This window comes from Microbacterium sp. MMO-35 (assembly GCF_037147555.1).
Lineage (GTDB): Bacteria > Actinomycetota > Actinomycetes > Actinomycetales > Microbacteriaceae > Microbacterium.
On record NZ_JBBCVH010000004.1, the window covers coordinates 227,570 to 285,008 of the forward strand.

Annotated in this window: 51 protein-coding genes and 1 pseudogene (1 of these 52 only partly in view); 36 read left to right on the top strand and 16 right to left on the bottom strand. The window is 70.4% G+C overall.

Features of this window, described 5'->3' with window-relative positions; translation table 11 throughout:
* Positions 1-24: 24 nt before the first annotated feature.
* Together WFJ01_RS10740 and WFJ01_RS10745 are read right to left on the bottom strand one after the other, a co-directional pair.
* Complete coding sequence (locus tag WFJ01_RS10740; protein WP_292881099.1) at positions 25-1,128, bottom strand: LacI family DNA-binding transcriptional regulator; 1,104 nt, start codon at positions 1,126-1,128, stop codon at positions 25-27.
* A 56-nt stretch (positions 1,129-1,184) separates the two neighbouring features.
* Positions 1,185-2,207: a hydroxyacid dehydrogenase gene (locus tag WFJ01_RS10745; RefSeq protein ID WP_336629002.1), complete on the bottom strand. Its 1,023-nt coding sequence runs from the start codon at positions 2,205-2,207 to the stop codon at positions 1,185-1,187.
* Positions 2,208-2,431: 224 nt separating this feature from the next.
* Here WFJ01_RS10745 and WFJ01_RS10750 point away from each other — a divergent pair, with 224 nt between their 5' ends.
* The 7 genes from WFJ01_RS10750 (at position 2,432) to WFJ01_RS10780 (ending at position 13,132) form a co-directional block, all read left to right on the top strand.
* A complete protein-coding gene (locus WFJ01_RS10750) occupies positions 2,432-3,490 on the top strand; it encodes an ABC transporter permease (protein ID WP_292881093.1) in 1,059 nt (352 codons plus the stop codon).
* Entirely contained in the window at positions 3,480-4,430 is a 951-nt protein-coding gene (locus WFJ01_RS10755) for a carbohydrate ABC transporter permease (protein ID WP_336629003.1), read from the top strand. Before WFJ01_RS10750 ends, WFJ01_RS10755 begins: the two co-directional genes overlap by 11 nt.
* 47 nt (positions 4,431-4,477) lie before the next feature.
* Positions 4,478-6,139, top strand: a complete 1,662-nt coding sequence (locus WFJ01_RS10760) for an extracellular solute-binding protein (protein ID WP_251444766.1) — start codon at positions 4,478-4,480, stop codon at positions 6,137-6,139.
* 50 nt (positions 6,140-6,189) lie between these two features.
* A complete protein-coding gene (locus tag WFJ01_RS10765; protein ID WP_336629004.1) occupies positions 6,190-8,205 on the top strand; it encodes a DUF2264 domain-containing protein in 2,016 nt (671 codons plus the stop codon).
* On the top strand, positions 8,202-9,593 hold the full coding sequence (locus WFJ01_RS10770; RefSeq protein ID WP_336629005.1) for an alpha-L-fucosidase: 1,392 nt from the start codon (positions 8,202-8,204) through the stop codon (positions 9,591-9,593). Before WFJ01_RS10765 ends, WFJ01_RS10770 begins: the two co-directional genes overlap by 4 nt.
* Positions 9,594-9,695: 102 nt before the next feature.
* On the top strand, positions 9,696-11,858 hold the full coding sequence (locus WFJ01_RS10775; RefSeq protein WP_336629006.1) for a hypothetical protein: 2,163 nt from the start codon (positions 9,696-9,698) through the stop codon (positions 11,856-11,858).
* A 68-nt stretch (positions 11,859-11,926) separates the two neighbouring features.
* Positions 11,927-13,132 (top strand): Gfo/Idh/MocA family protein, encoded by a 1,206-nt coding sequence (locus WFJ01_RS10780; RefSeq protein ID WP_336629007.1) that lies wholly within the window; start codon positions 11,927-11,929, stop codon positions 13,130-13,132.
* A 107-nt stretch (positions 13,133-13,239) separates the two neighbouring features.
* Here WFJ01_RS10780 and WFJ01_RS10785 read toward each other — a convergent pair whose 3' ends face one another.
* The 6 genes from WFJ01_RS10785 to WFJ01_RS10810 form a co-directional block, all read right to left on the bottom strand.
* Entirely contained in the window at positions 13,240-14,523 is a 1,284-nt protein-coding gene (locus tag WFJ01_RS10785) for an alpha-L-fucosidase (protein ID WP_336629008.1), read from the bottom strand.
* Between the two features lie 102 nt (positions 14,524-14,625).
* Positions 14,626-15,525: a carbohydrate ABC transporter permease gene (locus tag WFJ01_RS10790; RefSeq protein WP_251444748.1), complete on the bottom strand. Its 900-nt coding sequence runs from the start codon at positions 15,523-15,525 to the stop codon at positions 14,626-14,628.
* On the bottom strand, positions 15,522-16,499 hold the full coding sequence (locus WFJ01_RS10795; RefSeq protein ID WP_251444745.1) for a carbohydrate ABC transporter permease: 978 nt from the start codon (positions 16,497-16,499) through the stop codon (positions 15,522-15,524). The genes WFJ01_RS10790 and WFJ01_RS10795 overlap by 4 nt, the downstream gene beginning before the upstream one ends.
* Before the next feature lie 50 nt (positions 16,500-16,549).
* Entirely contained in the window at positions 16,550-17,971 is a 1,422-nt protein-coding gene (ngcE, locus tag WFJ01_RS10800) for an N-acetylglucosamine/diacetylchitobiose ABC transporter substrate-binding protein (RefSeq protein WP_251444743.1), read from the bottom strand.
* A 53-nt stretch (positions 17,972-18,024) separates the two neighbouring features.
* Positions 18,025-18,777 (bottom strand): sugar isomerase domain-containing protein, encoded by a 753-nt coding sequence (locus WFJ01_RS10805; RefSeq protein WP_251444738.1) that lies wholly within the window; start codon positions 18,775-18,777, stop codon positions 18,025-18,027.
* Positions 18,774-19,706, bottom strand: coding sequence for a MurR/RpiR family transcriptional regulator (locus WFJ01_RS10810; RefSeq protein ID WP_251445389.1), 933 nt, complete (start codon positions 19,704-19,706; stop codon positions 18,774-18,776). The genes WFJ01_RS10805 and WFJ01_RS10810 overlap by 4 nt, the downstream gene beginning before the upstream one ends.
* A 129-nt stretch (positions 19,707-19,835) precedes the next feature.
* On the opposite strand from WFJ01_RS10810, the gene WFJ01_RS10815 reads away from it, so the two are divergent.
* The 3 genes from WFJ01_RS10815 to WFJ01_RS10825 all read left to right on the top strand — a co-directional run bounded on the left by WFJ01_RS10815 (position 19,836) and on the right by WFJ01_RS10825 (position 23,474).
* On the top strand, positions 19,836-20,813 hold the full coding sequence (locus tag WFJ01_RS10815) for an N-acetylglucosamine kinase (protein ID WP_292881067.1): 978 nt from the start codon (positions 19,836-19,838) through the stop codon (positions 20,811-20,813).
* A 104-nt stretch (positions 20,814-20,917) separates the two neighbouring features.
* Positions 20,918-22,585, top strand: a complete 1,668-nt coding sequence (argS, locus tag WFJ01_RS10820; RefSeq protein ID WP_336629009.1) for an arginine--tRNA ligase — start codon at positions 20,918-20,920, stop codon at positions 22,583-22,585.
* A 1-nt stretch (position 22,586) separates the two neighbouring features.
* A complete protein-coding gene (locus WFJ01_RS10825) occupies positions 22,587-23,474 on the top strand; it encodes an LmeA family phospholipid-binding protein (RefSeq protein ID WP_336629010.1) in 888 nt (295 codons plus the stop codon).
* A gap of 1 nt (position 23,475) precedes the next feature.
* On the opposite strand, the gene WFJ01_RS10830 is transcribed toward WFJ01_RS10825, so the two are convergent.
* Positions 23,476-24,519, bottom strand: a complete 1,044-nt coding sequence (locus tag WFJ01_RS10830; protein ID WP_336629011.1) for a YhjD/YihY/BrkB family envelope integrity protein — start codon at positions 24,517-24,519, stop codon at positions 23,476-23,478.
* A 318-nt stretch (positions 24,520-24,837) separates the two neighbouring features.
* On the opposite strand from WFJ01_RS10830, the gene lysA reads away from it, so the two are divergent.
* From lysA to prfA, 5 genes are all read left to right on the top strand, one after another.
* Positions 24,838-26,283: a diaminopimelate decarboxylase gene (lysA, locus tag WFJ01_RS10835; RefSeq protein WP_292881056.1), complete on the top strand. Its 1,446-nt coding sequence runs from the start codon at positions 24,838-24,840 to the stop codon at positions 26,281-26,283.
* Entirely contained in the window at positions 26,280-27,599 is a 1,320-nt protein-coding gene (locus tag WFJ01_RS10840) for a homoserine dehydrogenase (protein ID WP_292881053.1), read from the top strand. Before lysA ends, WFJ01_RS10840 begins: the two co-directional genes overlap by 4 nt.
* A gap of 22 nt (positions 27,600-27,621) precedes the next feature.
* Entirely contained in the window at positions 27,622-28,575 is a 954-nt protein-coding gene (gene thrB, locus WFJ01_RS10845; RefSeq protein ID WP_295035501.1) for a homoserine kinase, read from the top strand.
* 197 nt (positions 28,576-28,772) lie between these two features.
* Positions 28,773-30,716 carry a transcription termination factor Rho gene (gene rho, locus WFJ01_RS10850; RefSeq protein WP_336629012.1) on the top strand — a complete coding sequence of 648 codons (1,944 nt, stop codon included), beginning with the start codon at positions 28,773-28,775 and terminating at the stop codon, positions 30,714-30,716.
* 42 nt (positions 30,717-30,758) lie between these two features.
* Positions 30,759-31,838 carry a peptide chain release factor 1 gene (gene prfA / locus WFJ01_RS10855; protein WP_251444716.1) on the top strand — a complete coding sequence of 360 codons (1,080 nt, stop codon included), beginning with the start codon at positions 30,759-30,761 and terminating at the stop codon, positions 31,836-31,838.
* 25 nt (positions 31,839-31,863) lie between these two features.
* Here the strand turns inward: prfA and WFJ01_RS10860 are convergent, their stop codons facing one another.
* Positions 31,864-32,511, bottom strand: coding sequence for a TetR/AcrR family transcriptional regulator (locus WFJ01_RS10860; RefSeq protein ID WP_336629013.1), 648 nt, complete (start codon positions 32,509-32,511; stop codon positions 31,864-31,866).
* Between the two features lie 87 nt (positions 32,512-32,598).
* On the opposite strand from WFJ01_RS10860, the gene WFJ01_RS10865 reads away from it, so the two are divergent.
* On the top strand, positions 32,599-33,582 hold the full coding sequence (locus WFJ01_RS10865) for an NAD(P)-dependent alcohol dehydrogenase (RefSeq protein ID WP_336629014.1): 984 nt from the start codon (positions 32,599-32,601) through the stop codon (positions 33,580-33,582).
* Here WFJ01_RS10865 and WFJ01_RS10870 read toward each other — a convergent pair whose 3' ends face one another.
* A complete protein-coding gene (locus WFJ01_RS10870) occupies positions 33,583-34,647 on the bottom strand; it encodes a DNA polymerase IV (protein ID WP_336629015.1) in 1,065 nt (354 codons plus the stop codon).
* A gap of 60 nt (positions 34,648-34,707) precedes the next feature.
* On the opposite strand from WFJ01_RS10870, the gene WFJ01_RS10875 reads away from it, so the two are divergent.
* The gene (locus WFJ01_RS10875; protein ID WP_336629016.1) at positions 34,708-35,130 is read left to right on the top strand and encodes a hypothetical protein; all 423 of its coding nucleotides are present in this window, start codon (positions 34,708-34,710) and stop codon (positions 35,128-35,130) included.
* A gap of 40 nt (positions 35,131-35,170) precedes the next feature.
* Here WFJ01_RS10875 and epsC read toward each other — a convergent pair whose 3' ends face one another.
* A complete protein-coding gene (gene epsC, locus WFJ01_RS10880; RefSeq protein ID WP_251444700.1) occupies positions 35,171-35,773 on the bottom strand; it encodes a serine O-acetyltransferase EpsC in 603 nt (200 codons plus the stop codon).
* Complete coding sequence (cysK, locus tag WFJ01_RS10885) at positions 35,773-36,711, bottom strand: cysteine synthase A (RefSeq protein ID WP_251444696.1); 939 nt, start codon at positions 36,709-36,711, stop codon at positions 35,773-35,775. The genes epsC and cysK overlap by 1 nt, the downstream gene beginning before the upstream one ends.
* Before the next feature lie 141 nt (positions 36,712-36,852).
* Here cysK and prmC point away from each other — a divergent pair, with 141 nt between their 5' ends.
* From prmC to WFJ01_RS10970, 17 genes and pseudogenes are all read left to right on the top strand, one after another.
* Complete coding sequence (gene prmC, locus WFJ01_RS10890; protein ID WP_251444693.1) at positions 36,853-37,710, top strand: peptide chain release factor N(5)-glutamine methyltransferase; 858 nt, start codon at positions 36,853-36,855, stop codon at positions 37,708-37,710.
* Between the two features lie 81 nt (positions 37,711-37,791).
* The gene (locus tag WFJ01_RS10895) at positions 37,792-38,466 is read left to right on the top strand and encodes an L-threonylcarbamoyladenylate synthase (RefSeq protein WP_251444690.1); all 675 of its coding nucleotides are present in this window, start codon (positions 37,792-37,794) and stop codon (positions 38,464-38,466) included.
* A 24-nt stretch (positions 38,467-38,490) separates the two neighbouring features.
* Complete coding sequence (locus WFJ01_RS10900) at positions 38,491-39,636, top strand: MraY family glycosyltransferase (RefSeq protein WP_292881028.1); 1,146 nt, start codon at positions 38,491-38,493, stop codon at positions 39,634-39,636.
* Positions 39,633-40,172: a hypothetical protein gene (locus WFJ01_RS10905; RefSeq protein WP_295033766.1), complete on the top strand. Its 540-nt coding sequence runs from the start codon at positions 39,633-39,635 to the stop codon at positions 40,170-40,172. The genes WFJ01_RS10900 and WFJ01_RS10905 overlap by 4 nt, the downstream gene beginning before the upstream one ends.
* A 121-nt stretch (positions 40,173-40,293) precedes the next feature.
* A complete protein-coding gene (atpB, locus tag WFJ01_RS10910; protein WP_251444681.1) occupies positions 40,294-41,079 on the top strand; it encodes a F0F1 ATP synthase subunit A in 786 nt (261 codons plus the stop codon).
* A 49-nt stretch (positions 41,080-41,128) separates the two neighbouring features.
* Positions 41,129-41,365 carry an ATP synthase F0 subunit C gene (gene atpE, locus WFJ01_RS10915; RefSeq protein WP_045251710.1) on the top strand — a complete coding sequence of 79 codons (237 nt, stop codon included), beginning with the start codon at positions 41,129-41,131 and terminating at the stop codon, positions 41,363-41,365.
* Positions 41,366-41,393: 28 nt separating this feature from the next.
* Positions 41,394-41,948 (top strand): F0F1 ATP synthase subunit B, encoded by a 555-nt coding sequence (locus tag WFJ01_RS10920; RefSeq protein WP_336629017.1) that lies wholly within the window; start codon positions 41,394-41,396, stop codon positions 41,946-41,948.
* The gene (locus WFJ01_RS10925) at positions 41,948-42,736 is read left to right on the top strand and encodes a F0F1 ATP synthase subunit delta (protein ID WP_251444675.1); all 789 of its coding nucleotides are present in this window, start codon (positions 41,948-41,950) and stop codon (positions 42,734-42,736) included. Before WFJ01_RS10920 ends, WFJ01_RS10925 begins: the two co-directional genes overlap by 1 nt.
* Before the next feature lie 51 nt (positions 42,737-42,787).
* Positions 42,788-44,428 (top strand): F0F1 ATP synthase subunit alpha, encoded by a 1,641-nt coding sequence (gene atpA, locus WFJ01_RS10930; protein WP_251444672.1) that lies wholly within the window; start codon positions 42,788-42,790, stop codon positions 44,426-44,428.
* A 19-nt stretch (positions 44,429-44,447) separates the two neighbouring features.
* Entirely contained in the window at positions 44,448-45,347 is a 900-nt protein-coding gene (locus WFJ01_RS10935; RefSeq protein ID WP_251444670.1) for a F0F1 ATP synthase subunit gamma, read from the top strand.
* Positions 45,348-45,370: 23 nt separating this feature from the next.
* Positions 45,371-46,807 carry a F0F1 ATP synthase subunit beta gene (gene atpD, locus WFJ01_RS10940; protein ID WP_292881018.1) on the top strand — a complete coding sequence of 479 codons (1,437 nt, stop codon included), beginning with the start codon at positions 45,371-45,373 and terminating at the stop codon, positions 46,805-46,807.
* 2 nt (positions 46,808-46,809) lie between these two features.
* Positions 46,810-47,070, top strand: a complete 261-nt coding sequence (locus WFJ01_RS10945) for a F0F1 ATP synthase subunit epsilon (RefSeq protein WP_233310707.1) — start codon at positions 46,810-46,812, stop codon at positions 47,068-47,070.
* 82 nt (positions 47,071-47,152) lie between these two features.
* Complete coding sequence (locus WFJ01_RS10950; protein ID WP_336629018.1) at positions 47,153-47,917, top strand: YaaA family protein; 765 nt, start codon at positions 47,153-47,155, stop codon at positions 47,915-47,917.
* A gap of 114 nt (positions 47,918-48,031) precedes the next feature.
* On the top strand, positions 48,032-48,784 hold the full coding sequence (locus WFJ01_RS10955) for a large exoprotein (RefSeq protein WP_336629019.1): 753 nt from the start codon (positions 48,032-48,034) through the stop codon (positions 48,782-48,784).
* A 93-nt stretch (positions 48,785-48,877) separates the two neighbouring features.
* Complete coding sequence (locus WFJ01_RS10960) at positions 48,878-49,849, top strand: aldo/keto reductase (protein ID WP_336629020.1); 972 nt, start codon at positions 48,878-48,880, stop codon at positions 49,847-49,849.
* An 83-nt stretch (positions 49,850-49,932) separates the two neighbouring features.
* Entirely contained in the window at positions 49,933-50,751 is an 819-nt protein-coding gene (locus WFJ01_RS10965; protein ID WP_251444663.1) for a PP2C family protein-serine/threonine phosphatase, read from the top strand.
* Positions 50,752-51,687: 936 nt separating this feature from the next.
* A pseudogene (locus WFJ01_RS10970) lies at positions 51,688-52,368 on the top strand (FtsK/SpoIIIE domain-containing protein); the annotation flags it as partial.
* Positions 52,369-53,582: 1,214 nt separating this feature from the next.
* Here the strand turns inward: WFJ01_RS10970 and ald are convergent.
* Together ald and WFJ01_RS10980 are read right to left on the bottom strand one after the other, a co-directional pair.
* Complete coding sequence (gene ald / locus WFJ01_RS10975) at positions 53,583-54,698, bottom strand: alanine dehydrogenase (protein ID WP_251444661.1); 1,116 nt, start codon at positions 54,696-54,698, stop codon at positions 53,583-53,585.
* A gap of 63 nt (positions 54,699-54,761) precedes the next feature.
* Positions 54,762-55,757: an asparaginase gene (locus WFJ01_RS10980; protein WP_292881003.1), complete on the bottom strand. Its 996-nt coding sequence runs from the start codon at positions 55,755-55,757 to the stop codon at positions 54,762-54,764.
* A gap of 102 nt (positions 55,758-55,859) precedes the next feature.
* Here WFJ01_RS10980 and WFJ01_RS10985 point away from each other — a divergent pair, with 102 nt between their 5' ends.
* Positions 55,860-56,345: an OsmC family protein gene (locus WFJ01_RS10985; RefSeq protein WP_251444658.1), complete on the top strand. Its 486-nt coding sequence runs from the start codon at positions 55,860-55,862 to the stop codon at positions 56,343-56,345.
* A 27-nt stretch (positions 56,346-56,372) separates the two neighbouring features.
* On the opposite strand, the gene WFJ01_RS10990 is transcribed toward WFJ01_RS10985, so the two are convergent.
* Complete coding sequence (locus tag WFJ01_RS10990; protein WP_251445379.1) at positions 56,373-57,062, bottom strand: lysophospholipid acyltransferase family protein; 690 nt, start codon at positions 57,060-57,062, stop codon at positions 56,373-56,375.
* Positions 57,063-57,299: 237 nt separating this feature from the next.
* On the opposite strand from WFJ01_RS10990, the gene WFJ01_RS10995 reads away from it, so the two are divergent.
* On the top strand, positions 57,300-57,439 hold the 5' end (the start) of the coding sequence (locus WFJ01_RS10995; protein ID WP_251444656.1) for an FKBP-type peptidyl-prolyl cis-trans isomerase. The gene runs 829 nt beyond the window's last position; the window shows 140 of its 969 coding nt (coding positions 1-140); the start codon lies at positions 57,300-57,302; its stop codon lies off the right edge, out of view.

Sequence of the window (57,439 nt, forward strand, 5' to 3'; positions counted from 1 at the left end):
GCGCTTGTCGACGCGTCGCGCTCCTCAGCGCTCCGGACGCCACGGCGTCGCGCGAGGAGCGGCGACCGAGTCCCGCACGATGAGGCGGGTGCCGACGATGATCTCGCCGTCGGCGTGGCGTCCGAACGCGTCGTCGGTGCGGCTGAGGGCCAGGCGGACGCTCTCCCGGCCCATGTCCTCGAGCGGGACGTGCACGGTGGTGAGCTTCGGCGTGAGCTCGCTGGACTGCGGGATGTCGTCGTAGCCCACGAGGGACATGTCCTCGGGCACGCGGATCCCGCGCGCGGTCATCGCGTCGAGGGCGCCGGCGGCGACGAGGTCGTTCGCAGCGAACACGGCCGTGAAGTCGGGCTGCCCGTCCAGGATCTCGCTCATCGCCGCGTGCCCGAACCGGCGTCCGAAGGCGCCCTGGTGCACGAGCTCCGGCGGCACCTCGAAGCCGTGGGACTGCATCGCATGACGGAAGCCGGCGAGCCGCGCGACGCTCGTGGACAGGCCGACCGGGCCGCCGAGATAGAGGATCCGGCGATGCCCCTGGGCGATGAGGTGCTGGGTGACCGCGAAGGCGCCGCCCTCGTTGTCGTAGCCCACGATCTTCGTCGGCGCCTGCTCTCCGACCGAGGGGCGGCCGCAGAGCACGAGGGTGGAGCCGATGCCGGCGAGCGTGCGGGCGCGCTCCGCCATGCGGCGACGGGCGCGCGGATCGTCGTAGCCGCCGCCCACCACGATCACCGCGTCGGTGCGCTGGCTGATCATGCGATCGATGAGCTCGATCTCACGATCGACGTCGCCCTGCGATGCCGCCACGATGCACAGCCGGCCGGTGGTCGATGCCTCCTGCTCCACGCCGCGCACGATGTAGGAGAAGAACGGGTCGACGAGGTCGTTGACGATGATGCCGACGCTGTGCGTGGCCGAGCTGGCGAGCGCCCGCGCGTGCGCGTTCGCGGTGTAGCCGAGGTCGTCGATCGCCCTGTTCACCGCGTCCCGCGTGGCTTGCGCCACGGGGTAGTTGCCGTTGAGCACCCGGGAGACCGTCGCCGAGGAGACGCCGGCCCGTTCGGCGACGTCGGACATCGTCACGGTGTGCCCCGAGCCCGCTCCCGAGCGGTCCTCCTGCGCCCTCATCCCAGCCTCCGTTCGTGGACCCGAGGTCCGCTCCGTCTCATCGCGCGTTCCACCGGTCAGGCGGTGTACGCCAGCTCGTCGGCACGGAGTTCGTGCGCGAGGATCCCTCGACCAACGTACTGCTCGACCTCGCGCACGGCCGAGTCGCCCAGCCGGTGGATCTCGTTGCCCAGCGCGCCCGCGATGTGCGGCGTGAGCACGACGTTCGGCAGCGCATAGAGGGGGGAGCCCCCCGGCAGCGGCTCGGGATCCGTCACATCCAGGTAGGCGTCCAGACGGCCGCGGACGAGCTCGGCGGTGAGCGCCTCGGTGTCGATGAGGGCGCCGCGGGCGGTGTTCACCACGACGGCGCCGTCGTGCAGCAGCGCCAGCTCCGCCGCTCCGATGATGTGCCGCGTGTCCGGCGTGCTCGGGGCGTGGAGGGTGAGGACGTCGCTGCGCCGGCACAGTTCGTCGAGCGGGACGGCTTCGACGCCGAGCCGCGCGGCATCCGCGGCGGACAGGTACGGATCGCAGACGAGGATGCGGGCGTCGAGGCGCGAGACGAGCCGGATCACCTCGCGTCCCACCCGGGAGGCGCCGAGGATGCCGATCGTGACGCCGTTCGCGCCGACCTGCGGCATGCCGTCCACGGAGCGATGACGTCGCGTGGTGCGCAGCTGGTGGGCGAACCGGCTCGCGCGCTTGAGGCCGAACACGATGGCGGCGAGCGTGAACTCCGCGACGGGCGTGGCGTTCGCCGCCGCGGCCGTGCTCACCCGGATGCCGCGGCGGAACGCCTCCGCGTCGAGGAAGGTCTTGACCGTGCCGGCGGTGTGTACGACGGTCTCCAGGCGCGGGGCGGCGTCGAGCACGGCGGCGTCGATGCGGGGGGCTCCCCAGCCTGTCAGCATGACCCGCGCGGCGCGCAGGGCGTCCCTGCTCGCGGGGGAGTCGAGGTCGGTGATCGGCAGGGGTCCCACGAGCTCGACGACCGCGGTCAGCCGGGCGAGCGCGGTCTCGGAGAAGACCTCCCGGAACGACTGCTCCGCCATGACGATCACGGCGGAAGGACGGGAGGACGGGGCGGTGTGATCCACGGCGATCCTTTCTTTCTGCATCCAGATAGTAAGCGCATACTATGCCGTGCGTCCACCAGGGTTGTGGAACTTGCGGGATCCGATGCTCTGAAAATCAACGTTTCAACGAAATCTCGCGTGATCGTTGACAGCCCGGATCCCGTCGGGTACGTTCGCAGCACAGCAAGCGCTTTCTAGCTCTTGCGGACAACGATGAAGTTTCCCGTCGCAGGTCGAGGTCGAAGATGAGCAGTTACAGCGAGCCGCTCGTGCAGAGCACGACGACTCCGGGCGAAGGCGCCGCGGACATGCGCCCCGCGCACCCCGCACGTCCCGCGTCGAAGGGCCGCCGCCGCACCGCCGCGACGGACGGCGTGCCGGCGCACCGCAAGCGCAGCCTCTGGGAACGGATCAAGCGCGACCGGGTGATGCTCCTGCTCATCGCCCCGGGATTCCTGTACTTCGTTGTGTTCCACTGGCTGCCGCTGCCGGGCAACATCATCGCGTTCGAGGACTACCAGCCCTACCTCGGCTTCATCGACAGCGCATGGGTCGGATTCGACAACTTCGTGAAGATCTTCGGGGATCCCACGTTCTGGCAGGCGCTGCGCAACACGCTGGTGATCACGGGTCTCCAGCTCGTGCTGTTCTTCCCGATCCCGATCGTGCTGGCGCTGCTGCTGAACAGCATCATGTCGAACCGGATCCGCAAGTTCGTGCAGAGCGTCGTCTACCTGCCGCACTTCCTCGGCTGGGTCATCATCGTGTCGATCTTCGGACAGGTGCTCGGTGCGACCGGGGTCGTGCCGCATCTCATGCAGGCGATGGGCCTGCAGCCGTTCGAGGCGATGACCACGCCCTGGTTCTTCCCGTTCCTGGTGTCGATCCAGTCCGCCTGGAAGGACGCCGGCTGGGGCACGATCATCTTCCTCGCCGCCCTCATGAACATCGACCAGGAGCTGTACGAGGCGGCCGCCGTGGACGGCGCGGGTCCCTGGCAGCGCATGAAGACGATCACGATCCCCGGGATCATGCCGGTCATCATCCTGCTGCTCATCCTGAACCTGGGCAGCATCCTCTCCGTCGGCTTCGAGCAGATCGTCCTGCAGCGCGACAACGTCGGCGCGGGCGCGGGCGAGGTGCTCGACACCTGGGTCTACTACCACGGCATCCAGAACGGGCAGTGGGGCCCGGCGGCCGCCGTCGGTCTCGTGAAGGGCGTCGTGGGCCTCGCGCTCGTGCTCGGCGCCAACAAGGTCGCGCATCTGTTCGGCCAGGAAGGGGTGTACTCCCGTGGCAAGTGACGCTCAGCTCACGACCAGGGCGGTCGTCATGCCCCGCACGCGACGCGGGCGGCGCAGGACCGAGTCCGCGCGGCCCGCCTGGATGGAGAAGCCCAGCCGCCTCGGGACCGCGGGCAAAGCACTCGTCGTCGTGCTCATCTGCATCGCGACCATCTACCCGTTCCTCACGGTGATCTCGACGAGCCTCTCGGACAGCACCGACATCGCGAACGCCAACGGCCTGGTGCTCTTCCCGCTGCACCCGACGTTCGCGGCCTACGAGACCATCTTCTCGGGCGGCATCGTCACCGCTGCGCTCGTGCGCAGCATGCTCATCACCGTGATCGGCACGCTGTGCTCGCTCGCCGCGACGGTCGGCATGGCCTACGGGCTCTCCCGCCGCGATCTCGCCTTCGGCCGGTTCATCCTGCTGACGGCGCTGTTCACGATGCTCTTCACGCCGGGCATCATCCCGAGCTTCCTCATGGTCAAGCAGCTCGGCCTGCTCGGCAGCTATGCGGCGCTCGTGCTACCGACGCTGATCTCGGCGTTCAACCTCGTCGTCGTCCGCTCGTTCTTCATGGGGCTTCCGCAGGAGCTCTTCGAAGCGGCGAGGATCGACGGCGCCGGCGACTTCCGCATCCTCGTGAGGATCGTGCTACCGCTGTCGAAGGGCGTCCTCGCGGTCGTCGGCCTGTTCTACGCGGTCGCCTACTGGAACGCGTTCTTCAACGCGATGCTCTACCTCGACAGCGACATGTGGCCGCTGTCGATGATCCTGCGCCAGTACGTGCTTCTGGGATCCCCGCTCGACACCGCCTCGGTCGGCGAGATCTCCGCGCCGTCCCAGGCGATCCAGATGGCCGTCGTCGTGATCAGCGTCATCCCGATCCTGCTCGTCTACCCGTTCCTGCAGAAGTACTTCACCAAGGGCGTCCTCACCGGCGCCGTCAAGGGCTGAGGCCCGCTCCACCCGATCGATCCACCCCGTACAGAAAGGAGCCCCTCGTGGCTCTCGAAACGAACCGGCGGACCTTCCTGTCCTTCGCCGCCCTCAGCGTCCTCGGCGTCGCCACCGCGGGCTCGCTCGCCGGCTGCGGCACGAAGGGCGCATTGAACGCGTCCGCCGCCTCGGCCTCCGTGCTGCCGAAGTACATCCCGCTGAACGGCGCCACGCCCGACCTCGCCGGGACCGCGGAGGGCGTCCCCGCGGCCTTCTTCAACTACCCGGCGAAGCCCTTCCGCTCGGTGCCGGCGCCGTTCCTGAAGGGGCAGAAGATCACCGCGATCACGAACATCTTCGGGCCGCCGCCGACCCCGATGGCGTCGAATCCGGCCTGGCAGGAGATCGACAAGCGCCTCGGCGGGACGGTCGACATCACCGCGGTGTCGAGCGACGACTACGACACCAAGCTCAACACCGTGATCGCGGGTGGCGACATGCCCGATCTCATGCTCAACGACGGCGCCGCGATCGCCGACATCATCGGCTTCCTGGAGTCGGCCTGTCAGGACCTCACTCCGTTCCTCGCAGGCGACAAGTCCAAGGACTACCCGAACCTCGCCAACATCCCGCAGGCGTTCTGGAAGCCGGCGGTGCAGAACGGAAAGCTCTACGGCATCCCGATCCCGCGCGGAATGACCGGCGGATCCGGTTTCATCAACCAGACGTTCTTCGAGGCCGCGGGCGTCACGGACACGTCGGCCATCAAGAACGCGGACGACTACCTCTCCCTCGCGAAGCAGCTCACCGGCGCCAACCGCTGGGCGCTCGGCAGCACGAAGTTCGGGCTCGTCCCGTTCGAGCACATCTTCCACGTCCCGTTCAACTGGACGATGAAGAACGGCAAGCTGGTGAAGGACATCGAGACGCCGGAGTACCTGGAGATGGTGTCCTTCGTGCAGAAGCTCTACGCAGCCGGCTGCTTCGCCCCCGGCAGCGAGGGCTGGACGAAGTCGCAGATGTCGAACGCGTTCATCTCCGGCCAGGTCGCGCAGATCTACGACGGGCTGCCGGCGTTCGGCAAGCCGGGCGGCTATCAGCAGACCGTGCCCGCGGCGAACCCCGCGAACAAGGTCGTCCCGTTCATCCCGTTCAGCGCCACGGGCGGCAAGGCCACGGTCTGGCTCGACAACATCGACTTCGCCTGGACGATGGTGAAGAAGGGCAGCGCCGACCACATCAGGCAGGTGCTGCAGGTCGCGAACTTCCTCGCGGCGCCGTTCGGCAGCGAGGAGTATCTCCTCATGAATTACGGCGCCGAGGGCACCGACTACACCCGCGACGACAAGGGCAACCCGATCCCGACTCCCGCGGCGGCCCTGAACACCGCCGTGCCGTGGAAGTACCTCGCGGCGGGCCCGAACACGCTGTACTCGCCGCAGTTCCCGGACGCCATCAAGGTGCTCCACGACGCGTATGCGAAGCTCGTGCCGATCGGCGTCGCGGATCCGACCCTGGGCCTGTTCAGCCCGACGAACGCGAAGCAGGGCCTCACGATCGCGAAGCCCGTCTCGGACGCGGTGACCAACTTCATCGCCGGGCGTGGTTCGCTGAACGATGTGAAGAGCGCGATCTCCACGTGGAAGAGCGCGGGCGGCGACACCATCCGCTCCGAGTTCCAGAAGGCGCTGAGCGGCGCGACGGCCAGCCCGTCCCCGAGCGCCTGAGACGCAGAGGATCCGTGGACGCGGGAGAGGACGACAGAGGAGTGGGAACCGTGAGGGAAGACATCTCGACGACGATCGCGATGGATCCGGTCCTCTCCCCGTTCACGGGCTGGGGCAGGGCGCGCTGGGAGGCGGTGGCGGACGACTGGCTGGGCCAGGTGCGCCGGCACGCCAGTGCGGAGGGCGCCCTGCCGCGCCTGCCGGGACGCATCACGGGCGACGGGGTCCGCCGCGAGGGGATGGAGGCCGTCGGCCGGTCGTTCCTGCTCGCCGCCCCGCGGATCGCCGGCGCCGCCGACCCCGCGGAACCCGCGGTCCAGGAGCACCTGGAGTACTACTCCCGGGCGCTCCTCGCCGGCACCAGGCCCGGCGGTGCGGAGGAGTGGCCCCGGGGCGTCAGCTGCCGGCTGCCGCTGACCGGGATCACGAACTCGATCGTCGAGGCCGCGAACATCGCGTTCTCCCTGCACGTCAGCCGGGATCGGCTGTGGGCGGGGCTCACGCGTCCTGAGCAGCTCCAGATCGCGGAGTGGCTGCGTCATCACGCCCGCTGCGAGGTGTGGCAGAACAACTGGCAGCTGTTCCCCGCGATGGCAGAGGGGTTCCTGCGCTCGGTCGGCGAAGACGTGCGCGGTCTGCAGACGCACCGCAACGTGGCCCGGGTGGAGAGCTGGTACCTCGGCGACGGCTGGTACACCGACGGCCCCGAGCACGCGGTCGACTACTACAACGCCTGGGCGATCCATCCCTACCTGTGGGCCTGGTACCGCATGACCGATGCCGTGCACACGCCCGAGGGGCAGCGGCACCTCGAGCGGCTGCACGACTTCACCGCGTCGCAGGCGCACATGGTCGCCGCCGACGGCTCGCTCCTTCATCAGGGCCGGTCGCTGACCTACCGCACGGCCGCGCTCGCCGCCTTCTGGTGCGCGGACGCGTCGGGGGCGAGCGCGCTCACCCCCGGGCAGACCCGGCGGCTCGCCTCCGGCGCGCTCGCGCGCTTCACCGCCCACGGGGTCGGCGTCGACGCGCCGCTGACCCTCGGGTGGTACGACGCGTTCGAGCCGATGTGCCAGGACTACAGCGGCTTCGGATCCCCGTACCTGGCGGGAATCGGGTTCCTCGGGCTCGCGCAGCCCGCGACCGCATCCGTCTGGACCGCGGTGGAGGAGGCGCTGCCCGCCGATCGCGGCGCGTTCACCGTGCCCGTCGAGCCCGTCGGCTGGGTGCTCCGCGCCGCGGAGGACGGCATCGTGCGGATGGCGAACCACGGGTCGGACCACGCCACGCTGCCCGTCGGCGAGGACGAGGACCGCGACGACCCGCACTACGCGAAGTTCGCCTACTCGACGCACACGGCGCCGGGGACGGGAGCGGCCTGGGAGGACGCGATCGACTCCCATCTCGCGCTCCTCGACGACGAGGGAGCCGGCAGCCGGCGCAGTGCGCTGCGCGCCATGCGGGTCGAGGGAGAGCTCGCCGGATCCGTCCACGTGCCCCAGCTGCACCGCCGCGCCCTGCCGGGGACGGCTGTGACGACGGTGACCGCGGGCGACGGCACGGCGGAGGTGCGCGCGCATCTCGTGCAGACCGATCGGCCGTGGCCGATGCGCGAGGGGGGCTGGATGGTCGCGGACGACCGCGGACTCCCGGCCGGCGTCTTCGAGGACGGGGCATGGGCCCAGGGCCGCGACGGTCTGCTCGCCGCGGTCATCGGGCTGCACGGCTGGGACGCCTCCGAACCGGGTGCTGCCGGGGGAGAGGCTCCGGAGCGCGCTCAGGTGTTCGCCTACCGCGACGCGAACGCGATGGGACCGCACTCCGCGACCCCCGCGCTGCGGGGCCGGACCGGCACCGGCGACACCGTCGTCGTGACGCTTCACGTGCTGGAGCGGGGCGGCGCCGTCGATCCGCAGGGCTGGCGCGACCGGGTCCGCGTCCATGTCGACCGCACGCACGTCCGCGTCGACTGGGCCTCGGGCCGCCGCGCGGAGTTCGACCTCGCGACCTTCGTCCCCTGGGACGGTCATCCCGGGCTCCCCGGTCCGAGAGGGGAGGCGCGGTGATCCCGCTGCAGTACGGCGCGGACGGCCTCGGGCGCCGCGAGGACCCGACGATGCGGGCCTTCCGCGCTGATCGGCTCGGTCAGTTCGTGCACTGGGGCCTCTACGCGCTCCCCGCCGGCACCTGGCGGGGGCGCACGATCGAGTTCGCCTCCGAGTTCCTCATGCAGTCCGCCGACGTGAGCCGCGAGGATTGGGCGGCGCTCACCGCGGACTTCACCCTCGAGGGGTTCGATCCCGGTGAGTGGGCGCGCACGGCGAAGCGGATGGGCGCGCGCTACATGACCGTCACGACCAAGCACCACGACGGCTTCTGCCTGTGGCCGAGCGCCTACACCGACTTCTCCGTCGCCGCCACGCCCTCCGGTCGGGATGTGCTCGGCGAGATCCTCGACGCCTATCGCGCCGAGGGACTCTCCACGCACCTCTACTACTCGGTGCTGGACTGGCATCACCCCGACTGGCACTCCGCCCTCGAGTCCGACGAGGACCGCGAGGCCTTCGAGCGCTACCTCCGCTTCGCGACCGATCAGCTTCTCGAGCTCGCAGAGAGGTATCCCTACGTGCGCGGCTTCTGGTTCGACGGCACCTGGGACGAGTCGGTCAAGGCGAACGGCGGCTGGACGCACGAGATCGAGCGGCTGCTCAAGGAGCGGATCCCGGGGGCGATCGTGAACAGCCGCCTGCGCGCCGACGATCGCGGGGCGCGGCACTTCGACTCGAACGGCGTCCTCATGGGCGACTACGAGAGCGGCTACGAGCGGCGCCTCCCCGCACCCTGGGACCTGTCCGTGACCGCGCACGACTGGGAGGCCTGCGCCACGCTCACGCAGGCCAGCTGGGGCTTCCACGACTCCGCCTGGGCCGAGCACGGACGCAAGACCCCGGCGCAGGTCGTGGAGCAGCTCGCGCAGACCGTGAGCCTCGGCGGGAACCTGCTGCTGAACTTCGGGCCGCGCGGCGACGGCTCCCTCGCCCCCGTCGAGGTCGCCCTGGCCGACGAGGTCGGCGCGTGGATGGCGGCGAACGGGGCGGCCGTCCACGACAGCGGCCCCGCGGACGGGTGGGCCTACCCCGGATGGGGCTTCTACACGGCGCCCCTCGGGACGGGGACCCCGGAACGAGGACCGGCAGGCGTCGTGCATGCGATCGTCGTCCGCATCCCGGTGTCCGGTCTGGTCACCATCGCGCTACCCGCCGGCATCGCCCTCCGCTCCGTGCGCGCCCTGGCCGACGGCGCGGAGCTGCCCTTCACCCCGCTGGACCGCCACACCGTCCAGCTCCCGGCACCGGCATCGACCGGCATGCCGTCCGTGCTCGTGCTCGAGACGGCGCCTGCGGGCCCGCCGAGCGGCCCGATCGAGCCCAACCCCGACGTCGCGCTCGTGTGAACGCATGAGCGGGCGCCTTCCCGTTCCGCGCTTGCGACGTGGGGAACGGGAAGGACACACCCCAACCCTCCGCTTCGAAGAGGAAAAGGAAAGGGCATCACCATGAAACCGCACCGCACCGCACATCGCAAAGCCCGCTGGCGGCGGATGACCCCGGCTCTCGCCGCCGGCGCCGTCCTCGCGCTCGCTCTGCCCGCCGCCGCGCAGGCCGACACCGTCCCGTCCCCGCCGCAGTACGTCGCTGCGGGCAGCACGACGATGAAGGGCGGTCTGACCAGCGACATCGCCGGATCCGCCTACCTCGGCAGAGACGGACGGTTCCACTGGACCAACGCGCTCACGGCGTACAGCACGAACCCCGCCAGTGCGTGGGCCCGCACCTTCACGAACACCGACATGAGCGCGGTGTCCGCCGGCATGGGCACCACGACGCAGAAGGCGGAGGCGCCCGCGTACTACGCCGACGCGGGCACGATCTGCTACCAGCTCGACAAGGATCCGGTGTTCCCCATCCCGTCGCCGCAGCAGGACGACCACTGCGACGTCATCGGCGTGTGGGTGGATCCCCAGGGCACCTGGCATGCGCTGCTCAACGACGAGTACCAGTTCGACCCCTGGCAGACCAAGGGCGCGAACGCCACGATCGCCGACAAGGTCTCCACCGGCCACCACAACAACCGGATCCTGCTGGCGACCTCGAAGGACGAGGGCGGCACCTGGCAGTACGCCGGGCCGGCGCTCACGTCGGCGTGGGATGACGACCAGGTCATCGACGCCACCGCGTCACCGGGCCAGTCCTACCCGTTCGGGAACTCCGGGTGCCGGCTGTTCATCGACTACTCCACCGGCTACTTCTACATCACCTACAACGTGAAGATCTACAAGAAGCCGGCGTCGTCGACCCTGGCCAGCTGGACCGAGATGGCGCGCGCGCCGATCAGCGGCGGAATGGCCAGCGGCACCTGGCAGAAGTGGCACGACGGGTCGTGGTCGCAGCCGGGGATCGGCGGCATCGACGGGAACGTCAACTCCATCGGCGGCCTGAACGTGTCGTACGATCCCACGACCGACGTCATCGCCTGGCGCGGCTCGGGGGAGCACGCCGACGCCTCGTACCAGGCGGCGAAGGTCGGCGCCGACCATCTGATCGCGTTCGCCGACGCCTCCGGCGCGACGTACACGGCGAACACCCTGGCGCACACGATCGTGATCGACGCGACGGGGCAGTCCGCGCCGGATCGCACGGTCTCCTACCGCGACCCGGTGACGGGGCAGGACATGACCCTCAAGGCCGTCGACGACAAGTACGAGAACGGCGTCAAGGTCGTCACGGGCGGCATCTACGTCACCCAGACGGACCCGTCCTCCGGCGCCGCGCAGACCGTCGACCTCATCACGAACAGCGCGTACTACAAGGATCCGGTCTCGAAGCATCTGTACCTGCCGTCGGCGAACAACGAGTCGGCGATCTCCTACAACGCGTTCTCGGGGCTCTACCGGATCGTGGGGTACGACGGAAACGTGTACGAGACGGCGGATCTGGGCGATCCGAACTCCTGGAAGGTCGTCGGGCTCATGCCCGCCGGCTCCAACGGCGGCTATCTCACCTCTCTCGACAACGGCAGCCTGACGAACCAGAACGTCACGGGGCGCTCCTTCCTGACGATCTCGGATCTGAACGGCAAGGTCGTGGACATCGCGCAGACGGCCGGCGACGGCAGCGCCGCCGTGAGCACGGAGTACGCGCCGCGGGACACTGCCGGCGATGCCGTGACCGCGGACTCGGCCTACGTGCTGCGCGTCGGAGGCAAGGCGGTGACCGCGAACCGCGGGCCCGGTCTGGACGGCGGAAACGGTGCGGCGACGGGTGTCTCCACCTGGAAGCTCCAGCCGGTCGAGGACACCAGGGGCGACGGCGGGAACAGCGGGTTCTATCGGCTCGTCGACTCGTCCACCGGCCGCACCCTGCAGGTCGCCGGCAGCACCCCGGCCGCGAAGCGCGCGGTCGACGCCGTCGTCACCGTGGGGGCGCGGGAGGCCGACGCCCAGCCGCTGACCTCGGCGGGCCTCGGCACCCCGGGCGGCAGCGACCAGTGGTACCTGCAGCGGGTGGCGACCGACGGCACCTCGCTCGACGGCTCCACCACCTATCGCCTGGTCAACCGCAACAGCGGCCTCGCTCTGCAGTACGTCAACGAGCGGATGCGGCTGGAGCAGCAGGCACAGGGTGACACGACGCAGTACGTGACGCTGACCGTGCGATAGTCCCCTCGCGGGAGGCCGGACCGGGACCGCCGGTCCGGCCTCTCCGAACCAGATCCGAAAGGAAAGACATGACAGAACCCGACCAGACCCCGTCGGCCGAGCCGTTCCGCGCGGCGGTGGTCGGCGTGGGGGCCCGGGCCGGGGTCGCCCGGCACGTCGAGGCCGTGGACGGCCGTGTGGTCGCTGCGGTCGACCCCGCACCGCAGTCCCGTGCGCGGGCGGCGCAGCTGTTCGGCGACGTGCCGGTGTTCGCCTCCGTGACCGAGCTGCTCGCCTCCGGCGTCGTGCTCGACGGAGCCTTCGTCACGACGCCCGACTTCACGCATGCCGACATCTCTGTCGAGCTCCTGGAGGGCGGCGTCCCCGTCTACCTGGAGAAGCCCCTCGCGATCTCGATCGAGGACGCCGATCGGATCCTGCAGACCGCGTATCGGATGGGATCCAAGCTCTACGTGGGGCACAACATGCGGCACATGCGAGTGGTGCGCATGATGAAGGACATCGTCGACCGGGGTGAGATCGGCGAGGTCAAGGCGATCTGGTGCCGCCACTTCGTCGGCCACGGGGGCGACTACTACTTCAAGGACTGGCACGCCGAGCGGGACAAGGCCATGAGCCTGCTGCTGCAGAAGGGCGCCCACGACATCGACGTCATGCACTGGCTCGCGGGGACGTCGTCCCGCACGGTGGTCGGGGTCGGCGACCTCGCGGTGTACGGGGATGTCGAGTCCCGGCGCGACAACGCCGACCGGCGCATGGGGGACTGGTTCTCGATGGACAGCTGGCCGCCGCGTGCGCAGCAGGATCTGAATCCGGTCATCGACGTCGAGGACATCTCGATGATCATGATGCGGACGGACTCCGGTGTCCTCCTGAGCTACCAGCAGTGCCACTTCACGCCGGACTACTGGCGCAACTACACGGTGATCGGCACCGAGGGGCGCATCGAGAACTTCGACGACGGCACGGGCGGCGAGATCCGCCTCTGGAACGCCCGCAGCGACTACCTCGAGAAGGGGCACGTGCGCTATCCGATCGAGGACGGCGGCGAGGGAGGGCACGGGGGAGCGGATCCGCTCACGGTCGCCGAGTTCGTCGCCTTCGTGCGCCACGGCAGCCCGACCGACACCAGCCCGGTGGCCGCGCGCGACGCGGTCGCCGCGGGGATCGCCGGCGCGATCTCGATCCGATCCGGATCCCGTCCGCAGGAGATCCCTGCGCTGCCCGACGAGGTGCTCGCCTACTTCGCGGCGCACCAGCCCGCGCGCCGCTGAGCGGGCTCCGGGCCGAGACGACGAAGGAGGGCCGTCCCCAGGGACGGCCCTCCTTCGTCGTCGAGCGCTGCTTCTCGCAGACCCTGCGTGAGCTTTCGTGACGAGGGTCACATGAGGATCATGTCCCCGTCGGCCGCGCGGTACTCCTCGACGGAGGGCGGAACGGGGATGCTCTCGCTCCCAGTGCGGAAACCGCGTACCGAGGTGAGGACGGGATCGGGCCCGGTCAGCTCGATCTCGACCTCGGACAGCGTGAGCGCGGGGAACGCGTGCAGTCGTCCGGCGCCGATGGTCTGACCCGCGGCGATCTCCGCGCCGGACGCCACGATGCGGTGCGCGGCGACGCGTTGACCGCCCTCGAGATCCTCGACGAGCTCGAGGTGATCGAGCGTGACCTCGGAGCCGAAGTCCGCCCGCCACCGACCGGGCGCGACAGCCGTGAGAGCGGCCGTGCGCGGTGCCGCGAAGCGGCGTTCGAGCTCGTCCGAATACTCCTGCAGGCGGGTCAGGTCCGCATCGTCGATGAGCCCGTCCCGGTTCGGGGGAACGTTCAGCAGCAGGTTGGCGCCCAGCCCCACGGACCGGTAGTGGATCGCCAGCAGGTGCTCCAGGGTCTTGGGGGCGTCGTCGGGGTGCCAGAACCAGCCGTGGCGCAGCGAGACGTCGCACTCGGGAGGCAGATAGCGCTCGCCGAAGTCGAGGACCTCGTCGGTGTGGACATCGTTGCGTGTCACGTCGACCACGTACTCGACGGGATCCGCGGCGAGGCCGTCCTCGTTGCCGACCCATCGGATGTCGGGATCGCCCATGTTGAAGACCACGGCGCCGGGCTGGTGGGTGCGGACCACCTCGATGATCTTCTTCCAGTCGTAGCTCCGGCCGGCGGAGCCTGCGCCGTCGAACCAGATCTCGACGAGATCGCCGTACTGCGTGCACAGCTCGGTGAGCTGCGCGCAGTAGAAGTCGTCATAGGCCGCGGCGTCGGGGTAGCGGGGCTCGTGACGGTCCCACGGCGAGAGATAGAGCCCGAGGCCCATCCCCGCCTCGGCGCACGCATCGGCGAGCTCCCGGACGACGTCGCCCGCCCCGTCGCGCCAGGGGCTCGAAGCCACGGAGTAGTCGGTCGTGGACGTGGGCCACAGGCAGAAGCCGTCGTGATGCTTGGCCGTCAGCACGACGTAGGTCGCGCCCGCCACCCGCGCTGCCGCGACCCACTGCCGGGCGTCGAGCCGTCGCGGGTCGAAGCTCGCCGGGGACAGCGTTCCGTCGCTCCACTCCACACCGGCGAAGGTGTTCAGCCCGAAATGCAGGAAGACCCCGATGCCGCCGCGCTGCCAGCGCAGCTGTGCGGGGGTCGGGCGGTGTGCAGCGGTGTCTGCGGAAATCGACATCGTTCTCCAGTGGGTGCGCCGGCGGCGGCGCGGCGGGTGCGAGCGCTCGGCGCTGCGGACGAGGGGGTGGGACGGATGGCTCCAGGCCATCCGTCCCACGGACTACTTCGAGGTTCCCTGCGAGACGGATCCCTGCAGCTGGCGCTGGAACAGGATGTAGATGATCAGCACCGGGATGATGGTGATGATCACCGCGGCGAACATCGCGCCGAAGTCGAGCGAGTAGCCCGCCGACGAGGCGAACGACGCCATGCCCTGGCTGAGCACGTAGTTGTCCTTGTTCGGGTTCAACGCGATCGGGAGCAGGAACTGGTTCCACAGGCCGAGGAAGTTCATGATCGCGATCGCGGCGAGGCCGGGCTTGGCCATCGGCAGCATCACCTGGAAGAACGTGCGCCACTCGCTGGCGCCGTCCAGGTAGGCCGCCTCCTGGATCTCGTACGACAGCGACTTGAAGAACGAGTACAGGAAGAACACGGTGAACGGCAGCGCGTAGGCCACGTACACGACGATCAGGCCGGGCAGGGTCCCGAGCAGCCCGATGTTCTGCAGGATCCCGAACAGGGGCACGATCGCGAGGAACACCGGGAAGGTGAGCCCCGCGAGCATCAGGTAGTAGACGACCCGGCTGCCCGGCACCTCGAACCTCGCGAGCACGTAGGCGCACATCGCGCCCAGCAGCATCACGAAGAAGAGCGAGAAGCCGACGACGATGACCGTGTTCAGGAACATCCCGCCGAAGTTGTTCCCGACCCAGGCGGTGACGTAGTTGTCGAAGTTCCACTGCGCAGGCAGACCGAACGGCGACTTGAAGATCTCTTTCGTGGTCTTGAACGAGCCGATGATCGTCCACACCAGGGGAAGGATCACGACCAGCGACCAGAGCGCCAGCACCACGTGCGAGACGCCGCCGACCACCTTGTCGCTCGTCGTCGACTTCGTGATGTGGACGTCGTTGGTCTTGCGTCCGACCGTGACCGCGGCGCGCGTGTCGAGGCTCATGAGCGTCCCCCTTCATCCTTGCCGCCGATGAGGCGGAACACCAGCATGACGATTCCGGCGAAGGCCAGCGAGAGCACGGCGAGCACGACGCCCATCGCGGTCGCCAGACCGAACTGGCCCTTCTCGAAGGCCGTGCGGAACAGGTACTGGCTCATCACCAGGGTCGAGTTGTTGGGACCGCCTGTCGAGTTCAGGCCGGCCATGTAGACGAAGGCATCCAGTGCGGCGATGCCCAGGTAGATGTACGAGGTCTGCACGTTGTCGCGGATCTGCGGCAGCATGATCGACGTCACCGTACGGAACCGTCCGGCGCCGTCGATGCGCGCGGCCTCGAGGGTCTCCGCGGGGATCCCCTTGATGGCCGCGATGAAGAGCACCATGTAGAAGCCGACCATTCCCCAGACCATGACGAAGATCGAGGCGGCCATCGCCGTGCGCTGATCGCCCAGCCACGCGAACTGGTTCGTGTCGATGCCGAAGACGCCCAGGACGCCGTTGAGCAGTCCGCTGGGGGCGTAGATCATGTTCCACAGGATCGCGATGACGATCGCGGGGATGACGTACGGGAAGAACGACACCACGCGGTAGAAGGTCGAGCCTCTCAGCCCCCGGACCTGGCCGTGGCTCGGGCCGCCGACGGTGATCAGGCTGGCGAACAGGAGCGCGATCACGATCGTGACGAGCGGGACGACGACGGCGAGCAGCGCGTTGTTCGCCATGGCCTGCATGAACGCCGAGTCCTGGAACAGCCGGACGAAGTTGTCGAGCCCCACGAAAGACATGTTGGGCGAGAAGCCGGTCCAGTTCGTGAGCGAGACATAGACCGCCTGGATGAACGGCCAGATGACGAACACCAGGAAGAGCGCGACCGGGAGGACGAAGAAGACCGCGAGGAACGAGATGTAATCGGGGGTGAGTTTCCGGGGAAGCCCCGCACGGGGCGCCTTGCGGCGCCCCGTGCGGGGAGCGGTCACGGCTGCGGTGTCCAACTCCGCGCCGGACACTCCCGGACCGCTTATGGTCATTACTTGATCTCGATCTTCGTGACAGAGCTGTCGTTACGGACCTTGTCGACCAGGTCCTGCAGCGCCTTGGTGATCTCGGCCACCGTCATCTTGCCGTCCAGGAACGAGTTCCAGATCGGCAGCTGGTCGGAGTTCATGCCGTAGAGGTTGGTCGACTTGATGGTGAAGACGTTCTCACCCGCAGCGTCCAGCATCTTGATCTGAGAGGCCAGCGCCGTCGAGCCGAAGGCGTCGTCCGGGACGGTGCCCTTGACGATGGTCGGCGCGAACTTCGACTTGGCGGTCCAGGTCGCGGCCTCCTTCGACAGCATCGTGCGCAGCAGCTCCTTGCCGCCGGCGGCGTTCTTCGCCTTGGTCGGGACGACGAACGGCTCGCCGGCCTCGGCACGCATGGTGCCCTTCGGCGTGGTCTGCTTGTCGTCGAGGGGGAGCTCCGGGATGCCCATCATCTTGAAGCCGTCCGCGGTCTGCTTCTTCATCTCGTTCTCGATCCACGAGCCCGAGGGGTAGAGCAGGGCGGCCTCGTCGAGGCTCCACTGCGACTGCGCCTGCGTGAACTGCGTGCCGGATCCGCCGGGCTTCATGTAGCCCGCCTGGATCAGGTCGTACAGGATCGTCAGGATCGACTGCAGGGTCGGGTGCGACCAGCAGTTCTCCTTCAGGTTCTCCAGCGGCAGGCGCACGTCGTCGCCGGACTGGATCACCGCGGAGTCGATGACGAGCGTCTGGTAGTACGTCGCCGCCTCCTTGCCCCAGACGAAGAGGTACTTGCCCTTCGCCTTGGCCGCTGCGCCCAGGTCCTTGAGGTCCTGCCAGCTGGTCGGGACCTTGTAGCCGTCCTTCTCGAACAGGCTCGACGAGTACCACAGTCCGAACACGGTCATGAAGTAGTTGATCGCCACGAACTTGCCGCCGAAGGTACCCGGATCCTTGACGCCGCCGTAGAGCGTGTCGCTGATCTTGGTGCCCTCGAGGTTGTTCGACTCGAGCACGTCGGTCAGATCCTCGAGCTGGTCGAGGATCGTGTTCCAGCCGATCGAGTTCGCACCGGAGTTGTCGATGAGGTCCGGCGGGTTGCCGCCGACGAACCGCGGCTGCAGCTCCTGGGCGATCTTGGTGGAGGGGGAGATCTTGGCGGTCGCGCCGTCCAGCTTCTTGTTGCCGCCCATGATCTTCGCCGCGTTCTCGACGTAGTCCACGCCGTAGCCGCCGTCGAAGATCACCGCGTCGACCTTGGAGTTCGCCGCGACGCCGAACGGGTTGTCCGCCGACTTCGTGCCTCCGGCGCTGCCGCTGCCGGAGCCGCCGCTCGGACCGGCGCAGGATGCCAGGCTGACGCCGAGCGGCACCATGACCGCCGCGAGCGCCGCACCGCGAAGCAGCGAACGCCGGCTGATGATGGAAGCGTCCTTGGTTTCCATGTGATTGTTGCCTTCCTAGTGGGTGGTGAGGGTGAGGATGAGTCTGTGGGCGCTCAGGCGCCGCGGCGGAGCCGGTCGAGGTAGCGCGCTTCGAGCGCGGAGTTGTGCTCGTCGCCGCCGGGGATGTTGGCGGAGATGTACATCGGCGGAACCTCGCCGGCCTCCGCGAGGGTGCGGGCGACGCCGAGCGTGAGCAGCTGCGCGATGAACGCGGCGGTGATCGACGAGATGGCCCCGGCCGAGATCGTGTCGGTGACCTGCAGCGTGGAGTCTCCGTAGGGAGCCAGGTTGTCGATCACGACGTCGGCGATCTCGCTGAGGCGCTTGCCGCTCGGGTGCTTCGGCTCGACCCGTGCGGTGTGCTCGAGGCTGGTGACGGCGATGACCTTGTGACCGTGCTCCTTCGCCCACAGGGCGACGCCGACGATGGATCCGTTCACGCCGGAGTTGGAGGCGATCACGAACACGTCGTTCTCCGTCACCGGGGAGACGGCCATGAGCTCGTCGACGACCCACGGCTCGCGCTCGAGCGAGCCCGTCAGCACGTCGGCGCTGCGCTCGCCGTGCAGCACGATGTCGCGCAGGGCGATGCGGTTGGTGGGGATGAGCCCGCCGGCGCGGCCGGCGATCTCCATCGCGAAGGCCTCGGAGTGCCCGGTGCCGAACGCCTGGATCACGCCTCCGTCGCGGAGCGCGGCGACGAGCAGCTCGATCGCGGGATCCAGCCGTCCGTCCTGCGCGTCGGCGGCGAGTCGCTCGAGGCGGGTCTCGGCTTCGCGGAGCAGATCCTGGGGGGAGGCGCTCATCGGTGTGACTCCTTCTGACGGTTCGTGCCGTGCTTGTCCTGGGCGGACAGTCCGCGGCGGTGGGCGGACACGGCCATGGCGCTGGCCGCGAGTCGGGTGGCGGCCTCGCCGAGCGTGCGCTGCGCGACGAGCACGTAGAGCAGGTCGATGACGAGCAGCTGGGCGTGCTTGATCGAGAGGTCGTCGGGGCGCTGGGCGGGGTTCTCCGAGGCCGTGATCAGGGCGACGTCGGCGCTGGAGGCGAGCCAGGAATCCGCGTCGGTGGTGATCGCGACCGTGAGTGCGCCCGCCGCTCGCGCGTGGGACAGCATCTCGATGGTCTCCTCGGTGCGGCCGGTGTTCGAGATGCCGACGGCGACGGAGGAGGCGTCCTGCAGGACCGCGCTGGTGAGGCCGTCGTGCACGTCCGACCAGGAGTGCGCGTTCACGCCGATGCGGTAGAGCCTGCCCCGGAACTCGTCGGCGATCACGCCGCTGCCGCCGACGCCGTAGATGTCGACGTGCCGAGCCTCGGCGATCGCGCCGGCCACGAGCTGGACGTCGTCGAGGTCGAGCAGGCTGGTGGTGACCTCCATGCTGCGCGTGTGCAGGCCGAGCAGCGTCAGCAGCACTCGGTCCGCCGGGTCATCCTGGCCGATGTCCTCGGCGATGTCGGTGCGCCAGGTGGTGCCCGCGTCGCCGCGCCCGGACTCGGCGGCCACTCCGACGCGGAACTGCGTGTAGCCCTCGAAGCCGATCGCCCGGCAGAACCGGGTGACGGTCGCGGCGGAGGTGCCGGCCTGGTCGGCCAGCTCGGTGATGGTGAGCTCGACGGGGGCGGTGGGGTGGGCGGAGATCACGTCGGCGATCTTGGCCATGGCCCTGGGCATCGCCGGACGCCGCAGCGAGATGCGCTGCGTGATCGACAACTCGTTGCCGACGTCCTGCATGAGTGGCACCATTGCCTCCGGTGAAAACGCGTCGTGGATCGACATGGTTCGGGTGAAAAACATTCTCATCAGGTCGCGGATGAAAAATCAAGTAGGACAGATAACAAATTGGGGTTCAACATGCTCGTGATGGGTGTGGACGCGGGTGGGACGTCGACCAGGGCGGTGCTCGCGACGGACCGGGGCGAGTGCGTCGGGTTCGGTCGCGGAGCCAGCGGAAATCCGACTTCATCGGGAATTCCCGTGGCGCTCGCCGAGGTTCGCCGTGCGATCGCCGGCGCGCTGGACGAGGCAGGAGCCACTCTCGCCGACGTGTCGTGGATCGTCGTCGCCATGGCGGGTCACGATGCGCGCGGCGGCGCGTCGGACTGGATCCTGGATCCGCTCACGCAGGACGGCTTCGCGGGAACGCTGACCTTCGAGTCCGATCTGCTCGCGATGTACGCGAGCGGCGCCGTCGCCCCCGTGGGCTATGGACTGGTGTGCGGCACCGGGGCGAGCGCGGTGCGCGTGGAGGGCGGCCGGATCGTGGCCACGGCGGACGGCCTGGGCTGGCTGCTCGGCGACCGCGGCAGCGGCTTCTGGATCGGACGCGCCGCGGCCGCGGCGGCGGTCGACGAGCTCGACGGACTCGGACCGGCGACCGCGCTGACGCCGCTCGTGCTGCATGCGACTGGCGCGACCGGGGCGCGCGACGCGGACGGCGGCGAGGACGGACGATCCGTCGCCCTCGAGCAGCTCGTCCGCGCGCTCTACGCCCGGCGCCCGGTGCAGCTCGCGGCCTTCGCCCCGCTCGTGTTCGACGCGGCCGATGCGGAGGATCCCGTGGCCAGGCGGATCCTCACCGAAGCCGGAGACCAGCTGGTGCGGACGCTCGAACTCGTGAGCGGAACGCCGGGACCGGTCGTCGCCGGCGGCAGCATCGTCTCCCGCGGCGGGATCCCGCAGGACCGGCTGCGCGCGCACCTCGACGCGGCTTTCGGCGGGCAGCCGTTCGTGCTCGTCGACAGCGGCGCAGCCGGGGCGACGATGCTCGCGCTGCGCCACGCGGGCATCGAGGTCGACGAGGAGACGCTGCGCCGGGTCAGGGCCGGGATCCCCGCCTGACGGCGGGAGTCCGGCGGCGCATCCGGATCGGGCACCGGACGGTCGGCCCGCCGGGCGCGGGGACGGCGGTGGGAGCGAGGCGCACGCCGTAGAATCGGAGTCCTATGAACCCCGAAGCCCTCGCCGCAGCGATCCTGTCCGTCCTCGCCCCGATCGCGGACGAGCGACGACCGGGGGAGCCGCTGGCGCTCGACGCCGCCGACATCGTGCTCGAGCGTCCCCGCAACCGGGATCACGGCGACTGGGCGACCAACGTCGCCATGCGCCTGGCCAAGCAGCTCGGCGCGAACCCGCGTGAGCTCGCGCAGCAGATCGCCGACGGTCTCGCCGCGGTGGACGGCATCGCCTCCGCCGAGGTGGCCGGCCCCGGCTTCCTGAACGTGCGTCTCGAGGCCGGCGCCGCCGGCGCCCTGGCCAAGGTCATCGTCGACGCGGGCGAGGCGTACGGGCGCAACGACTCGCAGGCCGGGCGCTCGATCAACGTCGAGTTCGTGTCGGCGAACCCCACCGGGCCGCTGCACATCGGGCACACCCGCTGGGCGGCCCTCGGCGACGCCATCGCGCGGCTCCTGGACGCGAGCGGCGCGAACGTCGCCCGCGAGTTCTACATCAACGACGCCGGCGCGCAGATGGAGCGCTTCGCCGGGTCGATCGTCGCCTCGGCGAAGGGGGAGCCGACCCCGGAGGGCGGCTACGCCGGCAGCTACATCGCCGACATCGCGCAGCGCGTGCTCGCGGACCGGCCGGACTTCCTCTCCCTCGATGACGCCGAGCAGCAGCTCGTCGCCCGCGAGCTCGGCTACCGGTACCAGCTCGCGGAGCAGAAGGAGTCGCTCGCGAAGTTCAACGTCGTCTTCGACGTGTGGTTCTCGGAGCGGATCCTGCACGCCAAGGGCGAGGACGGCGGGCCGAGCCTCGTCGACCAGGCCGTCGACCGCCTGCGCGCGCAGGGGCACGTCTTCGACCAGGAGGACGCGGTGTGGGTGCGCACCACGGACTTCGGGGACGACAAGGACCGCGTCATCCGCCGTTCCAACGGCGAGTACACCTACTTCGCCGCGGATGCCGCCTACTACCTGAACAAGGGCGATCGCGGCTTCGAGCACAAGATCTACCTGCTCGGCGCCGATCACCACGGCTACGTCCATCGCCTGAAGGCGCTCGCCGGCGCGGCCGGCGACGACCCGGACAAGGACGTCGAGGTGCTGATCGGCCAGCTCGTCTCCGTGGGCGGCGCGCGGCTCAGCAAGCGCGCGGGCAACATCATCGAGATGGACGACCTGCGCGAGTGGCTCGGCACCGATGCGCTGCGGTACTCGCTCGGGCGCTTCCCGGCCGACTCGCCGCTGTCGCTGGACCCCGAGCTCCTGCAGAAGCGGACGAACGACAACCCGGTGTTCTACGTGCAGTACGCGCACGCCCGCACGCACAACGTGGCGCGCAACGCGGCCGACTCCGGCGTGGACCGCTCGGCGTTCGCCCCGGAGCTGCTCACCCACGAGACCGAGTCCGCGCTGCTCGGCGCGCTGCAGGAGTTCCCGCGGATCGTGGCCTTCGCCGCCGAGGTGCGCGAGCCGCACCGCGTCGCGCGCTACCTGGAGGAGCTCGCCGGGCTCTACCACCGCTGGTACGACACCTGCCGGGTGATCCCGCAGGGCGACGAGCCGATCGAGGACGTGCACCGCACCCGCCTGTGGCTGAACGACGCGACCGGCCAGGTGCTGCGCAACGGGCTCGGCCTGCTCGGGGTGTCCGCTCCGGAGCGGATGTGACGTGAGCGGCGCGGAGGAGGGCATGCACCCGACCGAGCCGTATCCGCGGAACCTCGGGTCCGAGCACCCCGTCGTCGTTCCGCCGGCTCGCGCCGGCGGGCCGCTGCCGTCCGCGCCCATCGCCGTTCCGCCGCCGCGACGACGGGCTCGCTGGCCGTGGGCGGTGGGGATCGTCGTGGTCGTGCTCGCGGCGCTCGCCGTCGGCGGGGAGTTCGTGGCGCGCGCGGTCGTCGCGCAGCAGATCCGCTCGCAGGTGATCACGGCGCTGAAGCTGCCCGCCGATCAGCAGCTGGACGTCAACGTGGGCGGGATCGTGCTGCCGCAGCTGGTGGCAGGGCGGCTGGACGACGTCCGGCTCTCCTCGAAGAGCGTCGCGCTCGGGCCGATCACGAGCGCCGTGCAGGTCGACGCGACGGGCGTGCCCATCCGCGGAGGCGAGCTGGGCAGCGCGAAGGGCACCTTCCGGATCACCGCGGATCAGCTCGAGAAGGCGATCACGGCCGCCGCCGGATCCACCCCGATCGAGTCCGTGACACTCGTCGGCGCCGACGTGAAGGCGACCGGATCCGTGACGCTGTTCGGTGCGAGCGTCCCGCTCTCCCTCGCGCTCACTCCGGGGGCGGCGGACGGCGAGCTCACCTTCACGCCCACCTCGGCGACGATCGGCGCCATGACGCTCGATGCCTCCGACACCTCCTCGCCCTTCGCGAGCGCCCTCAAGCCGCTGTTCGCCACGCAGAAGCTGTGCATCGCCGACCGGCTGCCGGCGGGCGTGCACCTCAGCGGACTCCGGGTGGACGGCGACGCCCTGGTCGCGACGTTCTCTGCGGACAGCGCGATCACGACCGACCCGAAGCTGCTCGAGAACGGCACCTGCCCGGCGAACTGACTCAGCGCGGCGGGCGCCGCTGCGCGGAGACCGCCTCGCGCGCGGCATCGCGTTCGGCGGTGGTCGCCGCGAGCAGTCGCTCCGCCCGGTCCAGCCGCCGCTCCTCGAACGTTCGCGGTCGCCCGGACGTGCGGTCCTCGTCGTCCTCCACCCCCGTGATGATCCAGGCGCAGGCCAGCAGCACGACCTGCGCGGACAGGTTCAGCCACAGCAGCAGCGCGATGAGCGCGGCGAACGACGCGAGCAGGGGATTCGACGCAGCGCCTCCGACGAACAGGGTCGACAGCTGCTGCAGCACGAGCAGGCCGAGGCCGCCGAGGAGGGATCCCGCCCAGAGGGTGCGCGCTCGGGCGCGCACTCCGGAGAGCACGGAGAAGAGTCCCGCGATGAGCGCGGTGTCCAGCGCGAACACGATGAGCAGCGACAGCAGTCGCTCGATCCAGGCCGTCGCGGGGGAGTGCCGGAAGCCGAGCAGGTCGGCGATCTGGTCCAGCCCCACGGATCCGATCACGGTGGCCGCCGCGCTCAGCGCGAAGCCGATCCCGATCCCGAGCGCGAGTCCGAGGTTGCGTGCGATCACCCAGTACCACTGCACGTCGTCGGCGAGGGCGCCGGCGAGCGTGCGCAGGGCGATGCGCAGCGACCCGATCGCGCCGAGCGCCGCGCCGATGAGCCCGGCGAGCGACACGATCCCCGCGATCGAGAGTCCGGTGGGTGCGGTGATCTTCGCGGGGTCGATGAGTCCGCCGGATCCGACGAGCCCCGGCACCGCGGCGTCGACCGCTCGGGCGAGCGCGGCGAGAGCCTCGGGGTTCCCGGCCAGCCACAGTCCCGCGGCCGAGAAGCCGAGCAGCACCGCGGCGAACACGCTGAAGAGGGCCCGGTAGGTGATCCCGTCCGCCAGGGCGGGGCCGTGCTTCTCGGAGTAGAGCAGCCAGGCGCGTGCGACACGCCAGCTCAGAACGCGGCCGAGCACGGCCTCGAACCCCTTCTGGATCCGCGTCTTCTCGGCCGGTGCGTGCTCGGAGTCGGTGCGGGTAGCCATGCTTCGAGCGTAGCGAGAGGAGAGTGGGGGGACGGAGGCGCTTGACGCGGGGGCCGCTCCGTGTCAGCTCGGCCCAGAAGCGCGGTGCAGGGCGGGGCGCACCACCGGCCCGCGCGGAGAGAGGCGTGCGCCTCGCGCGGAGTCGTGCATCTGCTTCGGAGGAAATCGCCGGATCCCTCCGACGGAGGCGTACATCTCCGATGGAAGCGCACCGTCACACCCGTCGGGGCGAGGCGGTGCGGTGCCTTAGAATTCTCAGAACCCGGCCCGCTCTGGGTCGGGCTCGAAACCCGAGTCCCCCACGACGATTGGTGCCCTGTGCTTCCCGCATCGCCCGACGACGCGCTCGCCCCGGACTGGCTGCAGGAACCGGCCGATCCGAACGATCTCGCCCCGGGGGTGTGGCCGGCTTCCGCCCGGCGGGACGCCGACGGAGAGCTGGAGCTCGGCGGCGTCGGCGTCGCGGAGCTCCGGGCCCGTTTCGGCACCCCCCTCTACGTGCTGGACGAGGCCGAGGTCCGCGCGCACGCCATCCGGATCAGGAGCGCGTTCGACGCCGCGGCGGCCGCCCACGGGACGAAGGCTCGCGTGTACTACGCGGGCAAGGCGTTCCTCAGCACCGAGGTCGCGCGCTGGGTGACGCAGGAAGGGCTCCGGGTCGACGTCTGCAGCCGCGGCGAGCTGGAGACCGCCCTCGCCGCGGGCGTCAAGCCTTCGCGGATCGGCTTCCACGGCAACAACAAGAGCGTCTCCGAGCTGGAGCGTGCGGTCGAGGTGGGCGTCGGCACGATCATCCTCGACTCCGCGATCGAGATCGAGCGCCTCGGAGCGATCGCGGAGCGCCGCGGCGCCGTGCAGCGCGTGCTGCTGCGCGTCAACAGCGGCGTGCACGCGGAGACGCACGACTTCCTCGCCACGGCGCACGAGGACCAGAAGTTCGGGACGCCGCTGGAGGCGGCGCCCGCGCTCGTCGAGCGGATCCGCGAGATCCCCAGCCTCAAGCTGCGCGGCCTGCACTGCCACATCGGATCCCAGATCTTCGGATCCCGCGGCTTCGCCGAGTCGGCCTCCCGGATGATCGAGCTGCACGCGGCGTTGCGGGAGGGCGGCGAGCTGCCCCTGCTCAACCTCGGCGGAGGCTTCGGCATCGCCTATACGTCGGCCGACGACCCGACCCCGATCGAAGAGCTCGCGGACGCGATCGTCGACGCGGTCGCGCGCGAGTGCGAAGTGCGCGGCATCCCGGTCCCGACGCTGGCCTTCGAGCCCGGCCGTGCCGTGGTGGGCCAGGCCGGAGTGACGGTCTACGAGGTCGGCACGACCAAGGAGGTCTCGCTCGGCGACCGCGGCGAGCGGCTCTACGTGAGCGTGGACGGCGGCATGAGCGACAACGCACGGCCGGCCCTCTACGGATCCCAGTACTCGGCACGCATCGCCTCGCGCGAGGGCACGGGCGCTCCCGTGCTCGCCCGCGTCGTGGGCTCGCACTGCGAATCGGGGGACATCGTCGTCGATCACGAGTACCTCCCCTCCGACGTCACCCCGGGCGACCTGCTCGCGGTGCCGGCGACCGGCGCATACTGCTACGCGCTGTCCAGCAACTACAACCACACCCCGCGCCCCGCGGTCGTCGCCGTGCGCGACGGCCAGGCGCGGGTGATCGTGCGGGGGGAGACCCTCGCCGACCTCCTGTCCCGGGACGCCGGCATCGCCGCGTCGGGGGCGGAGCGCACCGGTGCCCGCACCGGAGAAGGAGAAGCATGACGGAACTCGCCGGCCACCGCCGCACCCTCCGCGTCGCCCTGCTCGGCGCCGGATCCGTGGGATCCCAGGTCGCGCGCCTGCTGCTCGAGCACCAGGCCGACCTCGCCGAGCGCAGCGGGGCGACGCTCGAGCTCGCCGGGATCCTCGTCCGCGACGTGGACGCGCCGCGCGACGCGGAGCTGCCGCGCGAGCTGCTCACCACCGACGCCGATGCGCTGATCCTCGGCGCCGACATCGTGATCGAGCTCATGGGCGGGATCGAGCCGGCACGCGGCTATGTCCTCCAGGCGCTGCAGAGCGGCGCCGACGTCGTGACCGGCAACAAGGCGCTGCTCGCGACGCACGGCGCCGAGATCTTCGAGGCCGCCGACCAGGTGGGTGCTTCCGTCTCGTACGAGGCGGCCGTCGCCGCCGCGATCCCGATCATCCGGCCGCTGCGCGACTCCCTCGCCGGCGATCGCATCGAGCGGATCTTCGGCATCGTCAACGGCAGCACGAACTTCATCCTCGACTCGATGGACCGTCAGGGTCTGAGCGCCGAGGAGGCGCAGCGGATCGCGACCGAGCTCGGCTACCTCGAGGCCGACCCGACACTGGACCTCGAGGGCTACGACGCCGCGCAGAAGGCCGCGATCCTCGCGAGCCTCGCGTTCCACACCCAGGTCTCGATCGACGACGTGCACCGCGAGGGCATCTCGTCGGTGACCGCCGACATGATCGACGACGCCCGGCGCGCCGGGTACGTGATCAAGCTGCTCGCCGTGTGCGAGCGCCTGTCGGAGCCGGAGGGCGATGCGGTCTCGGTGCGCGTCTACCCGGCGCTCATCGATCGCGAGCATCCGCTGGCCAGCGTGCACGGCGGCAACAACGCCGTGTTCGTCGAGGCGGAGGCGGCGGGGCCTCTCATGTTCTACGGGGCGGGTGCCGGCGGCGTGCAGACCGCGTCCGCCGTGCTCGGGGACGTCGTCTCCGCGGCGCGCCGGCACATCGCGGGCGGCGTGGGCGTGGGCGAGTCGGCACGGCAGAGCCTGCCGATCGCGCCGTTCGGTCACATCACCACGCGCTACCAGATCACCATCGAGGTCGCCGACGTCACGGGCGTTCTCGCGACCGTGGCCGGAACGCTGAGCGACCACGGCGTCTCCATCGCCACCGCGTTGCAGACGATCGAGCGCGGCGAGGACAGCACGACCGCGCGCATCGTGATCGGCACGCATCGCGCGACCGAGCAGGCGCTCAGCGACACCGTCGCCCGGCTCGCCGACAGCGAGGCCGTCACCCGCGTGGTGTCGGTGCTGCGCGTCGAGGGGGAGTGACGTGAGCGCTGCGGCAGGCCCGATGCCGGGCCCTGAGGCACTCGAAGGGCGCACCGTCGAGGTGCGCGTCCCGGCCACCAGCGCCAATCTCGGTCCCGGGTTCGACACCCTCGGGCTCGCGCTGAGCATGTACGACGAGCTCGAGGTGACGGCCCTGGAGCCGGGGGTCTACGAGATCGAGGTCAGCGGATCCGGCGCGGAGGAGATCGCCCGCGACGCGTCGAACCTCGTCGTCCGGTCGATCGCGCACGTGTTCGCCGATGCAGGGGTCGCGATGCCCGGCATCCGGCTCGTGGCGCGCAACGGCGTGCCCCACGGACGCGGACTCGGGTCGTCCGGGGCCGCGGTGGCGGCGGGCGTCCTCGCCGCGCAGGGACTGCTCGAGGGCATCGTCGAGCTCGACGACGCCGCGCTCCTGCGCCTGGCCACCGAGCTGGAGGGACACCCCGACAACGTGGCTCCGGCCCTGTTCGGCGGCCTCACGATCGCCTGGACCGGGGAGCGCGGTCCGCAGCACAAGAAGCTGCTCGTGCACCGCGGCGTGTCGCCGCTCGTGCTCGTGCCCGGGTACACGATGTCGACGAAGGCGGCGCGCAGCCTGCAGCCGGATCAGGTGCCCAGCGAGGACGCGGTCTTCAACGTCTCCCGCTCCGCCCTGCTCATCGCCGCCCTCACCCAGAGCCCCGACGTGCTGCTGGACGCGACCGACGACCGGCTGCACCAGGACTACCGCGCACCGGCGATGCCGGAGACGAACCGGCTGGTGCGCGCCCTGCGGGCCGAGGGCTTCGCGGCGGTCGTCTCGGGGGCGGGCCCCAGCGTGCTCGTGCTCTGCGATGGGCCCGGCAGCCGTCTCGACGCGGTCCGGATCGCCGAGGCCGCGACGGACACTCCGTGGATCCCGCAGATGGTCGCCGTCGATGTGCGAGGTGGTACAGTGAGGGAACGAGCGGAGGGTTCTTCGTCACAATCGTGATCCCGGCCCGCGACGCACTTCCTGCGTCAGCCGCACAGCATCCGAAACCGCACCGCGAGCCGGTCATCGAGCTCGTCGAGAGCGTGTTCTCCGGGTGGCATGCAGGGGACAGCCTGTTCTCGGCATGATCGTGCGGTCGCGCCCCGGCATCTGCCGTGTGCGCGTCGAAACACCCACGACTTACAAGAGGAGTACTCGTGGAGACCATCTCCGAGACCCAGATCGAGACCTCGGCCCCGGCCGAGACCGCGTCCGCAGCGGACGCCCCGAAGGCGCCGCGCAAGCGCGCCCCGCGTCGCGCGACCACCGCGAGCGCCGCCCAGGCCGCCGAGGCGGGCGCTGCTGTCGCGGCTCCCGCAGAGGCGGCTCCGGCCGACGCTCCCGCGGAGGAGGCGCCGAAGGCGAAGGCGCCCCGGCGCAGCCGTGCCAAGAAGACCGAGGAGGCCCCCGTCGAGGCCGCGGCCCCCGCCGAGGCGGCGGCTCCGGCCGATGCCGCACCTGCGGCGGACGCCCCGGCCGAGGAGGCGCCGAAGGCGAAGGCGCCCCGGCGCAGCCGTGCCAAGAAGACCGAGGAGGCTCCGGCCGACGCGGCTCCCTCCGAGCAGCCTGCCGCGGAGCCGGCGGCCAAGGAGGCTCCGGCCGACGCGGCTCCCTCCGAGCAGCCCGCCGAGGCGCCCGCGGAGGGCGGCGAGGAGCCGACCGGCCGCAGCCGCAGCCGTTCCCGCTCGCGCAGCCGCAACCGCAACGGCCAGGACGGCCAGGCCGGCAACCAGAACAACGGCGGCAACCAGAGCAACGGCCAGAACGGCCAGAACGGCAACGGCGGCCAGGCCGGCCGCGGCGGTGCCGCGCTGGACGCCGACGAGGACGGCGGCAGCAGCCGCAGCCGTCAGCGCAACAAGCGCCGCGGTGGCGGCAACCAGAACGTCGACGAGTTCGAGACCGAGATCGGCGAGGACGACGTCCTCATCCCGATCGCGGGCATCCTCGACGTGCTCGACAACTACGCCTTCGTGCGCACCACCGGTTACCTCTCCGGCCCGAGCGACGTCTACGTCTCGCTCGGTCAGGTCAAGAAGTACAACCTGCGCAAGGGCGACGCCGTCGTCGGCGCGATCAAGCAGCCTCGCGAGGGCGAGCAGCAGGGGCGCCAGAAGTACAACGCGCTGGTCAAGGTCGACTCCATCAACGGCCTGAGCACCGAGGACGCCGCCGCTCGCGTCGAGTTCTCCGCGCTGACCCCGCTGTACCCCCAGGAGCGCCTGCGCCTCGAGACGGCTCCCGAGAAGCTCACGCAGCGCATCATCGACCTGGTCGCCCCGATCGGCAAGGGCCAGCGCGGCCTCATCGTCGCGCCGCCGAAGGCCGGCAAGACCATCGTCCTGCAGCAGATCGCCAACGCGATCGCGCAGAACAACCCCGAGGTGCACCTCATGGTCGTGCTCGTCGACGAGCGCCCCGAAGAGGTCACCGACATGCAGCGCACGGTCAAGGGCGAGGTCATCGCCTCGACCTTCGACCGTCCGGCGGAGGACCACACCACGGTCGCCGAGCTCGCGATCGAGCGCGCCAAGCGCCTGGTCGAGCTGGGCCGCGACGTCGTCGTGCTGCTCGACTCGATCACCCGCCTCGGCCGCGCGTACAACATCGCCGCTCCCGCCTCGGGCCGCGTGCTCACGGGTGGCGTCGACGCGTCTGCGCTCTACCCGCCGAAGCGCTTCTTCGGCGCCGCGCGCAACATCGAGAACGGCGGATCCCTCACGATCCTCGCGACCGCGCTGGTCGAGACCGGATCCAAGATGGACGAGGTGATCTTCGAGGAGTTCAAGGGCACCGGCAACAGCGAGCTGCGCCTGAGCCGTGCGCTGGCCGACAAGCGGATCTTCCCGGCGGTCGACGTCAACGCGTCCTCGACCCGCCGCGAGGAGATGCTGCTGAGCCCCGACGAGGTCAAGATCACCTGGAAGCTGCGCCGCGCCCTCGCCGGGCTCGACCCGCAGCAGGCCCTCGAGGTCGTGCTGGGCAAGCTCAAGGAGACCGACTCCAACGTCGAGTTCCTGCTGCAGATGCAGAACGCGCAGCTGGGCAAGCCGACCGCGGGCACGGGCCACAGCCACGCCTCCGAGAACAGCATCCGCTGACCCGCTTCTGCGGGACAGCCACTGCTCCGGGATCCGGTCGTCATGTTCGAACAGGTCGAGGCGCTGCGCGACGAGCATCGCAGGGTGGAGAAGGAGCTCTCCGACCCCGAGGTGCACGCCGACGCCGCGCGCGCGAAGCGGGTCAATCGCCGCTACGCCGAGCTGAGCCGCATCGTGAAGGCGCATGACGACTGGATCGCCGCCGGAGAGGATCTCGAGACCGCACGCGAGTTCGCCCGCGAGGACGAGTCGATCGCGGCCGAGATCCCGGGCATGGAGGAGGGTCTGCAGGCCGCGCAGGAGAAGCTCCGGCGCCTGTTGATCCCTCGGGACCCCGACGACGCGCGCGACGTGATCATGGAGATCAAGGCGGGGGAGGGCGGAGCCGAATCCGCCCTCTTCGCCGCCGACCTGCTGCGCATGTACGTGCAGTACGCCGCGTCGAAGGGCTGGAAGACCGAGCTCCTGGAGCGCACCGAGTCGGATCTCGGCGGGTACAAGGACGTGCAGGTCGCGATCAAGGGATCCTCCACGGATCCCTCGCAGGGCGTCTGGGCGCACCTCAAGTACGAGGGCGGCGTGCACCGGGTGCAGCGGGTCCCCGCGACCGAGTCGCAGGGGCGCATCCACACGTCCACGACCGGGGTCCTGGTGTTCCCCGAGGTCGACGAGCCCGATGAGATCGCGATCAACCAGAACGACCTCAAGATCGACGTGTTCCGCTCCTCCGGCCCGGGCGGGCAGTCCGTGAACACCACCGACTCGGCCGTGCGCATCACGCACCTGCCGAGCGGGATCGTCGTGTCGATGCAGAACGAGAAGTCGCAGCTGCAGAACCGCGAGGCCGCCATGCGCGTGCTGCGCGCCCGGCTGCTCGCGAAGCAGCAGGAGGAGCTCGATGCGGCGGCTTCCGACGCCCGGCGCTCGCAGATCCGCGGCATGGACCGCTCGGAGCGGATCCGCACCTACAACTTCCCGGAGAACCGCATCGCGGATCACCGCACCGGGTTCAAGGCGTACAACCTCGACGCCGTGATGGACGGCGCCCTCGAGCCGCTCATCGAGTCCGCGATCCATGCGGACGAGGAGGCGCGGCTGGCGGCTCTCGGCTCCGAGGGCTGAGCGCACGCCCGGAGGCGCCGGCGGCTCAGGCCAGGGCGGCTCTGCGCTGCTCGAGCTGATCGAGCACGAGGTCGAGGCCGTAGCCGAACTCGTTCCCGTAGTCGTAGTCGTGCCCGACGACCATCTGCTCGAGCATCTCGGCGAGATGCGGGTACTCGGAGGCGGTGAGCTCCAGCCCCTCGGCGAACTCCTCCGGACCCGTGTCGGGGGTGAACGGTAGGCTCAGCTCTGTGAGCACGAAGCCGTAGATGTACGCATCGAGCGCGGAGTACGCGTGGGCGGCGAGCACGAGGTCGAAGCCGTCGCCGCGGAGCAGCCCGAGCACGCGGTCGTGGTGCCGCATCACAGCCTCGCCGGGGTTCGCGCGTGATTCGAGCAGGGTCAGAGCCCAGGAGTGCCTCTTGAGCACGGCACGCATGGCGTGGGCGCGCGAGGTCATCGCGGCGCGCCACGGTGCGCCGATCTCGGGCAGCGGGATCTGCGTGAAAGCCGCGTCGGCGAGCAGGTCGAGCAGCTCCTCCTTGCCGGAGACGTGGTGGTAGAGCGACATCGCCTCGGCGCCGAGCTCCTTGCCGACGTTGCGCATGCTCACCGCGCCCAGACCGCCGTCATCGGCGACCTGCATCGCCGCGGTGACGATGCGCTCGCGGCTGAGCGGGGTCTTCCGGGCCACGCGGCCTCCCTTCGGGGCGCGGGTTGCGCCCTTACCGGTGTAAGGCTATCGTAGCGGCACAGAGACTTACAGGCGTAAGGGGACAGGATGCGTGCAGGTGTGGTCGAGCGATACGGACCTCCGTCCGTCGTGCGGATCGAGACGGTGGCCGACCCGGTCGCGGGACGCGGCGAAGTGCTCGTGCGCGTGATGGCGTCGACCGTCAACTCGGGCGACGCGCGCATCCGGGGCGCCCGCTTTCCGCGCGGGTTCGCGCTGCCGGGAAGGCTCGCCCTCGGGCTGCGGGGCCCGCGGGCGTCGGTGCTCGGGGTGGTCTTCGCCGGTGTCGTCGAGGCGACCGGCGCGGGAGCGGACGGCGTCGCCGTGGGCGATCGCGTCTGCGGGATGACCGGGGCGCGCATGGGCGCGCACGCCGAGCTCGTCGCGGTGTCCGCCTCGCGGATCGTGCGCATCGCCGACGAGGTCTCCTTCGATGATGCCGCCGGGGTGCTCTTCGGCGGCACGACGGCCCTGTACTTCCTGCGGGACAGAGCCGCGGTGCGCTCCGGCGAACGGGTGCTCGTCGTGGGCGCCTCTGGCGCGGTGGGCACGAACGCGGTGCAGCTCGCGAAGCACCTCGGGGCCACGGTGACCGCCGTGACCAGCGCGGGCAACGCCGAGCTCGCCAGGGAGCTGGGGGCCGACCGGGTCATCGACTACCGGGTCGATCCGATCGCTGCCCTCGGTGACCGCGGTGAGCGCTTCGACGTCGTCTTCGACACGGTCGGCGTGCTGAGTCCCGCGACCGGACGACCGCTTCTCGCCGAGGGCGGCAGGCTGCTGCTCGCGGCCGCGACCCTCGGCGAGATCGTCACCGCCCGCGGCCCGGTCAAGACGGGCACGGCTCCGCAGCGCACCGAGGACTTCACCACCCTGCTCGAGCTGGTCGGCTCCGGGGCGCTCCGCGTCGTCCGGGACGGAGCGCTCGCGCTGGATCGTCTCGCCGAGGCGCATGCACGCGTCGACGCGGGCCGGAAGGTGGGCAACCTCGTGCTGCATCCCCAGGAGGCCGCCGACGCGAACGCGGCCTGATCACCACGCCCCGCGGGTCGGAGTGCGTCCGTCGCGGGCGTCCTCGGGCAGCGTCATCTCCGCCCGCACGCCGAGCAGCCGCACGGCACGGTCCGGCGCGATCCGCGCGATGAGCTCCCGCGCCCTCTCGACGATCACGGCGCGATCGGCGGTCTCCGGGATCCGCTTGGTGAACGTCTTCGTCGTGAAGGGCGCGTAGCGGACCTTCAGGCCGAGGCCGATCACGCCGCGTCCGTCTTCGGCCACATCATCGAGCACCTGGTCCAGCAGCGCCAGAGCGGCCCGCTCGATCTCCGCCGGGTCGGCGAGGTCGGTCTGATACGTGGTCTCGCGGCTGTGTCCGCGCGGAACCCAGGGCGTATCGTCGACGACCGCGGAGCTCCCGCCCTGTCCGAGCTCGCGATACCAGAGACCCATCCGCGGACCGAACTCGGCGGTGAGCGCATCCGCGGGCGCGGCGGCGAGCTCCGCCACCGTGCGGATGCCCAGGGCGAGCAGCCGCTTCGAGACCTTCGGGCCGACGCCCCACAGGTCGATGACCGCGTGCTCGCCCATCACCGCGTCCCAGTTCGCCGCGGTGAGGCGGAACACGCCCCGCGGCTTGCCGAACCCCGTCGCGATCTTCGCGCGGACGAGCGTGTCGCCGATGCCGACGCTGCAGTGCAGCCGCGTGCGGGTCAGGACCGCCTGCTGCAGACGGCGCGCATACGCCTCGGGGGAGTCCGTGTCCACACCGACGAAGGCCTCGTCCCAGCCCAGCACCTGCACCACGGCCCCGGGCTGGGCGCGCAGCTCCGCCATCACCTCGGCCGACGCCTCCAGGTACGCCGGCGCGTCGACCGGCAGGATCACCGCCTCGGGCGCCTTGCGCGCCGCGATGCGCAGCGGCATGCCGGAGCCCACGCCGAACGCGCGCGCCTCGTAGGACGCCGTGGACACGACGGCGCGCTCGCCCGGATCCCCGCGGCCGCCCACGATGACCGGTAGTCCGGCGAGTTCGGGACGACGCAGCACCTCGACGGCCGCGATGAACTGGTCGAGGTCCACATGGAGCACCCAGTGCATGCCCTCGACACTACGCGGGGCGCATGCAGCGCGGCACCTGTCCCGCGCTATGCTCCGGCCATGGGCCTCTTCTTCACGCGCACCCTGATCTTCCTGGCTTCCTCGGCCGTCGGCCTCATCGTGGCCGACCTGCTGCTCACGGGCTTCACGATCGAATGGAGCAAGTGGTGGGGGTTCGTGCTGTGCGTGCTGATCTTCACGGTGCTGCAGAGCCTGCTCGCTCCATGGATCACCTCGATGGCGAACCGCTACGCGCCCGCGCTCTTGGGCGGCATCGGGATCATCTCCACCTTCGTCGCGCTGCTCATCGTCGTCCTGCTGCCGATCGGAGGCCTGCGGATCGCCGACGCGCTGGCCTGGATCCTCGGTCCCGTCGTCGTCTGGATCATCACGGCGCTGTGCACGGTCGTGCTGCCGCTGCTGCTGATCAAGCGCGAGGTGCGCGAGGCCGCGGCGCTGAAGGCCGCGGCGAAGAAGCGCTGAACCCGCTCGCGGATCCGGTGGCGAGATCCGCGAGCGAGCGTCAGATCGAGTAGTCCGGCACGGAGAGGATCCGTGCCGTGCTCTCGCCCTCGATGCGGGGCCGGGCGCGCGCGGGGACGCCGGTGAGCACGGAGTCGGCGGGGGCGTCCTTCGTCACGACCGCATTGGCCCCGATCGCGGATCGCGCCCCGATCACGACGGGTCCCAGGATCTTCGCGCCGGCGCCGACGACGACACCGTCCTCGAGGGTGGGGTGGCGCTTGCCGGCGTCGCGCGTGCGGCCGCCGAGCGTGACCCCGTGGTAGAGCATTACGTCGTCGCCGACCTCGGCGGTCTCTCCGATCACGACGCCCATGCCGTGGTCGATGAAGAAGCGCCGCCCGATCTGCGCGCCCGGGTGGATCTCGATGCCGGTGAGCCAGCGAGCGACCTGCGAGCCCATCCGTGCCGGGAAGCGCAGTCCGCGCTTCCACAGCGCGTGGTTGAGCCGGTGCGCCCAGATGGCGTGCAGGCCGGGATAGAGCAGCGCGATCTCGAGCCCGCCGCGCGCCGCGGGGTCGCGCAGCCGGGCGGACGCGACGTCTTCGCGCATCCGCCCGGCCCACGACATGTCGGACCCCCGGGGAGTCTCGGAGACGGTCATCAGTCTTCGCGCAGGTCCTCGAAGAGGGCGGTCGACAGGTAGCGCTCGCCGGTGTCCGGGGCGATGACGACGATGGTCTTGCCGGCGCTCTCGGGGCGCGCCGCGACCTTCAGCGCCTGGGCGACGGCGGCGCCGGCGGAGATCCCGACGAGCAGGCCCTCCTTCGCGGCGAGGTCGCGCGCGGTGGCGAGGGACTCCTCGAAGCCGGCCGTGATGATCTCGTCGATGACGTCGCGGTCCAGGATCGCGGGGACGAAGTTGGGGCCGATGCCCTGGATCTTCGCCGGTCCGGGGTGGCCCTGGCTGAGCAGCGGGGAGTCGGTCGGCTCGACGGCGATCACGGTCACCTCGGGGTTGACCGCCTTGAGCGCCTGACCCGTGCCCGTGATCGTGCCACCGGTGCCGATGCCGGCGACGAAGACGTCGACCTTGCCCTCGGTGTCGCGCAGGATCTCCTGCGCGGTGGTCTCCCGGTGGATCTGGGGGTTCGCGGCGTTCTCGAACTGGCGGGCCCACACGGCGCCCGGGGTCTCGGCGATGATCTTCTGGAGCTCCTCGATCGCGCCCTTCATGCCGAGCGTGGGGTCGGTGAGCACGAGCTCGGCGCCGAACGCCTTGAGCAGCACGCGCCGCTCCTTCGACATGGACGCGGGCATGGTGAGGATCACGCGGTAGCCGCGGGCCGCGCCGACCATCGCCAGCGCGATGCCGGTGTTGCCGCTGGTGGCCTCGACGATGGTGCCGCCCGGCTTCAGCTCGCCCGACGCCTCGGCGGCGTCGACGATGGCGATGCCGATGCGGTCCTTGACGCTGGACGCCGGGTTGAACGACTCGAGCTTGACGAGAACCGTGGCGTCGAGGCCCTCGGTGACGTGGTTCAGCCGGACGAGCGGGGTGTTGCCGAACGTGCTGGTGATGTCGGAGTGGATGCCTGCCATGACGGACCTTTCGATGGGCGCACTGCGTCGGGTGGAGCGACGGGTCCCGTCCCGCTAGTCGACGAGGACACGATCGTGCACAGCCTAGGCCGGGGTCGTGTGCGCACGGTGAATGTGACGGCCGCATTACGCTGGAGGTCTATGTCCGCGCCCCTCGCCGAAGCCCTCCGCCGTGCCGCGACCGTCCTCGGCGAGGCCGGCGTGCCCGACCCCGTCGTCGACGCCGAGCTGCTCGCGGGCCACGTCCTGGGAATGGGGCGCGGCGCGGTGCAGGCGGCGACGATCCGCGGTGATGCGCTCGACGAGACCCAGACCGACGCGCTGGAGGCGCTGGTCGCCCGGCGGGCGGCGCGCGAGCCGCTCCAGCATCTCACCGGAACGGCTCCGTTCCGCCACCTCGAGCTCGCCGTCGGTCCTGGCGTCTTCGTGCCACGGCCGGAGACCGAGATCGTCGCGCAGTTCGCGATCGACGCGCTGCTGGCCTCCGCATCGCCCGAGCCTGTCGGCGTCGACCTGTGCACGGGATCCGGCGCGATCGCGCTCGCACTCGCGACCGAGGTGCCGCATGCGCGAGTGCACGCGGTGGAGCTGTCGCCCGAGGCGCACGCGTGGGCGCAGCGCAACACCGCGATGCAGGGCAACCTCGCGCTCGTGCTCGGGGACCTCCGCGAGGCTCTGGGCGAGCTGGACGGCACGGTGGACGTCGTCATCTCCAATCCGCCGTACGTCCCGGACGACGCGATCCCGCGCGACCCCGAGGTGCGCCTGTTCGACCCGGCGCTCGCGCTCTACGGCGGCCCGGACGGGCTCGATGTGGTGCGGGCGATCAGTCGCCGAGCCTGGGCGCTGCTGCATCCCGGGGGCACGCTGGTGCTCGAGCATGCCGAGGTGCAGGGAGCCGCGATCCGGGAGCTGCTCGCGGCGGACGGCTGGCGCGCGACCGCGACGCATCAGGACCTCACCCGGCGCGACCGGGCCACGACGGCGATCCGTCCGTAACCCGTTCCGCGCCGCCGTCGAGCCGGCTCGCATCGCGCCCACAGCAGGGCGGGACGCTCCGCCCCGTAGACTGGGTCGGTCATGTCCTCCCTCTTCGATAGCCGCGACGCGGATCAGATCCTCACCGGCATGCGCCAGGCCCGTCTGGCGATCGGCCGCGGCGAGCTGGTCGTGCTCCCCACCGACACCGTCTACGGCGTGGGCGCCGATGCGTTCAGCCCCGCCGCCGTCCAGCGCCTGCTCGACGCGAAGGGGAGAGGTCGCCAGCAGCCGCCTCCCGTGCTCGTCGGCAGCACCGCCACCCTCGCCGCTCTCGTCGAGAGCGTGCCGGAGCCGGTGCAGCGTCTCGTGGACGCGTTCTGGCCGGGCGGCCTGACGATCGTGCTGCCCTCGCAGCCCTCGCTCGTCTGGGACCTCGGCGAGACCCACGGCACGGTCGCCGTGCGGATGCCCGACCACAAGGTCGCCCTGGCGCTGCTCGAGGAGACCGGGCCGCTCGCCGTCTCCAGCGCGAACCTCACCGGCCGGCCCGCCGCGGTCGAGGCGCAGGGCGCGCAGGACATGCTCGGCGACAGCGTCGCGGTCTACCTCGATGCGGGGCCCGCGACCGGCGGCGTCGCATCGACGATCGTCGACGCCACCTCCCTCGTGCGCCCGGGCGGCGACGATGCGAAGGTCCGCGTGCTCCGCGAAGGCGCCGTGTCCCGCGACGACCTCGCCCGCGTGCTCGGGGATCTGCTCGAAGAGCCGTCCTGACGGTCTTCGGATGAGAGCGACGACGTGAAGCAGTACCTGTTCACCGTGATCCTCACGGCCGCCGTCACCCTCGCCTGCTCCTGGGCGGTGTGGCAGCTGAGCCTGCGCTTCAAGCTGTACCCCGGCATCCGCGAGCGCGACGTGCACACGACTCCGACGCCGCGGCTCGGCGGGGTGGCGATGCTCTGCGGCATCCTCGCGGCGTTCGCCGCAAGCGCCGCGAGCCCGTTCTTCCACATCATCTGGGCGCAGCCGCAGACGATGTGGTCGGTGCTCGGCGCCGTGCTGCTCATCGCGGTCGTGGGCGTCATCGACGATCTGTGGGATCTGGACTGGATGATCAAGCTCGGCGCCCAGTTCCTCGCCGCGGGCCTGGTCACGATCGTCGGCGGACTGCAGATCGCCTCGCTCCCGCTGCCCGAGCCGGTGATCGCCTCGAATGCGCTGAGCATCGTCATCACGATGTTCGCGATCGTCATCGTGATGAACGCGGTCAACTTCATCGACGGCCTGGACGGCCTCGTCGCGGGCGTCTGCCTCATCGCGAACGGCGTGTTCTTCGCGTACTCGTACATCATCGCCAGGGACATCGGGCAGTCCAGCTACTTCAGCCTCGCGCCGTTCATCGCCGCCGTGCTGATCGGCGCCTGCATCGGCTTCCTGCCCTTGAACTGGAGCCCGGCGAAGCTGTTCATGGGCGACTCCGGGGCCCTCGTGATCGGTCTGCTCATGGCGACCAGCGCCGTCGCCATTACGGGGCAGCTGAACCCGGCGGTGCTGACCAACGCGCAGATCGGCCGTTCGCAGCTGCTCGGCGCGTTCATCCCGATCCTGCTCCCGGTCGTCGTGGTGCTGCTGCCGCTGCTCGACTTCGGGCTGGCGGTGCTGCGCCGCATGCGCGCGGGCAAGTCGCCGTTCTCGCCCGACCGCAAGCACCTGCACCACCGCATGCTCGACCTCGGTCATCGGGGCCGCGACGCGGTGCTCATCTTCTACGCCTGGACCGCGGTCATCTCGATCGCCGTGCTGCTGATGTACATCGGCTCGCGGGAGGGCTGGTACGGCGAGTACGCCGCCGGCGTGGTCTTCGGCATCGTCGGCGCGGGAGCCTGCCTCGTCGTCACCCTCATCCCGTCGCGCCCGCGCGCCCCGCAGAAGGAATCGAAATGAGCTCCGCGAGCCCCCACCCCGTCACCAGCACCCCGATCCTGCGCACCGCGCTGGTCGCGTCCGGCGTCGCCGCCGTCGTGCTCGGCGTGGTCGCCGCAGTCGTCGGGGGAGCGGTCAAGGGCGCCCCCGGCGTGTGGAGCGGTCTGATCGGCGCCCTCATCGCGGTGGTGTTCGGCGCGATCACGGCCGGCAGCATCCTCATCGCGAACCGCTGGTTCGGTCAGGAGCTCTACGTGCAGCTCTTCTTCGCGATCGTGATGGGCGGCTGGTTCCTGAAGCTCGCGCTCTTCTTCGTGCTGATCCTCGTGCTGCGCGGGCAGCCCTGGCTGGAGCCGGTCGTCTTCTTCTGGGCGCTGCTCGCGGGGGTGCTGGTCTCGCTCGGCATCGATGCCGTCGTGTTCCTGAAGATGCGACTGCCCGTCGTCAGCGACACCTCGCTGCCGACCGTCGCCCCCGAGGACGTGGCGCCGTCGGCAGGGGAGCGTAGTCCCTCTGGGCGGGATCATGACGCGGATTCAGGGAACTCACACGTCTGATAGGCTGGAACCCGAGCCCGCTCGTCCCGCGAGCGCTGCGCTGTGAAGCACATCGACCGACGCCCCGGTAGCCCCCGGTGCCCCGAAGTTGGAGCCCGCGCTGTTTAATCTTGCTGCGACCATGATTCCTCGACTGGCCGACGACAGCGGTTTCCACGGCCCGTCGATGGACGAGTTCTTCCCCGAGATCCTGTTCAACGTCTTCGGCGTCCCGATCCACAGGATCCACCTCGTTCAGTTCGTCTCGGTCGTGGCCGTGGTGCTGATCCTGGTGCTCGGAACCCGCCGGATGAAGATCGTCCCCGGCCGCTTCCAGAGCGTCGTCGAGATGGGCCTCGGCTTCGTCCGCGGCGGCATCGCGCACGACCTGCTCGGCCGCAAGGACGGCGACCGGTTCCTGCCGATCCTCACCACGATCTTCTTCATGACGCTGTTCATGAACATCACGGGCATCATCCCCGGCCTGAACATCGCCGGTACGAGCATCATCGGCGTTCCCCTGCTGCTCGCGGTCATCAGCTACATCACCTTCATCTACGCCGGTATCAAGAAGAGCCCGAAGAACTTCTTCAAGAACGCGCTCTTCCCGGCCGGTGTGCCGTGGCCGGTCTACATCATCGTGACGCCGATCGAGTTCATCTCGACCTTCATCATCCGCCCGGTGACCCTGACCCTTCGTCTTCTGATGAACATGGTCGTCGGCCACATGCTGCTCGTGCTGTGCTACTCGGCCACCGCGTTCTTCTTCTTCACGGCGGGCGGCGGCTGGGCTGCGCTCGGCGTCGGAACCCTCGCCTTCGGCGGCGCCTTCTCGGTCTTCGAGATCCTCGTCGCCGTCCTCCAGGCCTACGTCTTCACCGTCCTCACCGCGGTCTACATCCAGCTCGCGGTCGCAGAAGAGCACTGACAACCCCTGCGGGCGGCGAACCTGCCGCCCACAACGAAAGGAAAAACCCGTGGACGCTACTACGGTTCTCGCAGCAGTCAACGGCAACCTCGCGGCGATCGGCTACGGCCTCGCCGCCATCGGCCCGGCCATCGGCGTGGGCATCGTCGTCGGCAAGACGATCGAGGGTGTCGCCCGTCAGCCCGAGCTGGCCGGTCGCCTGCAGGTTCTGATGTGGATCGGCATCGCCTTCACCGAGGCGCTCGCGTTCGTCGGCATCGCCGTCGGCTTCATCCCCTTCCCGTAATCCGCACCCGAATCCCGAAGGAGACAGGATGCTGAACGCTCTTGTCACGAACCTCGCGGCAGAGGGCGAGGCGGCTCACAACCCGCTCCTGCCGGCGTGGTACGACCTGGTCTGGTCGGCGCTGTGGTTCGTCGTGATCCTCGCCGTGGTGTGGTTCTACGCCCTTCCGCGGTTCACGAAGATGCTCGACGAGCGCTCCGCTGCCATCGAGGGCAACATCGCCAAGGCGGACGAGGCCCAGAAGCAGGCCGAGGCCGCGCTGGAGGAGTACACCCGTCAGCTCGCCGAGGCGCGCACCGAGGCCGGCACGATCCGCGAGACCGCCCGTGAGGACGGCAAGAAGATCGTCGCCGAGGCCAAGGAGACCGCTGTCGCCGAGGCTGCGCGTCTGACCGCCGCCGCCCACTCGCAGATCGAGGCGGAGCGCCAGACGGCGTTCGTCTCGCTGCGCAACGAGGTCGGCGGCCTCGCTCTCGACCTCGCCGGTGGCGTGGTCGGCGAGACCCTCTCCAACGACGCACGCGCGACGGCCGTCGTGGACCGCTTCCTGGCGGACCTCGAGGCCTCCGAGGCGGCGAAGTAATGGGCAGCGCGACCGCTCAGGCCCTCACGGCGTCGAGCAGTGCTCTGACCGCCGCGCAGGGGATCACCCTCGACGTCGCCGGAGAACTGTTCTCCGCCACGCGCCTGATCGGTGAGTCCACCGCGCTGAGCGGCGCGCTCGCCGACCCGTCCGCCCCCGTCGAGGCCCGCGCCGCCCTGGTGTCGCGCGTGTTCGCCGGAGCGTCTCCGATCACGGTGAGCCTGCTCACCACGGCCGTCTCCCAGCGCTGGTCCTCCGCCGCCGACCTCGTCGACGGTGTGGAGGAGCTCGCGGTGCGCGCGGCGGCGATCTCCTCGCCGGACGCCGACATCGAGGGCGAGCTGTTCTCGGTCTCGCGTCTCGTCGCGGACAACGCCGATCTCGAGCTGGCCCTGGGCGGTCGCCTCGGTGGCGGCGAGGGCAAGGCCGCGCTCGTGCAGAAGCTGGTCGGATCGAGCCTGCACCCCGCGACGTCGCTCATCGTCACGTCGCTGGTGCGCGAGCCGCGCGGCCGCCGCGTGCGCCGTCTGCTGAGCCGCGCCATGCGGATCGTCTCGGCGCAGCGCGACCGGATCGTCGCGACCGTGCACACGGCTGCTCCGCTCAGCGCGCCGCAGCGCGACCGTCTCCGCGCCGTGCTGACGGGCCGTTACGGCCGTCAGATCGCGCTGAACGAGGTGCTCGACTCCGCCGTCGTCGGAGGCCTGCGCGTGCAGGTCGCGGACGACGTCATCGACGGCAGCATCGCCGCCCGCCTCGCCGATCTCCGGCAGAAGCTCGCGGGCTGACAAACGAACTTCGCGCGGTAAGGCCGCGCTACCAGATACAAAGGGAAGACAATGGCAGAACTTTCGATCAGCCCCGACGTCATCCGTGACGCGCTGAAGGACTTCGTCGCCGCGTACGAGCCGACGTCCGGCACGGCGACCGAGGTCGGCACCGTCATCGACGCAGCGGACGGCATCGCGCACGTCGAGGGACTGCCCGGCGTCATGGCGAACGAGCTCGTGACCTTCGCCGACGGCACCAAGGGACTCGCGCTGAACCTGGACGAGCACGAGATCGGCGTCGTCGTCCTCGGCGACTTCGCCGGCATCGAGGCCGGCCAGGAGGTCACCCGTACCGGTGAGGTCCTCTCCGTGCCGGTCGGCGACGGCTACCTCGGCCGCGTCGTGGACCCGCTCGGCAACCCGATCGACGGTCTCGGCGAGATCGCGACGGACGGCGTCCGCGCCCTCGAGCTGCAGGCGCCCGGCGTCATGCAGCGCAAGAGCGTGCACGAGCCGATGCAGACCGGCATCAAGGCCATCGACGCGATGATCCCCGTCGGCCGCGGCCAGCGCCAGCTCATCATCGGCGACCGCCAGACCGGCAAGACGGCGATCGCGATCGACACGATCATCAACCAGAAGGCCAACTGGGAGTCGGGCGACGTCAACAAGCAGGTCCGCTGCATCTACGTCGCCATCGGCCAGAAGGGCTCGACCATCGCCTCCGTCAAGGGTGCGCTGGAAGAGGCCGGCGCCCTGGAGTACACGACCATCGTCGCGGCCCCGGCCTCCGACCCGGCCGGCTTCAAGTACCTCGCCCCCTACACCGGTTCGGCCATCGGCCAGCACTGGATGTACGGCGGCAAGCACGTCCTGATCATCTTCGACGACCTGTCGAAGCAGGCCGAGGCCTACCGCGCCGTGTCGCTGCTGCTGCGCCGTCCGCCGGGCCGCGAGGCGTACCCCGGCGACGTCTTCTACCTGCACTCCCGCCTGCTGGAGCGCTGCGCGAAGCTGTCCGACGAGCTCGGCGCCGGTTCGATGACGGGTCTGCCCATCATCGAGACCAAGGCCAACGACGTCTCGGCGTACATCCCGACCAACGTGATCTCGATCACCGACGGCCAGATCTTCCTGCAGTCCGACCTGTTCAACGCGAACCAGCGTCCGGCTGTAGACGTGGGCATCTCGGTGTCCCGCGTCGGTGGTGACGCCCAGGTGAAGTCGATCAAGAAGGTCTCGGGAACGCTGAAGCTCGAGCTCGCGCAGTACCGCTCGCTCGAGGCCTTCGCGATGTTCGCGTCCGACCTCGACCAGGCCTCGCGGCGCCAGCTGGCGCGCGGCGCGCGTCTGACCGAGCTGCTCAAGCAGCCGCAGTACTCGCCGTACCCGGTGGAGGACCAGGTCGTGTCGATCTGGGCCGGCACCAACGGCAAGCTCGACACCATCGAGGTCGAGGACGTGCTGCGCTTCGAGCGGGAGCTGCTCGACCACCTCCGTCGTCACACCACGGTGCTCGATCGCCTGCGTGAGACCAACGTCCTCGACGACGACACGGTCGCCGAGCTCGACAAGGCCACCGACGCCTTCATCCTCGAGTTCCAGGGCGGCACCGGTCACGGCATCGGCGCTCCCGGCCACGAGGAGCACAGCGCCGCGGACGTCGACGACGTGAACCAGGAGAAGATCGTCAAGGGCCGTCGCGCGTAAGCGCGGGGGAGTCTGAGCTATGGGCGCACAACTCCGGGTCTACAAGCAGAAGATCTCTTCTGCTCAGACGACCAAGAAGATCACGAAGGCGATGGAACTCATCGCGGCTTCGCGCATCCAGAAGGCGATGGCGCGCGTCAACGCGTCCTCGCCCTTCGCGCGGGCCGTGACGAGGGCCGTCTCCGCCGTGGCCACGCACTCCAACGTCGACCACCCGCTCACCCGTGAGCCCGAGAACATCCGCCGCTCCGCGGTCGTGATCTTCTCGTCGGATCGCGGTCTCGCGGGCGCCTTCAACTCGCAGATCCTCCGTGAGGGCATGGAGCTCGCAGAGCTCCTGCGCTCCGAGGGCCGCGAGCCGGTGTTCTACCTCGTGGGACGCAAGGCGGTGGGCTACTTCCAGTTCCGCGGCCTCGACGCGGCGGCGGAGTGGACCGGCGACACGGACACCCCGTCGTTCCACACGGCGGAGGCCATCTCGGCGACGCTGCTCGAGGCGTTCGATCGGGGCGGGGATCAGGGCGGAGTGGACGAGATCCACCTCGTCTTCAACCGCTTCGTCAGCATGATGACGCAGTCGCCGGAGACGGTCCGGCTGCTTCCGCTGGAGATCGCCGAGGCCGACGAGGCCGACACCTCGACCGCGGTCTACCCGCTGTACGAGTTCGAGCCGGATGCGGAGACGGTGCTCGACGCGATCCTGCCGGTGTACATCCAGAGCCGGGTCTTCAACGCCCTCCTGCAGTCGTCCGCCGCCAAGCAGGCCGCGACGCAGAAGGCGATGAAGTCGGCCAGCGACAACGCTGACAAGCTCATCACCGACTACACCCGCCTGCGCAACAACGCGCGCCAGGCCGAGATCACGCAGCAGATCGCCGAGATCGTCGGCGGCGCCGACGCTCTGGCGTCGAGCAAATAAGCCCCTCAGGAGAGAGACCAATTATGACTGCCACCGCTACGACGGTCGTCGGGCGCGTTGCTCGCGTCAACGGCCCGGTCGTCGACATCGAGTTCCCGCACGACGCGATCCCCGACATCTACAACGCCCTGAAGACCACGATCGTGATCGGCGAGGAGTCGACCGAGATCACCCTCGAGGTCGCCCAGCACCTCGGCGACGACCTCGTGCGCGCCATCGCGCTGAAGTCCACCGACGGCGTGGTCCGCGGCCAGGAGGTGCGCGACACCGGTGCCCCCATCTCCGTCCCCGTCGGCGACGTCACCAAGGGCAAGGTCTTCAACGTCATCGGCGAGGTCCTCAACGCCGAGCCCGGCGAGCAGATCGAGATCACCGAGCGCTGGCCGATCCACCGCAAGGCCCCGAACTTCGACCAGCTCGAGTCGAAGACCACCATGTTCGAGACCGGCATCAAGTCGATCGACCTGCTCACCCCGTATGTGCAGGGTGGCAAGATCGGCCTGTTCGGCGGCGCGGGCGTCGGCAAGACCGTCCTCATCCAGGAGATGATCCAGCGCGTCGCGCAGGACCACGGCGGTGTGTCGGTGTTCGCCGGTGTCGGCGAGCGCACCCGTGAGGGCAACGACCTCATCGGCGAGATGGAGGAGGCGGGCGTCTTCGACAAGACCGCCCTCGTCTTCGGCCAGATGGACGAGCCGCCGGGGACGCGTCTGCGCGTCGCCCTGTCGGCCCTGACCATGGCGGAGTACTTCCGTGATGTGCAGAAGCAGGACGTGCTGCTCTTCATCGACAACATCTTCCGCTTCACGCAGGCCGGTTCCGAGGTCTCCACGCTGCTCGGCCGCATGCCGTCCGCGGTGGGCTACCAGCCGAACCTCGCCGACGAGATGGGTGTGCTCCAGGAGCGCATCACCTCGACCCGTGGTCACTCGATCACCTCGCTGCAGGCGATCTACGTCCCGGCCGACGACTACACCGACCCGGCCCCGGCGACGACCTTCGCGCACCTCGACGCGACGACCGAGCTCTCGCGCGAGATCGCCTCGAAGGGTCTGTACCCGGCGATCGACCCGCTGACCTCGACCTCGCGGATCATGGACCCCCGCTACCTGGGCGAGGATCACTACCGCGTGGCCACGACGGTCAAGCAGATCCTCCAGAAGAACAAGGAACTGCAGGAGATCATCGCGATCCTCGGTGTCGACGAGCTCTCGGAAGAGGACAAGATCGTCGTCGCCCGCGCCCGCCGCATCCAGCAGTTCCTGTCCCAGAACACCTACATGGCGAAGAAGTTCACCGGTGTCGAGGGCTCCACGGTTCCGCTCAAGGACACGATCGAGTCGTTCGACGCGATCTGCCGCGGTGACTTCGACCACGTCGCCGAGCAGGCCTTCTTCAACGTCGGCCCGATCTCGGACGTCGAGGAGAACTGGGCGCGCATCCAGAAGGAGAACGCCTGATCATGGCTCTGCACGTCAGCCTCGTCTCCGCGGACGCGGAGGTCTGGACCGGCGAGGCCAGCCTCGTGGTCGCGAAGACCGTCGAGGGCGAGCTGGGCTTCATGGCCGGGCACGAGCCCGTGCTGGCGATCCTCGCCGAGGGTCAGGTCCGCATCACCCAGCTCGACGGCACCAAGGTGCTGGCCAGCGCGCGCGACGGCTTCGTGTCGATGGAGGGCGACGCCCTGACCATCGTCGCGGGCAACGCGGCGCTCGTCGCCTGATCGAACCGTTCACGCAAGCGCCGGATCCCCGCGGGGGTCCGGCGCTTGCGCGTCCCCATCCGTCGTCCGAGGAGTCCTGCCGATGATGATCCTGCTGCCGCCGAGCGAGACCAAGCGCCCGGGCGGGAAGCGCGGGCCCGCGGATCCGTCGGCCTGGGCGCTGCCGGGCCTCCTTCCGCAGCGCCAACAGGTGCGTGATGCGCTCACGGCGCTGGCCGCGGATGCGGAGGCGACGCGCCGCGTGCTCAAGCTCAGCGACGCCCAGCTCGCCGAGGCGGTGCGGGACAACGCCGCCCTCGCTGACGGCCCGATCCTGCCGGCCGTGGACCGCTACACCGGGGTGCTGTTCGATGCTCTGGACGCCGGGTCGCTGGACGGGTATGCACGCCGCTGGCTCGGCGCTCATGTCCGGATCCACTCGGCGCCGTTCGGGCCTGTGGGAGCCCTGGATCCGATCCCGTCCTATCGGCTCGGCGCCGGAGCATCCGTGCCGGGGGTCCCGGCTCTGCGGCGGCTGTGGGCGGACGCCGTGTCGGCGGAGCTCGTGGCGGCGGCTCCCCGCTTCGTGCTGGACCTGCGCTCCGAGGCGTACGTCGGGCTGGGACCGGTGCCGGAGGCGCTGCCGTCGGCGTACGTCAGGGTCGTGACAGCGCAGGGCAAGGCGCTGAATCACTTCAACAAGCACGCGAAGGGCGAGCTGGTCCGTCGCCTCGCGCAGGAGCGGCCGAACATCACCTCCCTGCGCACCCTGCGGAACTGGGCGTCGCGCGCGGGGGTCGAACTCCGGGTCGCGGGCGAGACCCGCGTCGTGGAACTGGTGACGGATCAGGCGACGGCCCGCAAATAGTTCGTGAGTGCGACGTCCGGACACGGTAGGGTGTTTCGCGTCGAAGCACCCAGCTAATTCTCAGTTGGGGCTCCTCGATGCGAAATGCATCATCAACCGATCCCGGAGGGAAACATGGACTCTTACGGAGACAGCACCGCGCTCGCGGCTGCCTATCTGATCGCGGCCCTGACCTGGTTCGTCTTCGCCGTCGTCTTCTACGTGCTCGGCTCGCTCTTCCTCATGAAGATCTTCGAGAAGGCCGGCGTCGAAGGCAAGTGGCGCGCGTGGGTGCCGTTCTACAACGTGATGATCTTCCTGAAGCTCGGTGACCTGAGCCCGTGGCTCGCGTTCGGCTTCCTGCTCACCTGGGTGCCCTTCCTCGGATGGCTCGTGGGTATCGCGATGGCCGTGCTGATGGTGCTGGCTGCCTGGCGTGTCGGCCTCAAGCTGCAGAAGAGCGGCGCCTGGGTCGTGCTCTACATCTTCCTCAGCATCGTGTGGCTCGGCATCAACGCGTTCGACAAGTCGCGCTGGAACCCGAACATCGTCCCCGCCTCCTGGGCCGGCAACGGCTTCCTCGCCGACCGCACGGTCTGGCAGGGCATCCCCGTGCAGCCGTCGGCACAGGCTCCGGCTCCCGGTTACGGTGCCCCGCAGGGGTACCAGCCGCCGGCCGCCCAGGGCTACGCAGCGCCGCAGCAGCCGGGCTACGGCCAGCCGGCTGCGCCGCAGGCCCCCGCCGCGCCGCAGGCTCCGACGTTCCAGCCGCCGGCAGCTCCGCCGGCTCCGGCCGCGCCGCAGCCGCCGGTGACCCCTCCCGCTCCTCCGGCCCCGCCGGCGGCGAACCCGGACGCTCCGCAGACGGGTGAGCAGCCCCCGGCCTGACGCTCCTCACGGAGGCCCCGGTCCTCGGACCGGGGCCTCCGGCGTTCCCGGGTGCGGGCGCGGGGCGCGATCACGCCCTGTAGTTTGGAAGGCATGAGCGCTGAACGACGTGTCGGATCGTCCGGGCTCCTGGTCTCCGCAGTGGGACTCGGATGCAACAACTTCGGACGGGCGGGCACCGCGACCGAGACCCTGCAGGGTACGCGCGAGGTCCTCGACGCCGCGATCGACCACGGGGTCACCTTCCTCGACACGGCGGACATCTACGGCAAGGATCCCGGCCTCAGCGAGACCCTCATGGGCGAGGCGCTCGAGGGGCGCCGCGATCGCGTCGTGCTGGCGACCAAATTCGGCTATGCCGGATTCGACATGGGCTACGACTTCCCCGCCGCGCGCGGGTCGCGTCGCTACATCCGCAGGGCGGTCACGGAGTCGCTGCGTCGCCTGCGCACGGACTGGATCGACCTCTACCAGCTGCACTGGCCGGATCCGCAGACGCCCATCGAGGAGACGCTCGACGCGCTCGACGAGCTCGTCCGCGAAGGCAAGATCCGCTACTTCGGACACTCGAACTTCACCGGCTGGCAGATCGCGGAGGCGCAGCTGAGCGCCTCCCGCAGCGCGCGCTTCATCTCCTCGCAGAACCAGTACTCGCTGCTGTCCCGTGCCGCGGAGCGCGAGGTTCTCCCGGCGGTGAACCGCTTCGGGCTCGGCTTCTTCCCGTTCTTCCCGCTGCACAACGGCCTGCTCACCGGGAAGTTCACCCGGGAGGGAGGGCCCGCGCAGAGCCGCATCATGCGGACCAGGGCGCACCTCTGGGAAGACGCACCGTGGGATGCGCTCGAGGCATACCGGGCGTTCTGCGACGAGCGGGGTGTGACGATGCTCGAGGCGACCTTCGGGTGGCTGCTGGCGCAGCCTGGCGTGGCGTCGGTGATCGCCGGAGCGACCTCGGCGGCGCAGATCGAGGCGAACGCCCGCGCCGGCGCGGCGTGGACTCCGACAGCGGAGGACGTCGCCGCGATCGACGCGCTGCTTCCGCTCCCGGCGGATCCGGCGGCCTGAGCCGCGTGTCGACGGTGCGGATCCATTACGATGTGTGAGATTTCAGCGGTCGTTCCGACCGCCCGAGGAGAGGGAGGATCGCGATGAGCCAGGGTTCCACGGCCCACACGCGCGAGGTCGCGCTGGCGTCCGGCGACACGGTCATCCTGAGCTGGGCGGGGGCGACCGACACCGGTCGTCGGCGCGAGAGCAACCAGGATTCGCTGCTGACCGAGTACCCGCTCTTCGTCGTCGCCGACGGCATGGGCGGTCACGCGGGCGGTGAGATCGCGAGCCAGCGCACGGTCGCCCGTCTGCAGGAAGCGGTCGGGGCGGGTGAGATCTCCCCGGCCACCATCGAGACCGCGCTCACTGCGGCGGTGCAGGACATCACCGCCCATCCCGACACCACGGACGAGGGAACCGGAACCACGCTCACGGGCGTGTTCTTCGCGCTGATCGACGGGGACGCGCACTGGGTGTCGCTCAACATCGGCGATTCCCGGGTGTATCTGCTCCGCGACGGAGCGCTCAGCCAGGTGACGACGGATCACTCCGTCGTGCAGGAGCTCATCACGGCGGGACGTCTGAGCCCCGAGGAGGCCGAGGGGCATCCCTACAGCAATGTGATCACCCGTGCCGTCGGCGTGAGCGAGGCGCTGCCGCCGGACTACCGCGAGTTCTCCGTGCGCGACGGCGACCGCTTCGTGATCTGCTCGGACGGGCTCACGAAGGAGCTCACCGACTACGGCATCCAGCACTTCCTCGGTCTCAACCCGACTCCGGACGCTGCGGTCGACGCGATGCTCGGCGCAGCTCTGGAGAACGGGGGACGGGACAACGTCACCATCATCGTGGTGGACGTGCGCCGCATCCCCGCCGCCGACGCCTCGTCCTCCACAGCCCCGCTTCCCGTCGTCTAGCGCACCGATCCCGCGCACGCCGGCCCGCAGGCGTGCGGACTGCGATGGGATGACGGCATGCACGCCGTCGAGACGATCTCCCTGCCCGCTGCTCCCGTGACGCCCGCACGCGGGTCGCTCCCGCTCGTCGCCGCGATCGTCCCGGTCGTATCGGGAGCGGTGCTGTTCGCCGTGACGGGCTCCGCGCTCTCGCTCTGCTTCGCCGCGCTGGGACCGGTCATGATCCTCGCGGCGTTCCTGGACGGTCTGCGGCAGCGTCGTCGCGCCCTGCGCATCGCGAAGGCGGAGGAGACGCAGGCCTGGGCGCGCGTGGAGCAGACCGTGGCGGCGCGAGAGGCGGAGGAACAGGCGCGCCGGCGGCGGGCCGTTCCCGATCTCGCCGCATGCCTCGGAGAACCCCCGACGCGGTCGCTCGCGTTCGAGGAAGGCCTCGAGCTCGCCGTCGGCAGCGGCGACGGCGCGTCGCCGCTGCGATTCACCGGCACGGGACCGGCAGCCGAGGCGTTCCGTGCGCGGCACCGCACTCTGCCCGCCGTACCCGTGACGACGTCGCTTGCGGACGGCCTCTGCATACGCGGTCCTCTTCCCGTGGCGGCGGCCGTGACGCGCGCCCTGCTGCTGCAGCTCTGCGTACGGCACGCGAGCGGCGCGATCCGCTTCGAGGGCGACGGCGTCGCGGTCGTGGGACTGGATGCCCTCCCGCAGGCGCGCAGGGACCACCCCGGAGTCCCGGTGCATGTCGGCGTGGGGCGAACGGCGCTCACGGGCCCTCGTCTGTGCGTGCGGAGGCAGGGAGCCGCACCCCCGGCGGGATATCGCGCGGTCCTCGATGTGACGGAGCCCTCGGCCGCACGCCTGCGTACGCCGGAGGGGGACCGGGCGTGCTCCGTGGAGGGGATCTCCCGGGAGCAGGCGGAGGAGATCGTGCGCGCGCAGATGCTCGAGCACGATGAGGCGGCGGTCATCCCCGCGGCGGTCGGGATCGCGGAGGTCCTGGCGCCGGCATCGTCCGACGGTCACGAGCGCGGCGCTTCTCTCGGTCGACTGATCGCCGCGCTGGGCCGGGACGCCGAGGGCCCGGTCGCCGTCGATCTCGTGGCCGACGGCCCCCACGCGCTCGTGACGGGCGTCACCGGCGCGGGCAAGAGCGAACTGCTGGTGAGCTGGGTCTCCGCGCTGGCCGCGGCGCACTCGGCGACGGAGGTCGCGTTCGTGCTCGCCGACTTCAAGGGCGGCACCGCGTTCGAGCCGCTGCGGATCCTGCCCCACGTCGCAGCGGTGATCACCGATCTCGACGCGGACGGTGCCGAGCGCGGTGTGCGCAGTCTCCGCGCCGAACTGCGGCGCCGGGAGGGGGTGCTCTCCGAGCACGGGGCGCGCAGCATCGCGGAGGCCGACGGGGCGCTCGGCCGCCTCGTGATCGTGGTCGACGAGTTCGCGGCGCTCGTGCAGCAGCACCCCGACCTCGCGCTCGTGTTCACCGACATCGCCGCGCGTGGCCGTGCGCTGGGCATGCATCTCATCCTCGGCACCCAGCGGGCGACCGGCGTGATCCGTGACGCTCTGGCCGCCAACTGCCCGCTGCGGATCGCGCTGCGCGTCACCGACGCCGCCGACAGCCGGGCCATGATCGGCACCGACGCCGCCGCGCTGCTGCCCGGGGACGTCGCCGGACGCGGACTGGCCTTTGTCCGGCGCGCGCAGGATGCAGCGCCCGCGGCGTTCCGCGTGGCGCGGACGGGCGAGAGCGACCTCGGAGTCATCGCCGCGCGGCGGCGGGGCGAGGAGCGAGCCCGCAGTCCCTGGCTGCCTGTGCTGCCCACGCGGCTGCATCGCGCCGATCTGCCTCCGTCGATGCCGGGTGAGATCGTGCTCGGCCTCGCGGACGAGCCCGAACGTCAGCGTCAGGTGCCGCGCACGCTGCGCGCGGGGGAGGACCGCGGGCTCGTGGTGTTCGGAGGGCCGGAATCCGGCAAGACCGCGCTGCTGCGGAACGCCGTCGAGCAGACGAGCGGGGCGCTGCTGCTCCCGGCCGATCCCGAACGCTCCTGGGCGGTGATCGACGAGCTGGCCGACGGACGCCGCAGGCTGCCTCGTCTGCTGGCCGTCGACGACGCGGACCGTCAGCTGGCCGCGCTGCCGCTGGAATACGCCTCGGCCTGGGCGGAGCGGCTGCAGCGCGTCATACGCGACGCCGGAGAGCGCGGGGTGACGGTGCTGCTCAGCGCGTCGCGGTGCACGGCGCAGCTCGCGCTGCTCGCCGATCTGCTGCCCGCGCGGGCGCTGCTGCGATCGGCGAGCCGCACCGAGCACCTGGCAGCAGGCGGGGATCCCCGCACTTTTGATCCGTCGCGACCGCCGGGGCGAGGCCTGCTCGACGGAACCGAGGTGCAGTTCGTGCTGCCCGAGGGGCGCATGGGCGCCGGCGATGAGGCTCCGCACCCGGTCTGGCAGCCGAGGACGAGCCTGGTCGGTCTGGTGAGCACCGCGCCGGTGCGCACCGCCGAGATGCTCGCCGACCGGTTCGGCCGCGGTGCTGTCCAGGTGATCTCGGAGGGGACGCCGACGGTCCTCGACGAGGGGGTGAGGGATCGCGCGGAGCTCCAGCTGCTCGTGGGCGATGCGGACTCCTGGCAGCCAGTTCACGCTGTGGCAGCGCATCGCACGGACGGGGGAGATCGTGGTGCTCGCGGAGGCGGCCCGGGAACTGCGCACGCTCGCCGGGGTGCGCGAGCTCCCTCCGTACGCGCTCCCGTTCGCGGGGCGGGCATGGACCGTGGACGAGGACGGAAGGCCGTCCAGGGTGATCCTGCCCGCCCCGCGGAGCGGGGTCAGCCCAGCAGCTCCTCGAGCGGCGTGAGCGGCAGCTCGTGCGCGGTGGCCACCCCGGCGTTGGCGATCTTCCCGCCGGTGACGTTGAGGCCGCCGGCAAGGGCGGCGTCGGCGCGCAGGGCCGCCTGCCAGCCGCGCGCCGCGATCTGCCGCACGTAGGGCAGCGTCGCGTTCGTCAGCGCAGAGGTCGACGTGTTCGGCACGGCGCCCGGCATGTTGGCCACGCAGTAGAACACCGTGTCGTGCACGCGGAACGTCGGGTCGTCGTGCGTCGTGGGGTGCGTGTCCGCGAAGCAGCCGCCCTGATCCACCGCGATGTCGACCAGCACGCTGCCCGGACGCATCTCGGCGACCATGTCGTTCGTGACGAGCTTCGGAGCCTTCGCGCCCGGGATCAGCACCGATCCGATGACGAGGTCCGACCCGACCACGGCGCGGCGCAGGTCCAGCGGGTTCGACGCCGCGGTCTTGACGCGTCCGCCGAAGAAGTCGTCCAGGTAGCGCAGACGGGCGATGTTCGTGTCGAAGATCGTCACGTCGGCGCCCATGCCGGCCGCGATCACCGCGGCGTTCGCGCCGGCGACGCCGCCGCCGATCACCGTGACGGTCGCGGGACGCGTGCCAGGCACGCCCGACATCAGCAGGCCGAGGCCGCCGTGCGAACGCATCAGCGTGTTCGCTCCGACGAGAGGGGCGAGACGCCCCGCGACCTCGCTCATCGGGGCGAGCAGCGGGAGGGCTCCCGAGGCCAGCTGCACGGTCTCGTAGGCGATCGCGGTCATGCCGGACTCGGCCAGCCGGTCGGTCAGTGCGCGATCGGCCGCGAGATGCAGGTACGTGAACAGCACCAGATCGCTGCGGAAGCGGTGGTACTCGCTGGCGATCGGCTCCTTGACCTTCAGGACGAGCTCGGCGCGGGCCCAGACCTCATCGGCGTCGTCGATCAGCGTCGCGCCGGCTTCGCGGTAGTCCTCGTCCGACATCGAGGAGCCGGCACCGGCGCCGGACTGCACGAAGACGTCATGACCGGCGAGCACGAGGTCGTGCACCCCCGCGGGGGTGAGCGCGACGCGGAACTCGTTGTTCTTCACCTCGCTGGGGACCGAGATCCTCATCGTGGCTCCTTTCTTTCCCTGACGAGCCTTCCGGCTCGGGGTCCTGGCCCTTTCTGGGGGCGTTCAGATTCCGGCGCCGGGGCGGATGGCCCCCACGCCGCTGCCGCCACCGAGGACGGCAAGAGGGAGGGCCGAGGCGAGGCTGTCCACCTGCGCGTCGGTCAGCGCGCCCGCACGGGCGAGCAGCGTCGCCGCGACGATCGTGGCCGCACGGCCGGATCCGTCGAGCATCTTCAGGGCGACCGTGGTGCCGTTCGGGGCGATCATCACCATCACGCCCTCGGCGCCATGCTTGGCGAACACGCCCAGCTTCTCGATCGCGACGGTGTCGGGGCGCCCGGGCCCCTCGATGGTCCACGGGTTCTCCCGCACCGTGCGCACCAGAGCGCCCGCGACCCGATGCAGGGCGAACGGGGAGCGCTCCGACGCGCTCCCGATGCGATGCAGGGCGCGCGCGAGACCCAGCAGGGTGATGGCGTGCACCGGCGCGCCGCAGCCGTCGATCGCGGTGGCCGCCACGCGTTCGCCGCTGAGCCGCTCGACCGTCTCCTTGATGTGCACCTGGAGCGGATGGTCCACGTCCAGGTAGCCGGCGGTCGGCCAGCCGTTCGCGACGCAGGCGCGCAGCATCGTCGCGTGCTTGCCCGAGCAGTTCATCCGGATGCGCGCCTTGCCGGCATGGTCGCGCACGAGCTCGTCGCGCGTCGCCGAGTCGCCCGGCCAGTCCGCGGGGCACCCCAGGTCGTCCTCGGTGAGCCCGCCGGCGGTGAGCACCTCGCGCACCACGGCCACGTGCCGGTCGGTGCCGACATGGCTCGCCGTGGCGAGCCCCAGCTGCTCGCCCTCCAGGGGCGCGCCGGCGGTGAGGCAGGCGACGGCCTGCAGCGGCTTGAGACTCGAGCGGGGCAGCACGAGGGCCTCGGGATTGCCGTGACGCACGACGACGTCGCCCTCCGGCGAGAGCACGACGGCTGCTCCGATGTGGCGGGATTCGATGAATCCATTCCGTTCGACGACGGCGAGTTCCACGGCATCCTGGACGGTCAGAGTCTGCACCACGAGGGCAAGCCTAGTAGCTGATCCGGCGACGTCGTGGGTGTGCGTCGGTCCTGGGGTGCCGCGTCCTGGCCGCATGCCGCGCCGGCCTGGCACGATGGACCCATGGGCCTCGGCACGCACCACTACGCACTCACCACGACCTGGACCGGCAACCGCGGCACCGGCACCTCGGGGTACCGCGACTACGACCGGGCGAGCACGATCGGCATCGCGGGCAAACCGGATCTGCTCGCCTCGTCCGACAAGCCGTTCCGCGGGGATCCGACGCGGTGGAACCCGGAGGACATGCTGCTCGCGGCGCTGAGCGAATGCCACCTGCTGAGCTACCTGCACGCCTGCGTGACCGCGGGCGTCGTGGTGCTCGACTATCGCGACGAGGCGACCGGCACGATGGAGGAGGACGGACGCGGCGGGGGAGCGTTCACCGAGGTGACGCTGCACCCGGTCGTCACGATCGCCGACGAGTCGATGCGCGCGGCAGCCGAGGCGGCTCACGCACAGGCGAACGCCTGGTGCTTCATCGCCAACTCCGTCGCCTTCCCCGTGCACCACGAGGCGACGATCCTCGTCGCCTCACCCGCCCGCTGAGCGGTCGCCGCAGGGATCCTCGAAGGATCAGCGCCGTTCGTGCGGCAGCGCCTGCTTGATCTTCTCGATCGCGCCCTGCGCGGGCACCTCGTTGTAGACGCCGGCGAGCTCCTGCTCGCTGAGGGCGTGGATCGCCGCCATGATCTCGTCCGTGGCGCCGCGGCGGGCCCGTCCGGAGGTCGCAGGGCCGTGGTGCGCGAGGTCGAGGGGCTCGCCGAAGCGGATCGTGACCTTCGATCCGATCTTGGGCATGCTCGCTCCGACGGGCATCGCCTTGTCCGTGCCGATCACGCCGACCGGCACGACCTTCGCGCCGGTCTGGAGGGCGAGGAACGCGACACCGGTGCGGCCCTTGTAGAGACGACCGTCGGTCGATCGCGTGCCCTCGGGGTAGAGCGCGACGGCGAGGCCCTGATCCAGCAGCTTCCGCTGCTCGTCCAGGGCGTCGAGCGCCGCCTGGCCCGCACCCCGGCGCACCGGGATCGCGCCTACGGCCCGCATGAAGTTCGCGACGAACCGGCCCTTGAGACTCGTGCCCTCGAAGTAGCTGGACTTCGCGAGGAAGTGGACGCGCCGGGGAGCGGCCACCGGGATCGCGATCGAGTCGATGAACGAGAGATGGTTGGACGCGACGATGATCGGTCCGTCCTTCGGCACGTTCGCGCGCCCCTCGATGCGGGGGCGGTAGATGAGCCGCGTGAGCGGGATCAGGATCATCCGGCCGAGCAGGTACGTCGCGCCCGCGCGTCGCACCTCGTCCTCGGGATGATGCTGCACGGCGACGGCATCGTCGCGGTCCGCAGACGCCGCGGGTTCGTGTTCCGGAGTCACCAGACAAGGCTAGATCAGGATCCATTCCGCGATCGGAATGCGTGGCGCGACGATGCTTCCCAGCGGCGGCAAAGCCCGATAGGGCAGGATAGGCGGGTTCGTCTCTACGTCTCGAGGTCCTTCGTGCGCATCCGCATTGCCGCTGCCCTGTCCGCCGTCGCAGCGACGGCTCTCCTGCTCTCCGGCTGCGCCGGCGCCGGGAGCCCTTCGGCGTCGCCGAGCCCTTCCGCGTCCTCGTCGTGCCTGCTCGATGCGAAGCCGGG

Bases quoted from the DNA above. Each gene is read 5' to 3' on its own strand.
- WFJ01_RS10920 (WP_336629017.1), top strand. From the start codon at position 41,394: ATGCTGAACGCTCTTGTCACGAACCTCGCGGCAGAGGGCGAGGCGGCT.
- WFJ01_RS10810 (WP_251445389.1), bottom strand. From the start codon at position 19,706: ATGCAGGACGTCGGCAACGAGTTGTCGATCACGCAGCGCATCTCGCTG.
- atpD (WP_292881018.1), top strand. From the start codon at position 45,371: ATGACTGCCACCGCTACGACGGTCGTCGGGCGCGTTGCTCGCGTCAAC.
- ngcE (WP_251444743.1), bottom strand. From the start codon at position 17,971: ATGGAAACCAAGGACGCTTCCATCATCAGCCGGCGTTCGCTGCTTCGC.
- WFJ01_RS10945 (WP_233310707.1), top strand. From the start codon at position 46,810: ATGGCTCTGCACGTCAGCCTCGTCTCCGCGGACGCGGAGGTCTGGACC.
- WFJ01_RS10750 (WP_292881093.1), top strand. From the start codon at position 2,432: ATGAGCAGTTACAGCGAGCCGCTCGTGCAGAGCACGACGACTCCGGGC.
- prmC (WP_251444693.1), top strand. From the start codon at position 36,853: ATGTCCGCGCCCCTCGCCGAAGCCCTCCGCCGTGCCGCGACCGTCCTC.
- WFJ01_RS10870 (WP_336629015.1), bottom strand. From the start codon at position 34,647: ATGCACTGGGTGCTCCATGTGGACCTCGACCAGTTCATCGCGGCCGTC.
- WFJ01_RS10935 (WP_251444670.1), top strand. From the start codon at position 44,448: ATGGGCGCACAACTCCGGGTCTACAAGCAGAAGATCTCTTCTGCTCAG.
- thrB (WP_295035501.1), top strand. From the start codon at position 27,622: ATGCCGGGCCCTGAGGCACTCGAAGGGCGCACCGTCGAGGTGCGCGTC.
- WFJ01_RS10815 (WP_292881067.1), top strand. From the start codon at position 19,836: ATGGGTGTGGACGCGGGTGGGACGTCGACCAGGGCGGTGCTCGCGACG.
- WFJ01_RS10895 (WP_251444690.1), top strand. From the start codon at position 37,792: ATGTCCTCCCTCTTCGATAGCCGCGACGCGGATCAGATCCTCACCGGC.
- WFJ01_RS10875 (WP_336629016.1), top strand. From the start codon at position 34,708: ATGGGCCTCTTCTTCACGCGCACCCTGATCTTCCTGGCTTCCTCGGCC.
- atpA (WP_251444672.1), top strand. From the start codon at position 42,788: ATGGCAGAACTTTCGATCAGCCCCGACGTCATCCGTGACGCGCTGAAG.
- WFJ01_RS10865 (WP_336629014.1), top strand. From the start codon at position 32,599: ATGCGTGCAGGTGTGGTCGAGCGATACGGACCTCCGTCCGTCGTGCGG.
- WFJ01_RS10950 (WP_336629018.1), top strand. From the start codon at position 47,153: ATGATGATCCTGCTGCCGCCGAGCGAGACCAAGCGCCCGGGCGGGAAG.
- ald (WP_251444661.1), bottom strand. From the start codon at position 54,698: ATGAGGATCTCGGTCCCCAGCGAGGTGAAGAACAACGAGTTCCGCGTC.
- WFJ01_RS10775 (WP_336629006.1), top strand. From the start codon at position 9,696: ATGAAACCGCACCGCACCGCACATCGCAAAGCCCGCTGGCGGCGGATG.
- WFJ01_RS10785 (WP_336629008.1), bottom strand. From the start codon at position 14,523: ATGTCGATTTCCGCAGACACCGCTGCACACCGCCCGACCCCCGCACAG.
- argS (WP_336629009.1), top strand. From the start codon at position 20,918: ATGAACCCCGAAGCCCTCGCCGCAGCGATCCTGTCCGTCCTCGCCCCG.
- WFJ01_RS10780 (WP_336629007.1), top strand. From the start codon at position 11,927: ATGACAGAACCCGACCAGACCCCGTCGGCCGAGCCGTTCCGCGCGGCG.
- WFJ01_RS10830 (WP_336629011.1), bottom strand. From the start codon at position 24,519: ATGGCTACCCGCACCGACTCCGAGCACGCACCGGCCGAGAAGACGCGG.
- WFJ01_RS10960 (WP_336629020.1), top strand. From the start codon at position 48,878: ATGAGCGCTGAACGACGTGTCGGATCGTCCGGGCTCCTGGTCTCCGCA.
- WFJ01_RS10790 (WP_251444748.1), bottom strand. From the start codon at position 15,525: ATGAGCCTCGACACGCGCGCCGCGGTCACGGTCGGACGCAAGACCAAC.
- cysK (WP_251444696.1), bottom strand. From the start codon at position 36,711: ATGGCAGGCATCCACTCCGACATCACCAGCACGTTCGGCAACACCCCG.
- WFJ01_RS10985 (WP_251444658.1), top strand. From the start codon at position 55,860: ATGGGCCTCGGCACGCACCACTACGCACTCACCACGACCTGGACCGGC.
- WFJ01_RS10805 (WP_251444738.1), bottom strand. From the start codon at position 18,777: ATGAGCGCCTCCCCCCAGGATCTGCTCCGCGAAGCCGAGACCCGCCTC.
- prfA (WP_251444716.1), top strand. From the start codon at position 30,759: ATGTTCGAACAGGTCGAGGCGCTGCGCGACGAGCATCGCAGGGTGGAG.
- epsC (WP_251444700.1), bottom strand. From the start codon at position 35,773: ATGACCGTCTCCGAGACTCCCCGGGGGTCCGACATGTCGTGGGCCGGG.
- WFJ01_RS10925 (WP_251444675.1), top strand. From the start codon at position 41,948: ATGGGCAGCGCGACCGCTCAGGCCCTCACGGCGTCGAGCAGTGCTCTG.
- WFJ01_RS10955 (WP_336629019.1), top strand. From the start codon at position 48,032: ATGGACTCTTACGGAGACAGCACCGCGCTCGCGGCTGCCTATCTGATC.
- WFJ01_RS10840 (WP_292881053.1), top strand. From the start codon at position 26,280: ATGACGGAACTCGCCGGCCACCGCCGCACCCTCCGCGTCGCCCTGCTC.
- WFJ01_RS10965 (WP_251444663.1), top strand. From the start codon at position 49,933: ATGAGCCAGGGTTCCACGGCCCACACGCGCGAGGTCGCGCTGGCGTCC.
- WFJ01_RS10740 (WP_292881099.1), bottom strand. From the start codon at position 1,128: ATGAGGGCGCAGGAGGACCGCTCGGGAGCGGGCTCGGGGCACACCGTG.
- atpB (WP_251444681.1), top strand. From the start codon at position 40,294: ATGATTCCTCGACTGGCCGACGACAGCGGTTTCCACGGCCCGTCGATG.
- WFJ01_RS10990 (WP_251445379.1), bottom strand. From the start codon at position 57,062: ATGATCCTGATCCCGCTCACGCGGCTCATCTACCGCCCCCGCATCGAG.
- WFJ01_RS10905 (WP_295033766.1), top strand. From the start codon at position 39,633: ATGAGCTCCGCGAGCCCCCACCCCGTCACCAGCACCCCGATCCTGCGC.